The following is a 51,564-nucleotide window of genomic DNA, read 5'->3' on the forward strand; positions in this document are numbered from 1 at the left end:
GGTGTCCTGGAGATGACAGGGTAGATAGGCCGGAGGTGGAAGCCCCGAGAGGGGTGCAGCTGACCGGTACTAATACACCGAGGCCTTGTCCTTAAATACTTTTTTCCTCTTTCCCTAGCGATTTTTGAGTAAAGGTTTGAAGCAGGCATATGGTGGCCATAGCGGAGGGGAAACACCCGGATCCATGCCGAACCCGGCAGTTAAGCCCTCCAGCGCCGATGGTACTGCGGGGGGTACCCGTGGGAGAGTAGGTCGCTGCCATGTGCCTGCTTTATATTTTGCCTCCATGGTGAGGCGAAAGAGGTGAAAAAAGAAGACGAGAAGGGCTCGTCTTCTTTTTTTTCGGGGGTGGATGTGATATAAAGTTTTGGATGAAATATATAATATAGGGGTGTTCCGTTATTATGATCAGAAGAAAAGCAATTTATGGCGTCAACGACGTTCCGCCCCCAGCTATATTGGTACTGGCGGGTGCTCAGCATGTACTGACTCTTTTTGGAGCAACCACTCTTGTGCCGTTAATATTCGGTCCTGAGATGGGAATGACAAGAGCGGAGATAGGATTTTTTATTTCGTGCGTATATCTGGCCATGGGGATAGCTACGTTGATACAAACGCATCCAAAGCTTGGCTCCGGCCTTCCGATCGTTCAGGGGTCAAGTTTCAGTTTCATTCCTCCTATAATGACTATTATCGGTATTTATAAGGCGATGGGTCCCAATGTGATCATGCAATATATTGGCGGTGCCCTAATAAGCGGCGGTTTGCTCCTGTCTTTTTTGGGATACAGCAAAATAGTTGGATATATTAGGAAAGTTATAACCCCCATAGTTATCGGACCCACAATTATGGCTATAGGCTTTTCCCTTGCTCCCACTGCTGTACAGTTCAATGCCGCCAACTATTGGCCGGTGTCGTTATTGGTTGTATTTTTGATCTTTCTTTTCAGCCTCGTGACGAAAAATCAATACCTCAATATATTTTCTGTGTTGACTTCAATAGTATTTACTTATCTTATTTGTTTATTCCTGTCAGTGACCGGTTTATTCGCTGCAGGGCATCCGGCATATATAGATCTCACTGAAGTTATCAGGGCTCCGTGGTTTAGGTTTACTGGAATTATGCCCTGGGGTGCGCCAAAGTTTAGCGTTGTAACATTTGGTACAGCTTTGGCCGGTTTCTTCGCGGTTATGATCGAGTCAATCGGAGATTATCACTCCTGTTCCTATGCCGCAGGGCTGGACGATCCCTCCTCTGAGACTATTAGCAGAGGTATCGGTGCCGAAGGGCTAAACTGTGCAATTTCGGGAATGCTGGGTGGTGTTGCAACGACATCATATACGGAAAATATCGGCTTGATTGGTTTGACTGGCGTGGCCTCCCGTTGGGTAGTGCGAACAGGTGCCATCTTGCTTATTCTTATGAGCACAATAGGAAAGCTCGGTGCTCTTGTTGCCACCATTCCCAGTCCGATAATTGGTGGAGCTTATATATCACTTTTTGGCGTAATAGGTGCTCTTGGAATCCAGGTTTTGATGAGGGCTGATATGGGAAGCCAGAGGAATGTTTTAATAGTTGGTTTTGCCTTCTTAATGGCCCTTGGACTTCCTGGATGGATAGAGCAGAACCACGCTATTTTTTCGACCTTAGGAGTTCTTGGAGAAGTAATATGGGCTATATTGAAGACACCGATGGCTGTAGCGGGCATTTGTGCAGCCATATGCGATAGCTTGATTCCCGGTACCGACGAGGAGCGGGGCATAGGCGTAAAAATATGATAAATGACAAAAGAGGCGGGTTATAACCCGCCTCTTTTATATGCGAGGTGTAATTTATTTGATCAAGGCAATCCTTTTGGCTGCCGGCGAAGGACGGCGTTTGGGTTACGAGAAGATGTCAAGACCTATTTTGGGCAAACCAATCATATTTTGGACATTAGATTTAATCCGCGCCTCTGGTTTTGATCCAAAAGATATAGTGGTCGTAATAGGCTATGACGGAGATAAGCTGAAGAAGGAATTATCGAAGTATGGCGTTCGATTGAATATTGTAGAAAATCCCGATTACAGAAAAGAGATGTTCTCTTCGATAAAAACGGGAATATTGTCTTTGTCAAAAGATATAGAAAATGTCCTAATAGCCTTAGGCGATCAACCTTTAGTCAAGCCCGCTACGATAAAGGCCATTTTATCCGAAAGACACCCCTTAAAGGTGGTTCAGCCCGTTTTTAACGGAAAAAGGAGTCATCCGATTCTGATCCCAAAGCCCATAGTTGAAACAATACACTCCGCCTCTTTGGATCACACATTAAAGGATCTCATGCCGCCACCGGAAGAAAGAATCTTGGTGCCCGTGGATGACGAGGGAGTATGTATTGACATAGACACCTTCGAGGACCTTAAGCTGGCGGAGAGCATCTTAAAGATCAGACATCAAGAGGCTGACGCAGGCCCTTAACGTTTGCTCCGTTATCGACAGCAATGATTTCAGCCATAACAGATATAGCGATTTCTTCAGGCGTTTCTGCCTTGATGGGAAGTCCAATGGGTGCATATAATCTGTCGACCAGCTCTTTGGAAACCCCCATTTTAAGCAGGTTTTCTTTCATCACGGCTATCTTGCGCTTGGAGCCTATCACTCCTATGTAGCAAGCGGTCTTTCCGTCGAGATTGCGGATGACCTCTGTGTCAAGAGAGTGCCCTCTGGTTACAACGACGACATGTGTTAGTTTGTGAAATGACAGATATCTTTCGAAGGCCTCATCGAGCGGGCAGGCAATTGTTTGTGCCCAAGGGACGTTATCTGGATTTGCGAATTCCTCTCTTTCGTCCCACAAGGTTACTGAATAATTTAGAAAACTAGCGACCCGGGCTATGGCTTTTCCTACATGTCCGGCTCCAAAAATAATGAGTTCTTTTTTCCTTCCTATAAGTTCAAGAAATACTGTCGTTTTACCGCCACAGGCGGCTTTTGGGTCATCTGCCTCTGTGGCCGTAAATTCTTCGCTGTAAAGAGCAGTTGTTTTGTCCTCACGGAACAACCTCAATGCTTCCTGTATAATGTGATATTCCAATACGCCTCCGCCTATGGTCCCAACTATCGATCCGTCTTCCCAAACCAGCATCTTTGATCCGACGCTTCTTGGCGTCGAACCTTCTTCGTCTATTATTGTGCATAATACACATTTTTTCCCCGTCTCAAGGGATTTCTTAAGAGATTCGATGATTGCCAGATCCATTTTGATTACCTCCTCCAGTTGTGTTTCGTTTTATTATAAAATATACACATAGTCTGACTATAGACAAAGACGTGATTGCGAAGCGAAAAACGGTCGATAGGGAGGATTTTGAAAGTGCGCAAAAAAATTGTAGATTTGAACCAAGCAATAAATCATATTTTATCTCATGACTTGACGAAAATAGATGTGGATATGGGTTATAAGGGGCCTCGTTTCAAGAAAGGACATGTCATCAAAGAAGAGGACATAGAGATTTTAAGGTCTATGGGCAAAGAACATTTAACTATTCTGGAATTAGAAGAAGATGAAGTGCATGAAGACGATGCTGCTTTAGCTTTAGGGTCGGCAATATGCGGAAAGGGATTGAAATTAACAGCCCCAAGCGAGGGAAGGTGTAATTTAATAGCCGACTTCAGAGGGCTTCTTTACTTCGATCCCAATAAAGTTAATATGATAAATAACGATCCAGACTGGGTGGTAGTCACTTTATATCCCTACACGATGGTGGAACCGGGAGACATGGTGGCGGGTTTTAGGATTTTGCCACTTGCCGTTAAGAGAGCGCAACTTGAAAGGGCTCTGCGTGTAGGGGCTACATTTGAGGTTAGGGCCTACAACCCTCTCAAGGTCGGATTGGTAACGACTGGAGGGGAAATAAAAGGCGGAATAATAAAGGATGCCTTCAGGCCTAAACTTGAAAGAAAAGTAGCTTATTTCGGAGGGAGTTTACTGGGACAAAGCATCGCAGGAGATGACCTATACGAGATTGTAGAAGCAATACGCAACTTTTTAAATAGTGGAGCAGATTTGATCATCTGCACAGGGGGCATGAGCGTCGATGCCGATGATAATACCCCGCGAGCCATTGCACAAGCCTGCGACGAGGTAAAATTCAAGGGTATACCTGTATTGCCAGGCTCAATGCTTATGGTGGGAATGAAGGGAGAAAAGGTCATCATAGGAGCGCCTGCGTGTGTCGTCCACGATGAATGGACCAGTCTGGACCTGGTTTTACCTAGGATATTTGCCGGACTGATTCCAACCTTCGAGGAGATCTCGAGGTTTGGCATAGGTGGCTTGTGCAGGCGTTGCTCGACATGTTCCTTTCCTAATTGTTCTTTTGGGGTCAAATGTTGAAATGTTGAATCGAGAATATGTAAAGAAAACGTTAAAAACTTTTGGCATAAGGCCCACAAAAGCGAGAATTCTCATTTGCGAAGCGCTAATGATGGCAGGGCAACCCGTATCGCACGGTGATCTACAGACAAACGTTTTTTTAAGTGAGATTAACAGGGTTACATTGTACAGATCTTTAAACGTCTTAGTTGAAGCGGGCATAGTGCATAAGGTGCTTGGCATAGATGGTCGATGGTACTTTTGCATTCATGAACTTGGCGAACCGGGATGCCCCGGAGATCACCCCCATTTTTATTGCCTAAAGTGCGGGAAAATGAAATGCTTGAAAGGAGACAAGCTTCCCTTTGTGGAAGTTCCTCCGGGGTATCATGTCGAAGGAAAGCAACTTTTGGTTTACGGGATATGCGAGAAATGCTTTAAGGAAACCAAAGAGATTAATTGATGGAAAGCAACACAACGTCTCCCGACAAGATGGGGGTCTTTGGGGTTTTCCTCAATCGCTTCTACGAGTGATAAATTTTCATATGCAGTGACGACCTTTAATTTTCCTTTTATTTCGTAATAGTCGTATCCCGAATTTAATCTGCAACGTTTGCTTCGATATGGCTAGGAGAAAGAAAGAAGAGGAGGGCCATAAACAGTGACATAATTTGCACTTTCGTCATGTTAGACACTTCCTAATTGTGTTTTAGATGTTCGTCAATAGATTTGAAGAATGCATCAATGTCCTCGTCGGCTACCAGGTCTACCTTGTCCATTGGAAGATAGGCGGTGGAAAAATCACCCTTGTTTACTATTACTATACTCCCCTTACATTCGGCTGGAATCAGAGCCGCGGGAGTAACCACAAGGGATGAGCCGACAACGAAGAATAGGTCGCTTTCCCTCGCGAGCTCAATGCATTTGTCAAGGTATTTAACGGGCTCTCCGAAAAAGACAATGTCCGGTTTTATTACTCCTCCACAACTATCACAGTGGGGGATTTCTTCTTCCATGGTTTTCTTAAAACTTTCTTCGTAATTAAATTTTTTACCGCATTTGAGACAATAACTTTCCCATACGCCTCCGTGTATTTCGTAAACTTTTTTTGCCCCGGCCCTTTGATGGAGGGAATCGATGTTTTGGGTAATTATGCCTATTAATTTCCCTTTTTCCTCTAGCTTTGCGAAGAAATAATGTGCGAAGGTCGGTTTTATCTGTTGAAGGGCTTTCAAAAACTCCTTGTGAAATTTATAAAAAAGCGAGGGGTCACGATGAAAATAGGATATGTCAAATATCCTCTCCGGGTTATCTATACCGGCCGTGCGATACAACCCCTTTGGCCCACGGAAATCGGGGATTCCGGCATTTGTGGATATGCCTGCTCCGCTAAGCAGACATATTTTTTGTGCCTTTTTTATCATGTCTGCGCACTTTGCTGCCAGGTCATGCATCAGCTTCACCTCCTGCAACTTTTTGACTCGCATAAATCCCTTATATACTTTATCATTATCAGAGGATATTTTCATCCTCCACTTCTGGTAAGTTTTTTAAAATATCAAATAGCCGTCTTAAAGTTATGATGGAGGGATGAGTGTGGGAAATTATTACGATGTTATTGTGGTGGGAGCAGGTCCGGCCGGACTTTTTGCTGCCCTTGAGTTGGCGAACAGAGGAATAAGTGTGGCTTTAATAGACAAAGGAAAGACGCTTGACGAGAGAAAGTGTCCGTTGAAAATGGGCATAGTTCGAACCTGTGCTCATTGCAATTCCTGTAGCCTGATGTGTGGGTGGGGAGGCGCAGGAGCCTTTAGCGATGGTAAATTAACGTTGACCCCTCACTTTGGAGGAAATTTAGAGAAATACATCGGTAAGGAAAGGCTTCTTGCCTTGCTCGACGAAGTAGATTCCATTTGGAGGGAATATGGAGCAGATTCCGCACCTTTGTTCGAACCGGATCCGGAATTTGCTTCTAAGGTTATCAGAAAAGCCCGTGTGGCTGGTTTGCATGTCATTCCTGCGAAGATACGGCACATAGGCACAGATCGCACGAAGGAAGTGTTGCGCAATATATATTGCAAATTGCGCGATAAAGTTCACATATTGATGAACACCGAAGTAAAGAGGGTACTGATTGCTAACGGAGCAGTGGCTGGCGTTGAACTTTCAAGCGGCGAGAAGCTTAACGCAAAATTTGTCTTGCTGGCCCCAGGAAGGGAAGGAGCGCCTTGGATGGAACGGACGAGCAAAGAGCTTGGCCTTCAAGTAGACTCCCTTCCCGTCGACGTAGGCGTGAGGGTAGAAATTCCTGCCGAGTTGGCCGAGGAGTTGACGGAACAGTTCTACGAAGTTAAGGCAATCTACAATTCCCCGACTTTTGACGATCAGGTTAGGACCTTTTGTATGTGTCCCCACGGAGAAGTCGTTACGGAGTTTCAGTCCGATGGTGGCGTCGTTACCGTGAATGGCCACAGCTTCAGAGACAAAAGCACGGACAACACTAACTTTGCCATACTTGTTAGCACTAATTTCACAGAACCCTTCCACGATCCCAATGGTTATGGTGTTCATATTGCAAGACTGGCGAACATGCTTGGCGGTTCGGTGTTGGTGCAGCGATTGGGCGATCTTAAACTGGGCAGACGATCGACTCGTTCGAGAATTGAACGGGGCTTGGTGAAACCGACATTAGTGGAAGCCGAGCCGGGGGATTTATCCTTTGCCCTTCCATACAGACATTTAAAGGACATTTTAGAAATGCTTGAGGCTTTGGAGTCGATCATACCCCATGTGAACGATAAATATACCTTGTTATATGGTATTGAGGTCAAATTCTATAGTTTGAAGCTTTCCTTAAACGAGAAACTGCAAACCTCGATAAAAGGCTTATATGCGGCTGGAGACGGAGCGGGTGTTACCAGGGGGGTCATACAGGCTGCGGCCAGCGGTTTGGTGTCCGCCAGGAGTATGCTTGAAGAGATTCATGAAACGATTTCAAAAAACTAGCGAAATTGCTGTATAATAATATATGTTAAATATGAATACAGGGGTGATAATTATGTTGGATCGCAAGTTGCTCAAAATGCTTAACGAACAACTAAACAGAGAGATATATTCAGGTTATTTGTACTGGTCAATGGCTTCCTGGTTTGATGCCAACAATTTAAAGGGTTTTGCCCACTGGATGAAAAAACAGGCCGAGGAAGAGATAGATCATGCAAAGAAATTCTATGAATATATAAACGACAGGAGCGAAAAGGTCGAGATGTTGCCTGTTGAAGCTCCAAAGTCCTCGTGGAGTTCGCCTTTGGAGGTATTTGAAGACACCTTCGACCACGAACAAAAAGTAACTGAAATGATCAACAGTTTGGTAGATGCAGCGAGGGAAGCTAACGACCATGCAACTTTCGAATTCCTTCAATGGTTTGTCAAGGAACAGGTCGAAGAAGAGGCCAATGCCGAAGAGATAGTCCAAAAGCTGCGCTTCACCGGAGATTCTCCAAGCGTTATATTCATGTTGGATCAGGCGCTGGGATCTCGGGAGGATTAGTTGAGTCTTGTAAAGGAGGCAGGCCTATGGGTGTCGATAAGGTAGATTTGCAGGCTCTCTTTACCCTAAGTTACGGGCTATATATAGTGACGGGTACCAGCGAAGGAAGGTTGAACGGTCAGATAGCAAATGCGTTGATGCAGGTTACTGCAGATCCCATATGCATGGTTGTAGCTTTGCACAAAGATAACTTGACTACAGAGCTGGTAGAAAAGGGTAAGGCCTTCGGAGTGTCGGTTCTGGAAGAGGATACGCCAATGCCATTCATAGGGACTTTTGGGTTTAAATGCGGGAGAGATATAAATAAAATGACTCAGTGTCAATACAAGATTGGCGAAACAGGCGTGCCCTTGGTATTGGACCACGCCCTTGCCGTTATTGAGGCAAAGGTCATAGATATAATTCCGGTATATACTCATAAGCTGTTCGTTGCAGAGGTTGTTTCAGCTGAGACCATAAAAAGCGGTACGCCCCTGACGTATGCCAATTATCGTTTGATAAAGGGGGGAAAGTCGCCCAAGAATGCGCCGACCTTTGTCTTCAACAAAGCGTAATTATGAAATAAATGGGGTCCTCTTTTGCTTAAGGGTGAAATGAGTTTGTCTTTGGTCGAGTTTTTGGAAATGTTTTACGCCAAATATAATGATAAAGAGAAGGCAAAAGAGGACCCGGTCTATTTTTTGCATCGTTTTGATGATATTCGTGCAAGGGAGATAATTGGGATTGTTGCTGCCTCCCTGGCCTTCGGGCGAGTTTCTCAGATCATAAAATCTATAGAGAAAGTCGTCGCCATAATGGAAGATAATCCTAGAGATTTCCTTTTGAACGTGCCTGAGGATTATTTAATGGCGAAGCTCAAGGGATTTAAACATAGGTGGGTCAAGGGAAGCGATATTGTTAGCCTTTTGTATGCCTGCAAAATTTTGATCGCACGATATGGTTCGTTGGAGTCTCTCTATGAGCATTGCAAAGCTAGGGATTTGGATCCTGCGGTTAGTTTTGCTGTTGCCCTTAGAAATGCATCGCCTGAGGATATAAGCGTTCTAATCCCCGATCCAGGGAAAAATAGCCCGTGTAAGAGGCTCAGGCTTTTTTTGAAGTGGATGGTAAGAAAAGATAATGTAGATCCGGGGGGTTGGACAGTCGAGACACCTGCCGACCTGGTAGTTCCTTTAGATGTGCACATGTGGAAATTCGGAAAGGAATTGGGGTGGATTAAGAGGGCTTCTCCCGATGTAAAAGCAGCAATAGAGCTTACACAAGCCTTCAGGCTTTTTCGTCCCGATGATCCTTTAAGGTATGATTTTGCCCTATCCCATTTGGGCATGGAGGCCAAGGATTATCGTGAGGTCATTTCTGCCGTTAAGAAATTGAGTAAGACCTGTGATTGCGAAGGCAAGAGTCAGCCGTTAAATTAAAAGCTGCAAAGGGGTCTTTAACGAAATGGACAAAAAGTTTCCCGAGTTATGCGATGTCATATATACATATCAAGGAATCACTAGAAAGGTTACTGTAAAACCGGATACGTCACTGCTCGATGCTTTGATCTCTGCCGGCATCGTTGTAGACGCAGCTTGCGGAGGTCATGGAAAATGCGGACAATGTCGCGTCTTGGCCAGAGGGGCTTTGACAGAACCATCTGATGAAGAGGTTGATAAATTAGGGCCTGAGATCTTAGCTCTGGGCTGGCGGCTTGCCTGCCAGGCTTTTGTTAAAGGCAATGTTGAGGTTATTGTAGACGATTTTAAAACTGACTCGCGTAGCAAGCTCATCGATTCCGCCTTTTTCGAGAAAAATTTCATTTTACACCATCCTTCCGTAATGGAAGAAAAAGTGAACCTTCGCTGGGATGATCTAACGGCAGGGAGTGTGAGTGAAGCCCTTGCTAAAGCATTGGGAAAGGACGAATTGAAGATAAGGCCGGAAGCATTGCAGGAGCTGTCAATATATTGGGAAGAAGGGGAGGGCTGGAGGGGCAGTATGGTTAAAATTGACGAAGAGTATGTGGCGATTTTTTCTGGGCATGAGGAAAAACCCCTTTGTGCCTTCGTCTGTGATGTTGGCACTACGGCTATTTCTATCGTTCTGTTAAATTTGAAGATCGGCAAGATACTTTCGCGTCGCACTATTGCGAATCCTCAGAGGAGTTTTGGAGCGGATATTATTTCTCGCATCTCTAAAGCGATAAACTCAAAAGATTTATTAAAGATGCAAACAATGTTGATCGACTCCATCGCCATGTCGATGCGACAGTGTTTAGAAGAGACAAATATATCTAAGGAAAGGGTATTTGAGATTTTGATTTTGGGCAACACTGTTATGGAACATCTCTTTTGGGGGATATCCCCTAAACCTCTAGCCAGGACTCCCTATGTGCCGGTCTTTAAGAACATCTTAAGTTCCGAAGGTTTCAGGTTTTCGGCACTGCCAATGCACCCTTCTGGTCGGATTTGGTCGATGCCTATAGTCGATAAGTTCGTGGGCGGAGATATGGTCTCCTTGCTTTTTGAGTTGATTTCTCTAGGTCCAAAAATTCCATGCCTCGTGATAGACCTTGGAACGAATGGGGAAATAGGGCTGATTTTGGATGAGAAAATATTTATCACTTCCGCAGCAGCCGGGCCTGCCTTTGAGGGTGGTGCGATCTCCTGTGGAACGGTTGCAACCGATGGAGCGATTTATTTTCTCGAGGAAGATGGCGAACATGGCATAAAGGCACTGACAATAGGAGAAGGGATTGCCAAAGGACTATGTGGGAGCGGAGTTATAAGCGCAGTTGCCCTATTTAAAAAAATGGGATTGATAGATGATACAGGAAGGATCAAAGACCCAGACGAGATAGGAGAAAAAGCGATAGCCTCGCTGATAGTGAGAGAAGAAGGCAGGCGAAAAATAATGATCGCCGATGGCATAGCCCTGACCCAATCTGATATTAGACAGGTTCAGCTGGCGAAGGGGGCGATCTCTGCCGCCATAGATTTGATATTGGAAAAGGCCTGCTTGAGCGGCGAATCATTAAGCGCTGTTTACCTAGCGGGGGCCTTTGGAAACTACCTAAACCCCGAAGATGTTATTGATATAGGCCTGTTGCCAAAGGATCTTACGGGTGAGGTCAAGTGTCTCGGAAACGCTGCATTGAGCGGGGGAGTCAGGTTTGTATTGGGTGGAAGAGAGTCTTTTAAGGCCTTGGATCGTATCTTATCTAAAATTGAATTCATCGATATAGAAAAAGAAAATTTTAACGAAAAATTTTTGTCGAAGCTGACGTATCTCTGATAATCTCGAATAGAGTTTTGAAAGACCAAATTTTTTTTCTTGACAAATAGGAAATAAAGTACCATAATTCCTATATAGGAAGGGAGGTCGAAGGATGAAGGGTGGAGTGGTACAAATCTCACAAGCTGCATCGATTGCACTGCACGGAATGGGAATACTTGCACTGCAGGGAAGGAGAATAAGTGTAAGGGAGCTTTCAGAGATGATATCCGTATCCGAACCACATGCAGCGAAGGTCTTTCAAAGGTTGACCAGGGCCGGATTAGTAAATTCCCTGCGTGGTCCAAGCGGAGGCTTCGAACTTGCTATTCCCGCTTCAAAAATAACCCTCTACGAGGTTTATGAAGCCATAGAGGGAAAGCCTTCGTCAGACTATTGCTTGATAAATAAAAAAAATTGTCCCTTTGGGAGCTGTATTTTTGGAGGAATGCTCAAAAGAATTAACGAAGAGTTTATAAAATATCTATCCAGCAGGACTTTAGCTGACTTAGTAAGGAGTGATCTTTTCGATGAAACAAAGGGTATTGCGAAGAGTAATAAACATTGATGAGGATAAGTGTGACGGATGTGGCCTTTGTGCCGAAGCCTGTCATGAGGGCGCAATAGTCATAGAAGACGGGAAGGCCAAGCTCAGAAACGAGTCTTACTGCGATGGCTTGGGAGACTGTATCGGTGAATGCCCGAAGGAGGCCATATCCTTTGAGTTGAGGGAAGCTGAAGAATACACAAGAGTTACAGATGAACCAAGTCGTGGGAAAAACCTCCTTCCCTGCGGGTGCCCAGGAAGCAATGTTATGGATATTCGTCATAATGGCAATAAAAGAATGTCAGAAAGCTTGGAACAGGGCGTCGCCGATGACAATTCTAGGCTTTTGAACTGGCCAATTCAGCTTAAGTTGTTACCGATAAATGCACCGTATTTGAAAAGATCTTCTATCGTGTTGGCTGCGGATTGCACGGGATTTTCGTTATACAGTTTTCAAAAGACGATATTGAAAGACGATGAAAGAGTTTTGCTCATAGGTTGTCCCAAACTAGATGATGCCGAGCTTTATAGGCAGAAATTAGCTCAAATTATTGAGGTAAATCAGACGCCCGAAATAACTGTAATAATTATGGAAGTGCCTTGCTGTGGGGGATTATGGAGAATAGCGGAATCCGTTGCAAGCGAAGTTAATCGGGATATAGTTTTAAATAAAATAGTGATTGGAATCGATGGTAACATTAAAGATAAAGAAACAATTAAATATAGATACAAAGCAAATTAAAAAGGGGGAGTAGGTATGTTTTGTTATCAATGCGAACAGACAGCACAAGGGAGTGGTTGTACTAATTTTGGCGTATGTGGCAAAAGCCCCGAGGTAGCGGATCTTCAGGACCTGCTCATACACGTCGCTAAAGGTATTTCCATGTACGCTCACAGGGCGCGAGCTTTAGGTGCGTCCGACGAAGAAATCGATTCATTAGTAATAGAATCTTTATTTACTACGGTGACTAATGTTAACTTCGACGTGGATCGCATGGAACAAATGATCCGTAAGGCGGAAAAGATAAGGGAAAAGGCTCGAAATCTTTACCTCATTGCAGCAAAGGAAAAGGGAATAACGCCGGATGAGCTAAACGGGCCGGCGACATTTGAGCTGGCAAAAGACCGATCGGGACTATTAACTCAAGGAGAAAAGGTCAATCCCGAATCGCGAGCTCAGCGATGGGGAGATGTGATAGGGGGACTACACGACCTTATCTTGTTTGGCCTAAAGGGGAGCGCAGCCTACGCAGATCATGCCCAGATTTTGGGCAAAAAAAGCGAGGAGATTTATGGGGGATTTCATGCTTTCATGGACTACCTCTCCAAAGATAGCTTTACGGAAGAGGAATTATTGCAAAAGGCTATCGAATTTGGGAACTTTAATATAAAGGTAATGGAGCTTCTGGATGAAGCCAATACCGAAGCCTATGGTCATCCCGAACCTACCAAAGTAAGGGTAACCCCTGTAAAGGGAAAGGCAATACTTGTTTCCGGTCATGACTTGAGGGATTTGGATCTTCTCTTAAAACAAACGGAGGGCAAGGGCATAAGCGTCTATACTCACGGAGAGATGCTTCCTTGCTTAGCCTATCCGAAACTCAAAAAATATTCTCATCTTGTAGGAAACTATGGAAGTGCCTGGCAGAATCAGCGAAGTGAATTCGATGAATTTCCTGGTGCAATTTTGATGACGACCAACTGCATTCAAAAACCAAAGGATTCTTACAAGGATCGAATTTTTACCACAGGTCTGGTGGCTTGGCCGGGGGTACGCCACATTGGTCCCGATAAGGACTTTTCTCCCCTTATTGAGGCAGCGCTTGCCCAGCCCGGTTTCGCCGAAGATGGACCAGAACATTACATTACCATAGGTTTTGCCAGAAATACCGTGCTCTCCGTAGCCGATAAGGTCATTGATTTGGTCAAGCAGGGGAAGATCCGACACTTCTTCCTTATCGGTGGTTGCGATGGGGCAAAGCCAGGGCGTAATTATTACACTGAATTTGCAACTAGCGTACCAAATGACTGTCTTATCTTGACCTTAGCATGCGGCAAATATCGCTTCAATAAGTTGGAGTTTGGCGATATTGAGGGCATCCCGAGGTTGCTCGACATGGGGCAGTGCAACGACGCATATTCGGCTATAGTCGTAGCTAAAGCACTTGCCGATGCCTTTGAGACGGATGTCAACAGCCTTCCTTTATCGCTCATCTTATCGTGGTACGAGCAAAAGGCCGTTTGTATTTTGTTGTCCCTTATCGCCCTTGGAATCAAAAATATGCGCCTTGGCCCAACCCTTCCTGCCTTTTTAAAGCCCAAAGTGATTTCCTACTTGAGCGAAAATTTGGGTCTCAAACCTATCACTACTCCGGCAGAGGATTTAAAAGCCATACTGGGCTAAACACAAGTCACCTACTGTTCCTATACAAAAGAGGCAAGTTACTAACTTGCCTCTTTTGTATTCTTAAATAGGTATCAATTAGCGTGCCCGGATTCTTACCGTCGCCAATTACGAGAAGAATTATATCAATACTAGTGACTAAAGTGACATATATGTATTTTGTATTCTTTTATTAATGCCTATTGCAAAAATAATGCAGCGATGATAAATTGAGTGTCAATAATTGAATACATCCGAATTCGACCTTCGATTATAAAAAGTATGCTCTTATGAAAAAGGGGGTTAAGTGAAAACATTGGACAATGCAAGGAGTATTCAAGAGCGGTTCTCATTACCAAGTAGACTGCCATATAAAAACATTACTATGGCAGTACGAGAACGCTTGATGATGGAGCTTTTGTTTTCTAACAAATATGAGCCGGGTGAATGGATTAATGAATCGGTTATAGCCAATGAACTAAACATAAGCAAAGCGCCTATTAGGGAAGCCTTAAGGGAGTTAGCAGCAATTGGATTAGTGCAGATAGTACCTCACAAGGGAGCTCGTGTAACAGAATTTACAAAACGAGACATGGAAGAAATCTATACCATTAGATATATGTTAGAGGAATGCATTTTTAAGGATATTATCGTTCGGGATGCAGTAACAGAGGATGATATTAATCACCTTAATGGGATTGCTCAAAAGATGAAGATGATCGCTATGAGTGATAAGTCTAAGGAGTTAATATTGGGTAATTTTCTCGAGAAAGACCTTGAATTTCACAAATATCTTTGGCTTAAAGCGGACCTCAAATGGACAGTAAAAATGCTTTTAGATATATATCTTTTGCTCATTTTGGGAATATATAAATTTTTACTGGATGCTAACTTAACTGAAACAGCAGAATATCACTTTAGAATTATAGATTACATAAAGGCCAAGGATATTGATAAATTCAAAAAAGATAGGTCAGAAAGCTATTATGCTTTAAGAAGATGCACTAGTGATTAAAGGGGGGGTTTATTAAATGGATAAAATGACGAGCAGATTACGTAAACTTCTTTCTAGGGACCAAATACTTGTTGCGCCAGGAGCTCACGATCCTCTTGTGGCGAAGATAATCGAAAAAGAAGGTTTTGAGGCAGTGTATATGACTGGTTATGGGACCTCGGCAAGTGTGTTAGGGCAACCAGATGTCGGACTCTTGACGCAAACAGAAATGGCAATTAGAGCTGCGAACTTAGTTGAGGCAGTAAATATACCTGTCATTGCCGATGCAGATACAGGATATGGAAATGCCATTAATGTTCAACGGACCGTGCGCTTATACGAAAAAGCAGGGGTTGCCTGTATTCAACTTGAGGATCAAGTAGCTCCAAAAAAGTGTGGTCACATGCTGGGTAGGGAAATCATTTCGCAGGATGAGATGGTTGGAAAGATTAAAGCGGCCTGTGATGCCAGAGTTGATGACGACCTTATGATAATGGCAAGAACAGATGCCCGCACTAATTTTGGAATAGATGCGGCCATAGAAAGAGGCTTAGCTTACGAAGCAGCAGGTGCAGATATTATTTTTATAGAATCTCCAGAGTCTATTGAAGAAATGCAGAAGGTAACATCAAGTTTTAATGTGCCCGTGTTGGCCAATATGCTTGAACATGGGAGGACTCCGTTATTAACGGCAAAAGAACTCGAGGACCTGGGGTATGACTTAGTGATCTTCTGTGTAGCCTCTACATATGTTATCGCAAAGGCGGTTACTAAATTGATGAAGGAACTTAAAACTACGGGGACCACTGCTGGCATGCTCGACGACATGATTCCCTTTAACGAATTTAATGAGCTTGTTGGGTTGAATATTATTAGAGAGAAAGAAAAGGAATATGCTACAGGAAGGGATTAATGTAGCATTTAAGCACTAACAATATATAGTGAAGGAGGTATATTGATAATGGAGCAGATTAAAGATCCTATGAATTGGAAGGTATGGGGTAGGTTTATATTGCTATACATTTTACTTGTACCATGGTATTTCCCGAAGGGCATAGGAGAAAAATTGGTCCTCGGCATACCTCTTTGGGCTCTGTTAATTATCGTCTTTCTCGTATGTTTGGTGTTATCAATCATTGACGTTACAAGGAATCATTGGAATTTGGAAGCTTTTATTTCCAAGGAAGATAAGAGTTAGAGAGTTAAGGAGGGGATGATAAATGGTTAGCATGGTTGGTCCAATTGTTACGTTGGTTATTTCTCTGATTGTAATGCTTTACATTGGTTGGTATTCATTTAAAAAGAGACAAGCTGAGTCAATGGAAGATTATTTCCTTGCTAGTCGTACCGTAGGCACATTGGTTGTGGCCTTAAGCCTATTTGCCACACAGTATAGCGGTAACAGCATGATCGGATATACGGCAAGAGCTTACAGGATTGGCTTTCAGCAACTCGTTTTTCCTGTTTTTATGGTCATGATTCCCGTTGCTTATATGCTGTTTATACCTAGATTATATGTGCTAGCCCATAGAAGAAAATATATAACGTTAATCGATTTCTTGGAGGATAGGTTTAGATCAAAAACTCTTTGTTTTATAGCTGGTATTTTTTTATTCTGGGGAATATATGTACAATTTATCGAGCAGCTCCAGGCTAGCGGCACCCTTTTTGCTGGTTTGGGTTCCCATATACCTTATTGGAGTGGAGTAGTGATTTTAGGATCGATTATTGCCGTATATGTTGCAATAGGTGGAATGAGGGGAGCGATGCTAGCTCAAGCGATTCAGGGTGGAATAATGTTTTTGGGAATTTTGTTTTTAATTATATACAGTTGGATTCATTTTGGTGGGCTCGGCTCATCGGTCCAGAAGTTGCTGGAAATTTCTCCATCGAAGGTTCTTCCGCCCCAATCGTCGGGAGGAATACTGAATTGGGCAAGTACCATGGCGCTGGTTGGTTTAGGTGGTGCAATGTATGCACATTCTATCCAACAGCTTTTTGCGTCACGTAATGAAAACGTTTTGAAGCATTCATTAGCTAGAATGGCTGTCTTAACTTTCGTAACTCCTACAATACTTGTGTTCATCGGTGTTATAGCTGCGGCAAATATATTGGGACTTTCGGGAATGGACACAGAAAAAGTAATACCAATCATGTTGACACAAATTATGCAAAGGTCGACATTTGCTTATTGGGCTATGTCTATAGTGTTCACTGCTATTCTTATGGCTACGCTTTCAACCGCAAGCGGAGTTCTGATTTCATTAACCACCATAATCATTAGAGATTTCTATCGACGGTTTATCAACCCTAATGTTACGGACCTAAAGGCAACAAGGGTGGCTCGTTGGTTTAACTTTGTAATACTAATCGTAAGTATGATATTGGTTTTGGAACCAAAGACTACTATATGGCGACTAACGGAGATTAAGTTTGAAGGACTTTTACAAGCAGTTCCTGCAGTCCTTTTGGGTCTATATTGGTCTCGAGCAACTAAACCTGCAATAATTACCGGTATGATTGTAGGTGGAGTTGTGGCTGTAGGTATGAGTTTGTCGGGTAATCCTAGATTCCTAGGTATACATGGTGGCGTTTGGGGCATGCTTTTAAACTTCTTTATTGCAATTGCAATTAGCTTAATGACTTCGTCCAAGGAAGATGAAATACAATCATTTGGCGAAAAATTTGTTAATTTATTTAAAATGAACCAATAGTATTCAAAATGTGTTTCTTTTAATATTAATATTATAATATTTTATATAAAATTAAGATTGAATAAGACTATATATGGATTTTAACGTTTAATAAGGAGGTAATAACTAATGGGTCATAGCATAACCGAAAAAATACTTGCCGCTCATAGCGAGCAAGGAGACTTTAAACCGGGGGATATCATTGATGTAACTGTGGATATGTTACTGATGAACGATATTACCGGACCGGTGGCGGTTGAGGTCTTTGATAAGATGGGCGATGGAGAGGTTTTCGATAAGAACAAGATAGCTATAGTTTTAGACCATTTTACTCCCAATAAAGACGTGACGTCTGCTAAACAGTGCAAAACAATGCGCGATTTTGCTGCTGCAAAAGGGATCAAGCACTTTTACGATGCAGGTTATGGAATTGAACATGTCGTCTTGCCGGAAGATGGAATAGTAAAGCCCGGAGATTTGATCATAGGAGGGGACTCTCATACGGTTACCTACGGTGCTCTGGGTGCCTTTTCTACGGGAATGGGAAGTACAGATGTCGCGGGAATTATGGCTCTTGGCAAAACTTGGCTTAAGGTGCCAGAGCAAATTAAGGTCTTGTTGGTGGGCTTACCCAATAAATGGGTTTCGGGTAAAGATGTAATATTGTACGTAATATCCCTGCTGGGTACCGATGGAGCATTGGGGAAATCTCTGGAATTTGATGGTCCCGGCGCTAAACATTTAAATATGGATTCGCGTTTTTCGATTTGCAATATGGCCGTAGAGTGCGGTGCGATCAATGGGATATTTAACTTTGACGATGTAACACAAGAATATATAGAAAGTCTGGGTCTGAAGGATTTCTGTGAGTATAGAAGCGATTCCGATGCGATCTACAAAAAAGTTATAGACGTAGATTTGGGTGAACTTGAACCGATTGTAGCTATGCCGCATTTGCCTTCCAGGGGTGTACCTGTATCGGAGGTAAAGGATATTGAAATCGACCAGTCCTTCATCGGCTCCTGCACCAATGGGCGCATTACCGACTTGCGCATTGCATCAGAAATTGTCAAGGGAAAGAAAATACATCCTCGCGTCAGAGGTTTAATCGCGCCAGGCAGCAGAAAGGTCTTTGCTCAAGCTTTAAAGGAGGGGTTAATAGAAATTTTCACTGAAAGCGGGTTTACGATTTTGCCGCCAGGCTGTGGGCCTTGTTTTGGCGGACATATGGGCATACTCGCCAAGGGAGAGCGATGCGTCTCGACAACCAACAGGAATTTTGTCGGTCGTATGGGTGATAAAGGCAGTGAAGTCTATCTGGCAAATCCGGCTGTTGCAGCAGCATCGGCGATAGCAGGGAAGCTGACCCATCCTTCGGAGGTGATTTAAGTGTTTATAAGAGGTAAAGCATTGAAATACGGAGATCACGTTGATACCGATGTAATTATCCCTGGAGTTTATTTGAGTATAACCGATCCCAGGGAATTGGCTAAGCACTGCATGGAGGGTGTAGACCCCGATTTTCCGAAAAAGGTCAAAAAGGGCGATATATTAGTTGCGGGGATTAACTTTGGATGCGGATCGTCTCGAGAGCACGCTCCTATAGCCCTAAAGGAGTGTGGCGTTGGAGCAGTAGTGGCAAAGAGCTTCGCTGCCATATTTTATCGCAATGCTATAAACATTGGATTGCCCCTTGTCGAGTGTTCGGATGCCGTTGACGAAATAGACGAAAATGACGAAATAGAGATCGACATGGAGCTTGGAGAGCTTAAAAACATAACAAAGGGTAAAAGATATAAAATTACCCCCCTTCCAGAGTCAATTAAAAACATACTGGATTTAGGCGGTTTAATAGAATATGTTAAAAACGCTAAAGGAAGTGTATAAGGACAATGGATAGAATATCACACGTTAGAAAACAATTTGTAGAGATGTTGGAAAAGGAAGATATAATCATAGCCCCTGGTTGTTATGACGCGTTATCTGCGCGCATAGTTGAGGCAACGGGACATAATTGTGTGTATATGACGGGTTTTGGAACTTCTGCGAGTCTGTTGGGCCTTCCTGATATGGGTTTTATTACCATGCCCGAAATCATTGACAACGCAAGGCGTATAGCTGGAGCGGTTAATATTCCCGTTATAGCAGATGCAGATACAGGGTATGGCAATCCTTTGAACGTATATAGAACGGTAAAGGAGTACGAACGAAGCGGGGTAGCAGCGATACATATCGAAGACCAGACCTTTCCCAAGCGTTGTGGCCACTTAGAGGGAAAAGAAGTGGTCGATCCAGAGGAAATGGTTCAAAAAATAAAAGCTGCTTGTGATGCCAGGACAGATGATGATTTTAAAATAATAGCGAGAACTGATGCTAGGGCTGTCATGGGATTAGATGATGCAATTGCAAGAGCTAGAAAATATTATAAGGCTGGTGCTGACATCATATTTGTAGAATCCCCCTATACAGTAGATGAATTCAAATACATCGCAAAAGAACTTCATGGCATTCCGTTATTAGCCAACATGGCGGAGGGTGGGAAATCTCCAATGCTATCCGCCAACGAGCTACGACAAATGGGGTATAAGATCGTAATATTTCCTGTAGGCCTTCTGTTTGCTGCCTCTCAAGCAATGTACGGGTTATCTCAAGAGATTAAAGAAAAAGGGACCAATAGAGATGCTTTTGATCACATGTGGACATTTAAGCAATTTACTGATTTTATCGGGGTTCCGAAATGTAACGCTTTGTCTGAGAAATATCGCTCCAATTGATAAAAAGGCAAATTAAAAGGGACCAAAACTTCAAGTTTGGTCCCTTTTAGTAGATTTATTATTGTTGTTTCTTTGCTATCATAGCGAAAAAAATCAAAGGTACGTCGCTGTTATTTTTAATGCTGTGGGATTCTCCTTTGCGCGTGAGGAAAACATCGCCCGGATTGGCTTCGACCTCAGTTGTGCCGTCTGTAAATATGCCTCTACCCGATAATATCGCGTAGACTTCCTCATCGTCGATATGCTGATGAAACCCTATTGAAGCTCCGGGTTCTAATTCGATCCGCGATGCCATTTTTACAGCTCCTTCATCGTCCGGAATCGGAACGTAATAGAAAGACGCCTTGCCCGATCCGCCCTTCATGTTCTCGCGTACCACAACTTCATTAGACTGTTTTAATATCGCCATCATTTTCACTCCCTATTGTTTGCCAAAAGCTCTTTCAAGCAGCAGTCTTTGCTCTACGGAGGCTACGAGCCTTTTAGTGTAGGCTACGGTATCGGGATTTACGGACATGCTGTCGATGCCCTTCCGAACGAGGAATTCCGCAAATCCTGGATAAAGCGATGGCGCCTGTCCACAAATGGAACAGGTCTTGCCGTATTTGTGAGTTGCGTCAATGAGTATTTCGATCGCTTTTAGTACTGCCGGATCTTGCTCGTCGAAGTAGCCCATGCGATTAAGTATTCCCGAGTCCCTGTCGACGCCAAGGGTCAACTGCGTTAAGTCATTGCTGCCGATGCTTATGCCGTCCACTTTTTTAGCAAATTCTTCGGCAAGCATCACCACGGAAGGAACTTCAGCCATTATCCAAACCTTGAGCGATCCGCCTTGTTCTAATCCTTCAGAGGCCATGATGGCCTTCACCTTGTCCAGCTCCCAAAGGTTTCTGACGAAGGGGAGCATTACCCATGCGTTTGTAAGTCCGTATTCTTCCCTAACCTTACGAATGGCCCTGCATTCCAACCTAAACCCTTCTTCGTATTCGGGCGAAATATATCTGGAAACCCCTCTCCAACCTATCATTGGGTTGTTTTCGATCGGTTCGACCTCATCTCCGCCCTCTAAGCCCCTGAATTCGTTGGTCCTAAAATCGCTAAATCGGACAACTACCGGTCTTGGGTATATGGCTTGGGCTACTGCAGCTATTCCCTCTGCCATTCTGCTGATCAATATATCTCCTTTATTTTGCTTCACCAAGTACATGGGGTGTATGCCAACCATATCTGTGAAGATAAACTCCGTCCTCATCAAGCCAATTCCGTCAAAAGGCAATTCTTTGTATTTGTCAATTAAACCAGGCTCGCCAAGGTTCATGTATATCTTTGTGCCGGTTATCGGAGCCCATTGTTCGACGATTTCTTTGACCTTTTGTTCCGATATTCCTACGGTTGGGGTTGAAGACTTTGGTTTTTCCCCTTGCAGCTGGAGCAGTCTATCGCCTTTATATACTACACCTCTTGTTGCATCTACCGTGACTGTCATCCCGTCTTCCAGGACTTCGGTTGCATTTTGTGTGCCGACGATACAGGGAATTCCAAATTCCCTTGAAACGATTGCTGCATGACAAGTCCTTCCTCCTTCATCGGTCACGACTGCTACTGCTTTTTTCATTGCAGGAACCATGTCGGGATTTGTCATGGCAGTGACCAATATGTCGCCTTCTTGGATTTTGCCTATCTCATCGATACTTTGTATCTTTTTTACCTTGCCGACGGCGATGCCCGGAGAAGCGGCAAGACCTTTTACCAGAACTTCTGGCTCTGTTTTTGTGTCAAATTGGATCGGCTCTTCCGATTTTTGGGGTTTAAAGGTGGTTACAGGTCTTGACTGAAGGATGTAAAGCTCTCCTGTATCTCTATCGATAGCCCACTCTATATCCTGGGGGAATCCATAAACGTTTTCAATTCGCTTTCCCATGGATGCTATTTTTTTTACCTCGTCTTCGCTTAGGCAGGGTTGGGAAATGGCACCCGGTCCGAGAATGTCTTTCACATTTACGGTGGTGGTGCCTCCTCCCGATGCTTCTCTTATAACCATGACGGTTTTTTGGGAAATCCTTTCTTCTTTGATGTCAAGTGTTTTCTTGTCTATGATATATTCATCGGGGGTGACCGATCCTGACACGATAGCTTCGCCCAGGCCCCAACTTGCGTTTATCATGATTTCGTCGGAATTGTTGCTAATGGGGTTTATTGTGAACATTACCCCTGATTTAGAAGCGTTTACCATCTTTTGTACAACTACGCTCAAAAGCACGCTCATATGATCGAAACCCTTTATGTGACGATAATAAGTGGCTCTGGAGGTCCATAGAGATGCCCAGCATTTTTTGACGTGTTTAAGAAGTTCATCTTTGCCTTTAATGTGAAGGTATGTATCTTGTTGACCCGCAAAGGATGCATCTGGAAGGTCCTCTGCAGTGGCTGAGCTTCGTACCGCTACCTCCGGTTCGTTTAAGTTGATTTGCTCTGCTAAGACAGCGTATGCCCGCAGTATATCTCGTTCAACTTGTAGAGGAATATCAGTTTCGACCATTAAATTCCTTATTTTTGCGGTCTTTTCTTCTAAATCTCCTGCATCGTCGAAATTAATTTTTGAGAGTATGTCTTTAATTACTTTATTGATGTTTGATAATGTTACAAAGTCCTTATATGCTTTTGACACTATGCAAAAACCGGGCGGTACAGGGATGCTGTGATTTGTCATTTCCCCCAGGTTTGCTCCTTTGCCGCCCACCAGGGGTATGTCTTCCTTTGTAAGTTCGTCAAACCATTTTATGTAGCTAAAGGTGCCCTTTGCCATATCTTCGTCACTCCCCTTTGCAGATCTCTTTTTGTCTCGAGTATTAATATACCATATTGTGGAATGAATTATAAAGAGATGTTTATTGAATTAAGACATAAAAAGAGAGGGGATGATCCCCTCTCTTTTTATGTGCGTCAGTGCAAAGGAGCGGCTACTTTCTGTTTAAGACCTCGGCCAAGCCCTTGTAAAGAGCCCAACGTTCCTTATTGAACGCCTCGGCCTCTTTCAGAAGTTCTTCTGCTCTCTCGGGGAAGTCCCTGTGGAGCATGGCGAATCTGGTTTCTGACAACATGTAGTCTTTTAACGGTAGAGAAGGTTCCTTGCAATCTAGTTGAAAAGCCTTTCCTTCGTCTTTTAACCTTGGGTCATATCTAAACAGTATCCATTGCCCGGAATCGACAGCCATTTTTTGGTGCTCTGCTCCTCGCTTGAGATCGAACCCATGGGATATACAATGGGAGTAAGCGATGATCAGAGAAGCTCCTTCATAGGATTCTGCTTCATGGAAAGCCTTTATTGCTTGAGTCGGATTGGCGCCCATTGCGATTCTGGCTACATAGATGTTCCCATATGTAACGGCCATCAGGGCAAGATCCTTCTTACCTGTCGGTTTGCCGGCAGCTGCAAATCTTGCAGCTGCTCCCAAAGGTGTAGCCTTGGAAGCCTGGCCTCCTGTATTTGAGTAGACCTCGGTGTCAAGCACGAGGACATTGACATTTTCGCCTGTTGCGAGCACATGATCCAACCCGCCGTAACCTATGTCATATGCCCATCCGTCTCCGCCAACTATCCAAATGCTCTTTTTGACGAGATCGTCGGCAATTTGGAGAAGCTCTTTCGCTTTCATGTCGGATATATTTCGCAAAGTCTTCTTGAGTTCATCGATTCTGGCGCGTTGCTTTTTGATTCCTTCTTCGGTGCTTTGATCAGCGTTTAAAATCTCGCTTACGAGCCTGTCTCCAATTTCTCCCGCTAATTCGGTTAGAAGTTGTTTTGCCCTCGCATTTCGTGCATTTAGAGCCAGCCTCATGCCGAGTCCAAACTCAGCGTTATCTTCGAACAACGAATTGGACCAAGCCGGGCCTCTGTTTTCCCTGTTAGTTGTCCATGGAGTGGTAGGCAAATTACCACAATAAATTGATGAGCAACCAGTTGCGTTTGCTATCGTAATTCTGTCTCCGTAAAGTTGGCTGAGCAACTTAAGGTAAGGAGCTTCTCCGCAACCGGCGCAGGCTCCACAAAATTCGAAGAGAGGCTGAACCAACATCAAATCCTTTAGAGATTGAGTGTTTAATTTGTCCTTCTCGATCTCCGGCAAGGAGAGGAAATAATCCCATTTTGGAATTTCTTCCTCGCGAACTTCGATCTGACTGACCATGGAAAGGGCGTTTTTAGTGGGGTCTTCGTTTTTGCTTACAGGGCAATTTGCGACGCAACTGCCACACCCGGTGCAATCTTCCGGAGCTATTTGGATGGTAAAGGCCTGATCCTTATATTGAGGCCATTTCGCTTCGGCATATTGCCATCCTTCCGGTGCGTCCTTCAGATAGGACTTGTCGTATACTTTTGCCCTTATCGTGGCATGGGGGCAAATGAAGGTGCATCGACCGCACTGGATACATGCACTCGGATTCCACTTGGGTATTTCGACGGCTATATTGCGTTTTTCCCACTTAGAGGTACCGGAGGGGAAGGTTCCATCGTTCGGAAGCTTGCTTACGGGTAGTTTGTCCCCTTGCAGGACCATCATGGGACCGAGTACTTCCTTTACGAATTCTGGAGCTTTGTCGGATACAGCCGGTTTCACATCGAAATCGCTTGTTACCTCTCCGGGAACCTTTACTTCCTGCAGATGCTCCAAAGCGGCATCGACGGCAGCAATATTTTTGTTTACAACTGCTTCGCCGCGCTTGCCATATGTTTGTACGATAGCATTCTTTATCTTTTCCACTGCAAGATCGAAGGGGATGACCTTGCTCAAATAGAAGAAACAGGTTTGCATTATCGTGTTTATGCGCGGGCCAAGTCCTTTTTCCTTTGCGACGCTGTAGGCATCTATTACATAGAAGCGCAATTTTTTATCAAGTATTTGTCGCTGCACTGTCCGCGGCAAATGGTTCCAAACTTCCCCAGCAGGGTGGGGGCTGTTCAGAAGGAAGATGGCACCTTCCTCGGCTATGTCAAGAACGTTTAATTTTTCCGTGAAAGCAAATTGATGACATGCTACAAAGTTTGCTTTGTCAATTTGATAAGTGGACCGAATTGGATTGGGTCCAAAACGCAAGTGGGAGATGGTATATCCTCCTGCCTTTTTCGAATCGTAAACGAAGTAGCCTTGAGCGTAAAGTTCGGTTTCTTCGCCTATTATCTTTATCGAATTTTTGTTGGCCCCTACCGTGCCATCGGAACCGAGACCAAAAAAGACGGCACGAGTCGATTGCGGGTCTGCTATCCAAAAGCCTTCGTCTACTTTTAGGCTGGTATTGGCAACGTCATCTTCAATGCCAACAGTGAAATGGTTTTTGGGATAGGTTTTTTTCAGTTCGTCGAAGACCGCTTTGACCATGGCTGGAGTAAACTCCTTTGAGGATAGGCCGTATCGTCCTCCGATAAGGGTAGGATTGAAATCGGAGTCCAAAAGACCGCCACGTTTTGCTTCATATATGCCATTTACTATGTCAAGATATAGCGGTTCTCCTGCGCTACCGGATTCTTTAGTCCTGTCGAGTACCGCAATCGCTTTCACCGTTTCAGGTAATGCTTTTACGAAGTGCTCTATCGAGAAAGGTCTGTAGAGGTGAACTTTGATGATGCCCACTTTCTCTCCCCGTTTAATCAGGTATTCTACCGTCTCGTGAGCCGTTTCAGCACCGGAACCCATCAATATTATCACGCGTTCGGCGTTAGGATCGCCCACGTAATCGAAGAGGTGATACTGCCTTCCCGTCAGCCTAGCGAATTCGTCCATCGTTTCTTGCACTATCTTAGGGCAGGCCGAGTAATAAGGATTACATCCCTCTCTTGATTGGAAGAAGGAGTCGGGATTTTGTGCAGTTCCGCGAATAAAAGGATTGTCTGGAGATAGGGCACGTTTTCTGTGCTCAAGAACCATATCGTAATCTATCATTTGTCGCAAAGTATCGTCGCTTAGGTATTCGATTTTGTTTACCTCGTGTGAAGTTCTGAAGCCGTCGAAGAAATGGAGAAAGGGTACCCTGCTTTTTAGGGTGGATGCGGTAGCGATAGCAGCGAAATCGTGAGCCTCCTGTACCGAATTCGAAGCCAAAAGAGCCCATCCCGTCTGTCTGACTGCCATAACATCGCTATGATCCCCGAATATGGATAGAGCGTGAGTGGCTATAGTCCTTGCCGAGACGTGCATGGTCGCCGATGTCAGTTCTCCGGCAATTTTGTACATATTAGGGATCATGAGTAACAATCCCTGGGAAGCCGTGAAGGTCGTGGATAGGGCTCCCCCCTGAAGCGCTCCGTGGAGTGAACCTGAAGCACCGCCCTCGCTTTGCAACTCAATAACCCTGGGAACGAAGCCCCATACGTTAGGCTCTCCCTTGGCCGCCCATTCATCGGCATGTTCGCCCATTGGAGAAGAGGGCGTAATGGGATATATGGCGGCAATTTCGGACAGCCTGTAAGCTGTTGATGCGGCTGCTTCGTTACCATCGATAGTAACATATTTTACAGACATTGCATGAACCTCCTTGATTATGAAGTAAATTGCTCTAGAGTATAGATCAAATTGATATTTTTATCTCAAAAATATTATACACACAATTCAGTCATTTTGATATATCATTTTACCAAACGGTATGAAATGTCGCAAACCAAAAATGACCGCAAATATATATTTTGGAAGAGGAGTGAAATGTGATTCTTTTTGATCGCAGGAAAAGCGGAATATTGCTTCATTTGACATCTCTGCCCTCCGGTTGGGGTACTGGCGATATGGGGCCAATGGCGTATAGCTTCGTAGATTTGCTTGAAAAACTTGGCCAATCCATTTGGCAAATTTTACCATTGAATCCCACAGACGGTATTTACGGTTATTCGCCCTACAGCTCCATTTCGGCCTTTGCGGGTAACCCCATGCTTGTAAGTCCAGAGATGTTGGTTCAGGATAAATTTTTGGACGAGTGGGAGCTTTCCCATAAATTTGCGGACTCGGGGGCAAAATTCGAGGAGGCTTCTGCCGTTCGTGATAATATGTTTGGCAAGGCATTGGAGAAGTTTATTCCGGACGACGATTTCCAAAAATTTTGCAATGACAATGCATGGTGGCTCGAAGATTTTAGTCTATACAAGGCCATTAAATCCAAATTTAAACTACCATGGTATTTCTGGCCAGAACAATTAAAGAGACGGGAGCCTGAGGAGATTGAAAAATCAAAAAAAGAATTAGCCAAAAAGATATACAGAGAAAAGTTCGTTCAATATATATTTTTCAAACAGTGGAAGAGGCTTCGTGAATATGCCAACTCCAAAGGCATTGAGATATTTGGCGACATGCCTTTGTACGTAGCTCACGACAGCGCAGACGTGTGGGCCAATCAGGATATATTTTGCCTGGGAGAAGACGGGATGCCCATTGAAGTTGCAGGCGTTCCCCCCGATTATTTCAGTTCGACAGGCCAGTATTGGGGGAACCCTCTTTATAGGTGGGACGTCATCGAAAGCAATGGATTTGACTGGTGGATAAAGAGAGTCAAACATGCTTTGGATTTATACGATATAGTAAGAATTGATCATTTCAGAGGATTGATAGGCTATTGGGCAATTCCCTTCGGTCAACCTAATGCAGTCAACGGAAAGTGGCTTAAAGGGCCTGCGGAGAAACTTATATCTGCCTTGAACAATAGTTTGGGAGAGCTCCCAATAATTGCAGAGGATCTTGGAGACATAACTGATGACGTTCGAGATTTTATGGCGGCTCACGACATACCCGGCATGAGGGTTTTGCTTTTTGGATTAGACAATCCGCAAGAGAACATTCATACTCCCTATCATTATGTAAAACGTTGTGTTGCCTATACGGGAACTCAGGATAACAATACATCTTTAGGGTGGTATTTAGAAGAGGCGTCTAGCCGGGAAATTAGGAATTTGATCCTGCTTTTGGGGCGTAAGACCGGCGCCGGTTCGATTGCCCGGGACCTGATCAGGTTGATTGAACTCTCAGTAGCAGAGTTGGTTATAATTCCCTATCAAGATATACTGGGGTTAGGTTCTTTTGCTCGAATAAATAAGCCTGCAAGCAGCGATGGAAATTGGCAATGGCGAATGAATGAAAAAATGATGAGTCTTCCGGTGTTAAAATGGTTTAAAGAGATCACGGAGTTTGCTGGTAGGCATTAGCCGATTGACAAATGGAGGTGAGATAATGCGAGAAGATCGCATCATGACCGATGTAGGAACCAACGAATGGCAGGTGGTGGTGTTTTCTTTAGGTGATCAAAGTTTCGCGATAAATGTCGACAAGACCAGGGAAATTTTGCGATGGACAGGTGTTCGGCCAGTCCCTAAGTCACACCCTGCAATGCTTGGAATTACAACTGTCAGAGGCGAGGTAATCCCCCTGATCGACTTGAGGATTTATTTAAACATTACGTCCGCAGTTCCTCAAGAGCAGAGCAAGGTAATAGTGACGGAATTTAATCTGATGAAGCTTGGGTTTGTTGTAGACGGCGTGGAGAGAATTTATAGAATCCATTCCGAAGAGTTGGATTCAACTTTAACTGGGACTTTTTTAGGAGAAAACGTATTGTACGTCATTAAAAGGGAGGACAGAAATATACTTCTGTTGGATTATGAAAGAATAGTACAAGTTGTAAATCCGGAGCTCGCGGGACAATATGCTGTGGATTCTTCTAAAATGCATAACATGGTTTCCGAATTGGGGGATTTGGATAAATACAAAATTTTGGTAGTAGAGGATTCGCCTCTAATTAGAAGAATGATCCAGGATGTATTGGCTAAAGGCGGTTTTCATAATGTTGAAGCCGTATCTCACGGCAAAGCTGCTTGGGACAGACTGTCCGATGAAGGAGAGAACTTCGATCTGGTCATAACCGATATAGAGATGCCAAAGATGGATGGTTTGACGTTGACGAAAAAAATTAAAGAAGACGAGCGTTTTCGACAGATACCTGTAATTGTTTTCTCTTCTATCATGGCCGAAGACATCAAAAGAAAAGCTCAAAGCGTAGGAGCAGACGGTCAAATCACGAAACCCGAGATTGACCAATTAATAGTCAGTGTCGGTAAGTTATTGAAAAGAAGGGAGGTTAAAACGGAGAGAGCATGAAGTTGTTACCTCAATGGGATAAAATTGTCAGCTTTGAAGTGCCCATGTGGACCCCTTACGGGCTCGATTACAGGCCGGTGTCCTTTATTGGTGGTGCAGACCGTTTTTTGAAGGACATAGCTTTTTTCGCTATGGAACTTGAGAGCGAATTTATATATTTGAAAGGAATCAGGTTTGGAGAAGTCGGGGTTGTTACATACGATAAAACCATAGATCCCGGTAGAGATATGGTCTTTCCTCCACTCGGTTTTATTATGATTTTTTCTTATTCCAGGGCGATGGAAAAATTAATTTCCTCTTTCTTGAAGGACGACGAAGATATGGAAGCGGGCATATGTTTTTGCGATCTATTGGATAGACAGATGCGTTTGGGAGGATATAAGGCAATTGCCATAATGAGCAATAATCCTTTTTTTGACGATGAGGAATTTTTGGAGAACTTTGTCCGGGAGCTGTCTAAAGGTGTCGAGAACAAGACTCCTTCATCCATGACGTTCTTTGCAGAAAAGTTCGGCTATAGAAGGTTTTTCATTCCCTACGAGACGGATAATATCACTGATCTTGCCATATCCGGCATATTTAATAATTTCGAAATAGCAGAGACTGCGTCCATGTTAGGTTCTGTTGACCACCGGCAATTCCGCTAAAAGGGCGAAGTTTATTGCATGTTAATACCTTAATTTGGAAAGGAGAGTTTGCTATGGTTGAATTGACGAGAGAGGCGGCATACGATCTTCTCGCAATGCACAATCGGGACGAAAGCCATATTAAGCATGCCCTAGCGGTTGAGGCAGCAATGAAATATTTTGCAAGGCTTTATGGAGAAGACGAAAATTTATGGGGTATTGTTGGACTGCTTCACGATTTGGATTGGGAGGAATGTCCCGAAGAACATCCAAAAAGGGGAGCGGAATGGCTCAGGGAAGTCGGATATCCCGATTATGTCGTGCGAGGTGTGTTGGCCCATGCATGGGAGATAACGGGAGTTGAACCTGACAATTTGATGGAAAAGGTCATCTATGCCATCGACGAGCTTACGGGGTTCGTTATTGCCGTTGCGTTGGTCAGGCCGAGCCGTTCGCTTTCGGATTTGACGACCAAGTCGGTTATGAAAAAATGGAAAGATAAGGCTTTTGCTAAGGGGGTAAACAGAGAAGTTATTCAAAAAGGGGCTGGTCTCCTTGATATGCCATTGAACGAGTTAATAGATCATGTCATAAAGGCATTGCGCCCGATCGAAAGGGAACTGGGGTTGGGCTAGTTTGAGAATTTTGGTTTGTGCCGACTGGCATGCCGGCGCTCGCACTTGGGGCGTTGATAGGCTGGAAGAAACCATATCTGCCCTATCTCAGATGTATGAAGCAGCCCGGGATTTCAAAGTAGACGCCTTGTTTGTGCTTGGCGATATCTTTCACAGCTTCAGATATCCGGGAGAAGAAGTGGTAATGCCTATTGCTAATTTTTTCTCCAGCGTTTTGTCTCTTCCGTGGAAACCCACGGTTTATTTATTGAAGGGAAATCACGATTGGAACGGAATCAAAATATGGGAGCTCTTTCAAAGCGATGGGCGGTTTGTTTTTGTCGATGAGGTGACTTATGCGAATATAGGTGATTTCCTTATATTTTTATTGCCTTATTTACGAAAACATGATTGTCCCAAAGAGGAAGAATTGGATGAGTTCTTAAAGTCCTGTTGGAAAGGTGCTCCAAAAGCAAATATGCGTTTATGTTTTGCCCATATGGCCGTAGAAGATACTGTTCCAAACCTCTCCGAGTTAACCCTTTCAAAAGATGTCTTAAAAGACCTGGAAATAGATTTGACAATATGCGGACATATACATCGTCACGGAAGGGTTTCTGAAGAAACCCTTCCGATTTATTATGCGGGCTCTCCCTTGCGGTTGGACTTTTCTGAGGAAGGGCATTGTACGGGCCTTTACATCATTGACGAGAAAGGAAATATCGAAGATATTCCGATAAACAGCAAAGAACTAATCACTTTGCGCTACGACGACGAAGAAGAAGCCTTTAAATCCCTATCGACCTCATCGCAATTGATCCCGCGTGATGCTTATCTTAGGGTTATTGTTAATAGATCCTCTTTGCCTATATCGCAACTTCTGGATAAATGCAGAAACCTGGGAGGAGAGCAGATAGTCGTGGTCGCCGTAAATGAAGGCATGATTTCTGAAATCAGCTCGCCTCAAGACCCCTTCGATATAATTCGGTTATGGAAACATTACATCGAGAGCCAAGAAGAAAATGAATCGACTTTGTTGATTTTAAAAAAAATTGGAGAAAAACTTCTTTCGGGCAAAGATCCTTCGACGATGTGGAATGAGATCAAGTCCTATTTTGAAGCGGGTGAAAGGTATTGAGACTTTTGGAGTTGAAAGTAAGAAACATCCTGGGATTGAGGGAAGCCAGCATCAAGTTCGACCCTGGAGCGGTTGCAATAGTCGGGCCAAATGGAGCGGGCAAAAGTTCAATATTGGATTCCCTTGTTTTGGCTTTATTTGGTTCTCCTACTCCGGTTAGAGTGGTAAACAACCTTAATGTCATCAGGATGGGCTCCTCTGAAGGTCGTGTTATCTGTACTTTCGTTAAAAATGGTGAAGTTTACAGGATAACGAGGAAGTTTAAAGGCCCAAAGGGACAACAAGAGGCGCTGCTGGAAAAAGGTGGCGATGACGGTGGAAAGTGGGATGTTATAGCATCTAACGTTAAAGAAGTTAATGGATGTATTGCAAAAGTCCTATCGCCCTTTGCTGATAGCATGGGTGATGCCAATTTAAGTAAATTGCGCGATGCCTTTATATCCACCGTATTTGTGCCTCAAGGGATGGTTACAAAATTCGTGGATGTATCGCCAGGCGAGAGGTGGCAGATTTTAACTGCCTCTTTGGGATTGGAGAGCGAAAGCAAGCTACAAGAAAAGGTTAGAAGAATCGTTCAGATTGCTACGGCCGAAATTGAAAATGTAAAAGGGTCCCTTCAAAAGGTAGAAGATTTTTTAAATAAGCTGCCAACCGAGGAAGAGATACGTCGCGATTTAAAGAGCGTGGGTCGAAATCTGAAAAGTGTGCAAGACAGGTTGGTTGCCTTTAAAAAGTCTATCGATACAAAAAATAAATTAGTTGAGCTTGAAGAGCAAATAAAACGCCTTTCATCCGAACATGAAGAGGCATCTGCTTTGTATAAAAATATTTACGATGAATACAGACTTTATGAGGCTAATCAAGCTTTAAAAGGCTTGATTTCAGTGTCAAAGCACTATAGAGAGTTAAATGAAAAAATTAATTCTTTGGAGTCTAATATTCAATACATCAATAAAAAAATTGAGCCTAAAATCATGGAAGTAAACAAACTAAGAGTTGCCTATAAAAATATTTATTTAAAGATGCAAAATATCAATAAGTATGCACAACATAAAGATGAAGCGTTAAAATTATTGGATTTGGCCGAAGGTATAAAATTTTGCAAGGCAGAAATTGAGCTTATCGAAGCGGATATCGCAAAGAACAATAAAAGCCTGGACGAACTTTCGAAAAGAAGGCGAAGATTATATAGACAAAAGCTTGAGAGAAGCCTGTGCGACGTTATTCAAGAACATAAAAATATAGCCCATACTATGGTGCGTACTCTCGAGGCGATTAGAAGCCGGTTAATAGATTGGGTAAAGCAGCTAGCGCCGGATGGAGCTGTAGATTTCGAGCGCTTTAAGGGTGTTGGAGCTATCGAGGTTGCCAGGTCGCTGGTTTTTTCCGATCTGGGAGAGGCTTTGTCTGAGTGGGGAAAGGCCAAGAATCGAACTTTGACTCTTTTACAAGAGGGCAGGAGGTTGAGGGAAGAGATCAGGTCTCTCGGTTTCGAGGCGCCTCGATCTGAATTGTCCGTTAGAGAAATAGATGCCCTTCTTGGTGAATTGGAAGACAATATTAGAAAGCAAGAGTTAAAAAAACACCAGCTCATGGGATCCCTGGAGAAAAATTTGAAGGACATGAAGAAAATGTGCCAAGTTGCAAAAAACCTCGAGGAAGTTCTTGGCGGACTTTTGCCGGAAGATGTAGTAAAAGCTGCAAAAGAGAGGGAAAGGTTTTTAAAGGAGTTGGAAGAAATCCGCAACAAAGGCGATTCTCTCAACTCGGAGATCGAGGAATTAAAAGAGAAAAAAAGAAAATTAGAAGGAGAATTGGCACAAGCAGAATGGCAACGGGAGAATGCGAAAAATGCACTGCGGGATGCTGCTGAGAACTTCAGAGAGTTATGCCGTAAACACGGATTGACTCAAAAAGACAAAACTAAGTTAATGTACCGCGACGGTATGACTCATTGTAGTAAAGAAGAAGTGGAAGACGCTAGACGCCGCCTAGATTTATCGCGCGATCTCCTGTCCCGTGCTAAAGTTGAATTTCGAGACTTTAAGCTTAAATTCGAAACGACCCTTCCGCCGTTGGAAACGTTAACAAATCGTAAGCAGGAGCTGGAAGAAGAGGAAGAAAGGCTGAAGAGCGTTTTGAACGAACTGCAATACAATCTCAGACAGAAAGAAGGACTCGAAAAAGAAAAAGGGCAGATGAAAGAAAAATACAATGTAATAAGCCAAGCTTTCGATGTTGCAATCAAACTGCAAAAATATACAGATGGCAGAAATTTTGTGCGTTTTTTGAGCGACACCATACTTGGGGAATTACTCAGCGCTGTGAACAAAAACCTTTCTTTTAAAGGATTTTCTTTAGTCGCAGAAAGGGGGAACCTTTACGTAACAAGCGGAGGCTACAGGCGCGATGCCGCCAGTTTGTCCGGCGGGGAAAGGGCCATGGTCTCATTGATGATGTTGAGACATCTTGCGAACAGGGTAGGTTTCAAACAAATCTTATTCATAGACGAAGGCCTTGCTATGTTAGATGATGGGAATCTAGAGATGATGATGGAACTCTTCGACAATTTAGGTAAAGAAGCCTTTGTCGGTGTAATAACTCACGATATGGATTTTGCTTCCCTCTTTCCAAGGCGCATTGAGGTGGAAAAAGGGGTTGTTTCTATGATAAAGCGCTAACGCCTAACTGAAGACATCTCCCAAAGGATTAGAAGTTAAAGAATTCGAAAATTAAATCTCTTCGCTATCCAGTAACTGCCACTCAATGCCCTGGGGAGTGATATGGTAGCGCAGCAATATATAACCGCCGATATGCCCATCTTCGATGTAGGCTAAACACCACTTTGGCCCGACAAACCAAACCCGACTTTTGTCATAAAGTCCAAATGTTCCTCCCAGCACGCCCTGCCATGGGAAAAGTTCCTTTCTTTTAGCCAGTTCGTCTATTACTGCCTCTTTGGAGATGCCCTCGGGCCATGAGGCGGCAGGAGGGACCATGGCAATCATTGTATTGTAGCTTTTCTCTAAAGTTGTGAGGTTTTGTTTCGTTCGGCGAAGTTCCACTCCCAAATAGACGGTTAAAACTACCATTACCATTAAAAGACATGCCAACAGTTTTTTTGAATTCAACAAATTCACCCCCTTCGTATGATACACCAGAAAATTACATGGAGACAACGATAAGCATCTTTACGTAATCCCAAGTGGTTATAGTTGTATAAAATAAACATGTAGGTTATTTATATATTACGAAAGTCTAAATGGAGGTGAAATAGAGTGGTCATAAAAGTTGTATTGGCAGACGATCACCCGTTAACGAGAGAGGGTTTTAAATCTTATTTGGAGAACAGGGAGAACATAAAACTTGTAGGAGAAGCTTCCGATGGTGAAAGTGCCTTGAACGTGATAAAAGACCAACTTCCAGATGTTGCTCTCATAGATATACGAATGCCCGGGATCGACGGAGTTACTCTAGTCAGACAAATAAGACAGGAGGAGCTGAGGGTTGCCTGCTTAATGCTCACTTCCTACGATGCCCAGCAATACGTGCTGGCTTCCTTGAGGGCTGGTGCAAAAGGGTACATTTTAAAAACGGCGTCACCCGAAGAGCTTCTGAGAGCTATCGAGATCGTGGCATCTCAAGGGGTTTATCTGGATAAAGAGGTGGCTGCTGCCGTCGAAGAACCCGGTTTTACTCCGGAATCGCTTTCTCCCAGGGAGAGGGAAGTTTTGTTGCTGGCTGGCAGAGGTGAATCTAGTAAAGAAATAGCCTCAAAACTATATATAAGTGAACGGACAGTTCAGACCCACTTAGCGTCAATATATGACAAGCTTGGTGCGCGCAATAAAACCGAAGCTTTGTTGTTGGCTTTGAAATATGGCGTTGTTACCTTGGAGGAACTGTTGGAATAATGAAAAAGCACCTGCTCTTGATCCTCACTTTGTTGATATTAATTCCCTCCGTCGCCATCTTAGTCGTAACCGGTTGGGGTGTCGTTGAGCATGAAAAGGCAATGAAAAACATTGCCGAGTCATATGTTTTGGATTTAGCGCAATCGGTCGCTATCCAGGTGGACAGACCCCGCTTCATGCGCCGTAATTTAATGATATCGCGATCTCTTGAATCCTTTGCGTTGGACATATCTTTGCCAGGTTGGGTAGCCTTAGTGGATGAAAACGGCAATTTATTGGCGGCATCTTCCCGGGCGCAGGATGTGCTTCCTCAGCTGTGGCAGGGGGGGATACCAGTTGGCAGGGCAATACTTGTCAGGGGACCTTTTGGAGATAATTACACTATAGCAGCCATCCCCACTTCTCAGGGGTGGTATGTGATTGCAGCTGTGGCATGGTCTCAGCTTTTAGGGCCGATGGTTCGCTTTTCTCACCTGTGGCCGGTAGCCGTGGGATTGCTAGCTATTGCTGGGGTGTGTGCGGCATGGGCTTTCTGGAGATGGTTGATAATGCCTTTGCTTTCCCTCGAATCCGAGGTTAGTTCCTTGAAATGGGGGAAGGACCTTCCAAAAAAAGACGATCCGGTTGCAGTTAAGGAGATTCGAAGGCTCAGGAAAGTGTTGTATCAGCTGGCCCAGACGGCAAGGGAAAGGGAGGAGCTTACTCAAAGATATGTTTCTGACATGGTAAGGGTTCAAGAGGAGGAAAGGACCAAGCTTGCTAGGGAAATACATGACGGTCCACTCCAGGATGTCACAGCCTTATTACAGAGGATATTGCTTTTGAAGCGTGAAAATTGGAGTGATAAGGCTAAAAAATACATAGAAATAGCCGAGGAGAGTGCGACAGAAGCAGTTAAGGAATTGAGGGGATTATGCGATAGTCTCTCGCCTCCGTGGTTGGACTTGGGGCTGTCGCAGGCATTGACGGAGCTTACTGATCGACTAGCGCGAGTTTACGGAGTTAAGATACATTTAGAGACTTCTGAGCTTCCGGAAGTGGATAAAGATACAATTCTTGCTTTCTTCAGGATAACTCAAGAGGCAATCAACAATGCAGTCAAACACGGTCATGCAGATAACGTCTGGATAAAGCTCTTTTATGAGGGCAAATCCTTAATTCTTAGTATTGAAGACGACGGATGCGGTTTTGATTTTGAAGGGGATACAGAAGTCTTAAGGGTGAAAGGGCACAGAGGGATAGCGAATATGATAGAGAGAATGCACCTGGTTGGAGGCAGTATAGATATCACCACCTCGCGCGGCAAGGGCACGGCGGTAGTTTGTAGGGTCTCACTTCCCTTTGTTGGCGAAGAAGCCTCCGGTGACGCTTTTGACGTCTGATATGTATATGAAACCCAACCCTTTGACCATATTCAAGACGATGTTGATTTTTTTTCTCTCGCAGACTATTTTAAGAATCATTCTTTTGCCGTATTTTCCTTCCCCCTGAAGCACTGTTGTTCCATATCCGGCTTCCCTTAGGCTTTCTACCCTCTCGGCAATCAGGGGACTGCTTTCAGCTATAACTTCGACCAGTGCATATCCTGAGAGCATCTTCTCTTCCAACATAGATCCTATATAGTTACCGGCGGCAAAACCTCCGGCGTAGAAGACGAGCTCAATCATGCTCAATTGTCCGCCTCCCAGAACTATCGACAGGGCAATCATATATATGCACACTTCGCAGAAACCAATCATAGCCGCTTTTAATCTCATGCCGCGGACTAACAACAGAATTCGCATAGTTCCTATCGAGACATCGGCTATCCGTGCGAAAAAGATGAAAAATAGACCCAAGATGGTAGTCACAATTTATCGCTCCCCATGTTTTAAAGATATGGTAGTTATAAAGCAGGCGAGATGATATATTATTATAAGTTATTGTAAGGGATTTTGCGTCTCACTTTATTTATTATTGTAAATTTCGTTAACTCAAGCAAGCATAATTTTTGCTAATTTATTGTATTCCTTATTGCTTCCGCTTAAACAGGTTGTATCATAATAAACTTAGTCAATCTGGAGGGATTTCTTTGGGTGGTTCTAGGGTTAAACGCGCGATCGTTTTTTGGTTCTCTTGTTTTGTCGCTTTAGGAATATTGATATCCGGTTTGGTTTTTTTGGGCAAACCTGTAGCAAAGGTGGACCTCACCTCCGCCCTTCCTAGCCCGGACAAAAATTCGTTGTATATAGTATACACAGATCAAAATTCTACTCTGTCGCATCTTGCAGATTACGCTGCCTTTAGTAAGAGCTTTCTTTTAAAACTAAATCTTAGGGAAGCGGATGTTAAGCTAGCAACACTGGCATTAACCCTCTTGAAAGATTCGAAAAACGCCGCATTAATGATGTACCCTGCGGACGGGAAGCTTTACCTGGCCATAGAGCCCGATGAAGAGGTTGCGCCTTCTATTGAACTGAACAGATTGCCTTTGAAATGGAAAGAGGATTATCCCGATTTAAAGTTTGAGTTAAATGGCGATCGTATGGTTATATATTCCGGCGATAAAAGGAGTATGTGGATGTCCCTGCGGGGAAAGGTCTTGCTTATTTCCTCATCGGAAGAAGATTTGATCCTCATGGAACAAAACTTCGATAAAAGAGATAAAGGTAAAGACGATTCCTTTAGCATTAAGTGGTCTATGTATGAAGAATGGCCTGGACACCTGTGGTGTCATATACCGGCAAATCTTATGCCCTTTGACAGCTTTGGCGATGTGCCCTTCGATGTAGAGCTGGCTTGGTTGTTTGAGCGTGGCAAATTGCAGGCCAAATGGAGATTGGAAGGAATAGAAAGGATCTTTTCGGATGAGGAATTGGCCCTGCTGACTCCTCAAAAGTGGAGCGGTAACTATCTTTTGCCAGAACAACGTTCTATCACGTTGGGTATGACGATTCTAGATACCCCGGAATTGGCCAGGGGAGTTTCGATGTTGGCAGATGCGCTTGGCCAAAGTTCGGAGAGTATATTGGAGTTTTTAAAGGGGCAGATGGTTTTAACTGTTGGTGGCAGGGCAAATATATTTTCCATCCCGATGCCTGGAGTGCTCTTCCAATTTCCGGATAGAGGGGATATAGGAAAAACTATAATAAGCGGAATTTGGCAAAATAAATTAGCAAGTTTAAAGATCAACAGCAATTCTGTCACAGGCTACGAAAGCGGAGGAGCGATAAATATTCCGGCGACAATTATCTCGGTAGCCAATGATCAAATGGCCATTGTGGGATTCATTTCCTCTGACAGCCTTCTTAGCGGGATTTCTTTAAAAGATGCCTTTCCAAATGTTGTGGATCGCGAGTATCTTATATGGGCCGATATAAATTTTGCTTCTACTTTTGATGATCTTAAACAAGTTTTGTCAATTGAACATTTGTTCGACGTAGGCGTTCCTGCTGACGAGGCTTTTAAGCAAAAATACGACAAATTATACGAATTAGTAAATAATTTGAAAAATGCCGGGCGATTATTCGTGGGACTTAATGATATATACCATGGAGAACTAATTTGGGAGCTTAAGGATTATATTTCACAATAACACTATTACATTGTGCTACTATGATAAAATATCATATCCATTTCGGGAGGAAGATCGATGCCGGAGAATGTTTTAAAGATACTTCAAGAACGAGGATTTGTAGAGTGGTGTAGTGATCCTGATGAGTTGTCCCAAGTTTTTCAATCCAGAGTTACCTCAGGATATATAGGTTTCGATCCAACAGCTGACAGCCTTCACGTTGGGCATCTTGTCCCCATTATGGGGTTGGCTTGGTTGCAACGTGCCGGACATCAGCCAATTGCTGTAGCCGGAGGAGGCACAGGGCTAATTGGAGACCCTTCAGGCAAAACTAAGGAAAGACAGCTTCTAACATTGGAGCAGGTAGAACGCAATTTGTCTGAAATAAAGAAACAGATAGAGCATTTTTTGGATTTCGATTGTGGTGCTTCCTCTGCTAAAATAGTAAATAATTATTCTTGGCTCTCTAAATTGGGGCTTATTGAGTTTTTGAGGGATGTTGGAAAATATTTTACCGTAAATTTCATGTTAGCTCGCGATTATGTAAGGAGTCGGATAGAAGATCCTGAAAAGTCCATTACATATACGGAGTTTTCTTACATACTTCTTCAGGCCTATGATTTTTATCACTTATATCAGCAGGAGAACTGCGCCCTGCAAATGGGAGGAAATGACCAACAAGTTAACATAATAGCAGGCATAGACCTAATCCGTAAGAAATTGGGAGCAAAGGCGTATGGCCTGACCTACCCATTGCTTTTGACGGCATCGGGACAAAAGTTTGGCAAGACTGAAGAGGGAACGGTTTGGTTGTCGCCTGTGCGCACAACGCCATATAAATTTTATCAATTTTGGATAAACGCCGATGACAGAGATGTGGAGAAGTTTCTGAAGCTCTTTACCTTCCTTCCCATCGATGATATCAAGGAAGTCATGTCAAATCACGCCAGGCATCCGGAGCGTCGGGAGGCGCAGAAGATCTTGGCTGGCGAAATTACAAGGGTAGTTCATGGCGATAATGCTGCGAAGAGAGTAAAAAAAGTTAGCGAGATTCTATTTGGAGAGGCCTATACTCTCGAAGATCTTACGCTTGAGTTGCTTGAAGAAATACGCCAGGAAGTGCCAAGCGGCAATGCAAAGGAGATACCTTCAAGCTTGCTGGATGTCTTAGTCCACGTCGGAGCCTGTGCCAGTAAAAGCGAGGCTCGTCGACTGATTCGCAGTGGCGGCGTGTCGCTGAATGGCGAGAGAGTGGATGAGGAAAATTACGAAGTTGACAGCGACAACTTCTTGTATGGGAAATACATGTTGTTAAAACTTGGGAAGAAGAGATATCATTTGGTTGAGCGGGGATAAATTTAAATAAGGGGGCGATGGGAGATGAAGATAAGCGCAAGAAATGTATTAAAGGGTAAGATAGTCAAAGTAATCCATGGAGCCGTCAATTCGGAAATTACTTTGGAGTTGCCGGGAGGTCAGCAAATAGTATCGATCATCACTAAAGCTTCGGCCGAGAGCTTGGGCCTCAAGGAAGGCGTAGATGCCTATGCTGTGATCAAGGCATCGGAAGTAATGGTAGCTACGGACTGAAAAGTAAACAATCGATGTTTCGCGAGATCTCAAATATAAAAATAAGGCGGTATTAATACCGCCTTATTTTTATAGTAATATTAAAGTATGGAGAACCTTAGGCAGGGAGAAATAATAGATGAGTTTAACGGCTAATGCAATAAAGGGTGTCCGTTTTGTGGTAAATCCGGGCATAGTAGCAAATGCCCTAAGTTGTATGCTGTATATTACAGCACGAGCAATTAGGGTTCGGAAAAATGTTGCCTTGATGAATTTGAGAATTGCCTATCCGGACAAGGATGATCGTTGGAGGAAGGAGATTTTAAAAAAACTGTATTTTCATCTTTCCTTATCGATCGTAGAATTTCTCTCTTTGACTAAAAATCCTTCTTTAGTAGCAAAGTGGGTAACGAGGGTGGAGGGGGAAGAATATTTAACAGATATAGCAAAAAAGGGGAGGGGCCTCGTACTCCTTGCGGGCCACATTGGCAATTGGGAGCTTTTGGCAGCTTGGTTGGCTCATAGGGGGTATCCGCTGGTAGCGGGCATTAGGGATCCAAATGATGTCCATGTTTCCGAGTTGTTATCAAGTTACCGAAAGAAATTGGGTGTCGATACCATACCTAAAAAAAAGATCTTATTAAAGGGCGTTAAATTATTGAGGCAAGGCAAATTTATAGGCGTGTTAGCCGATCAGGACGGAGGAAGGGAGGGGTTAAAACTATCCTTTATGGGAAAAGAGGCGAGCACTGTTGGCGGTCCTGCTGCTTTGAGCTTGATTGCCGGAGTGCCTGTAGTACCCATAACCTCCTACAGGGTGGCTCCCTTCAAACATGAGGTATTGGTTTTGCCTCCTATAGAGCCATATGCAACAATGCCACGAGATGATGCTATCATGAAAATGACACAAAGATATAACGAGATACTAGAGGGCTTTATAAAATTACATCCTGAACAATGGTTATGGTTTCATAGGCGTTGGAGGGCGTGAAATTTTTCATACCGTAAATTGTTTTATTTTGCCTCAAGACTTGTTCTAAAGCCAATATAAATGTAAACTTATATTGGGCATATAGAGGGGGTGATTCGCCCATGCGCCTATTTGAGTTTATGTCTTCTGGAGAGATAGTCAGGTTGCCGGACAGCGATGTGTTGCCGGGCATTCCTTTGGAGTTTTCCCCCCTCGTTGCACTTTTGATGCCTTTCAACAGAGTTTTAATAGGTAGTTCTTTTCGAGAAAGCTATGAAGTGTGGCGTTGGGGTAAGATTGGTAGTGCTCAATGGAGCGAAGTAGCGTTTTGTCGTAATAAACCAAAGGTCTTTGATTTAGGGTTGCTTGGAAAAGTGCTTCTGACCAAAGAATCCGTAAATGCATTGCGCAAAGGCCTGCTCGAGCTTCTCGAGCCCATTGGTGATCACGAGACTACCATTTCTGTATTACAGAGCATCATGCGGAAACGAACGACTGGGAGCGAAAAAAAGGGCGTCCTTTTGAGGCCCTACGGCAATAATCTGGAAGGAAACATTAAAGATGTGACGGTAGAGACGGCCTATTGGGGATTAAGATGGGCTTTGCACTGGAACTTGTCGGAATCGTTGACGCGCATGAAGATCTGGCTGTCCCGAGCTATAGATGTTTTAGACCCTTCTTTTTTATCTCCTCCCCCCATGTGGTTTTCTCTTTCCAAACTTCCCGACGACCAGGTGTTGCGCGAATGGGAGGAGAGCGGCTTTGTGGCAGACCAACTCAGGCACTTCGAGCTTAGCGACAGCAATCCTACAGTCATTAAAGGTTCAGATATGTACCTTCTGCGATATATTTATCGTTTTAAGGATGTCTTTGAAGCTCAACCTCTGTATACATGGCTTGTTCTGAACATGCCTCTTTGGGAAGATCTTCGAACTAAATGCCTGCTTTCGCTATCCGAAGTCCTCCTGGCTTGCTGGGGATTTAAAGAAGCAGTTGAAGCAACGGATGAAATGATGCTTTATGGCAAAAGTGTCCGAGAGATGGGAAATTTAATTGTAATCACTCAATGACAATTCAATTCTGAAATTGACCTGCTTTTTTAGTTGCACACCATTGTTTTGCTTGGTAGAATAGATTGTACATGATACGTTTACCATAAAAGATAAAAAAGGGGTTATATATGTTGATGTCAAGGCTTGGCGACTTGAGAAGTTTGATGCAAAAACATCCCATGATACCGGCGTTGAGGTCGTATCAGGATATCGATGTCATTTTAAACGTATCGCATAGATGTGTGTTTATCCTCGAATCTTCTATAGATTCGTTAAAGGATGTAGTTGATAGATTGAGGACCAAGGGGCATTTTGTATTTGTTCACGCCGATTTAGTGGAGGGATTGAAGACCGATCCGTCGGGCATTAAATTTTTAGTGCGTCATATAAGCCCCGATGGCATCATAAGCACACATAAAAATGTTCTGGAAGTTGCAAGGGATTTAAACATTTTAACCATACTGCGCGTATTTTTGCTCGATTCCCAGGCCTTTAAAAAAGGCAAGCATTTGGCTTACAATTTGAATCCCGACTTCGTCGAAATTCTTCCGGGTATTTCGGTTATTTCTGTGGACGAGACTTTTTTAAAGGAAATACCCTTTCCTTTAATTGCTGGCGGATTAATAAAGACGAAGGAGCAGGCCAATAAAATATTATCGAGGGGAGTTTTGGCGGTTTCGACGAGCGAAAAAAGTTTGTGGTAATGAGGTTTGCATACAAATCATTTCTTCGGTATTTCCTGGGTCAGAGGATAAAAGAGAAAGCCCCAGTAAAACGGAATTTTTATTGTGCGCTTTCTCTTTTGTTATGCCCAAGTGTTGGTATTTTTTATGTTATTACAAATATAAAGGAGGTGTAGTGTCTTATGAAAAAATTAATTAATGAAGTTGAAAAAGTTGTAGAGGAATCTCTTCAAGGCCTGGCGAAAGCTCATGCAGATTTGGTCAAGCTGCATCCTTCCGTCAGGGCGGTTTTGAGGGTTGACTCTCCCAAAGAAAAAGTGGCTGTCATATCTGGCGGCGGCAGCGGACACGAGCCAATGCACACAGGATTTGTAGGATTTGGCATGCTCGACGCGGCCTGTCCGGGAGAGATCTTTACTTCTCCGACCCCCGATCAGATGTATGAGGCTGCCAAAGCAGTAGATGGAGGAAAGGGTGTGCTGTATATCGTCAAAAATTACAGTGGAGATATAATGAATTTTCAAATGGCTGCCGACATGCTTGCCGGTGAGGGAATACCGGTAGAGCAGGTAATCATTAACGATGATGTGGCCGTAGAGGATTCTTTGTATACTGCTGGCAGACGTGGCGTGGGCGGAACGGTTCTGGCCGAGAAGATTGTTGGCGCAAAAGCAGAGGAAGGTGCTTCTCTGGAAGAAGTGAAAAAGTTGTGCGAAAGGGTCAATGCCAACGTGCGTTCCATGGGAATGGCTTTGACATCATGTACAGTTCCTGCTGCGGGCAAGCCAACATTTGAACTTGGTCCGGACGAGATGGAAATAGGTATTGGCATTCATGGCGAGCCTGGCAGACAGCGCATGAAAGTAAAGACTGCCAGAGAAATAGTGGAAATGCTTGCTACTGCAGTAGTTGAGGATTTGCCCTTCAAAGCCGGAGACGAAGTTTTAGCCTTTGTAAATGGCATGGGCGGTACTCCTCTTTCGGAGCTTTATATAGTCTATAACGATTTAAGTGATTTTCTTGAAAAGAAGGGCATCAAAATAGTGAGAAATTTGGTGGGAAATTATATAACAAGCCTTGAAATGCAAGGGTGCTCAATAACCCTATTACGTCTTGACGAGGAAATGAAAAGACTGTGGGACGCTCCCGTTTGTACGCCAGGGCTCAGATGGGGGATGTAAGAAGTTGGATAACGGGAACCTTGACGTAACAAAGGCTATAGAGACGATACGAAGAATAAAAGATATCGTAGACATCAATAAGGAATACCTGACAGAACTTGATTCCGCGATAGGTGATGCCGACCATGGCATAAACATGAGCAGAGGCTTTGCTAAAGCTCTGGAGAAAGTAAAGAGCAACGAATATAACGATATAGGCTCGGTATTTAAGGACGTGGCCATGACACTGATGAGTACCGTAGGAGGAGCGGCAGGGCCCCTTTATGGCACATTTTTTATGAAGGCGTCGATGAAACTTGCCGGCCAAAAGGAAGCGGATCTTCCTTTGTTGGCACAGGCCTTTCGAGAGGGTTTGCAGGGTGTAGTGTCTTTGGGCAAAGCTCAACTTGCCGACAAGACCATGGTGGATGCCCTTACTCCAGCAGTAGAAGCGTTGGAATCCGCTGCGAAGGACGGGTTGTCGTTAAAACAGGGATTGGAAAAAGCCCTGGCAATGGCAGAAAAAGGCATGAAGGACACGATACCGATGGTTGCCAGAAAGGGGCGAGCAAGCTATTTGGGCGAAAGGTCAGCCGGACACCAGGACCCGGGAGCTACGTCGAGTTATTTGATATTAAAGGCCCTTTGTGATGCTCTGGAGGGTTAGTGCATGATTGGCATTCTCGTCGTTTGTCATAGCTTTAAAGCCTCTAGCGGGATTGCGGAAATAGCTCTTCAAATGGCTGGAGAAAAGGTAAGAGTAGTCGGAGTTGGAGGCAATGAGGAAGGGGGTATCGGTACTTCTACGGGAAGGATATACGAAGCACTCCTTGACCTTTTGGACGAATGCGATGGAATTGTCGTCTTGCCTGATTTGGGGAGCGCCGTTTTATCTGCTAAGGCTGCGCTAGATTCCTTAGAGGAGGAACAAAAAAGCAAGGTATTAATTGCCGATGCGCCTGTTTTAGAGGGTGCTGTGATGGCTGTTGTGGAAGCGAGTACAGGTTCTTCTTTGGAGAAGGTAAAGCAGGTTGCCGAAGAGGCTCATTCATTAAAAAAATTAAGGGTTTAAAAGAGCAATAAAAACAAAAGGAGGAGATCAGGATGACTAATAAGAAGTATGTGGCCGCTATCGATCAGGGGACTACCAGCACGAGGTGTATGATATTCGATCAGGAGGGTAATCCTGTATCGAGTAGCCAGATGGAGCACGAGCAGATATATCCGCAACCAGGCTGGGTTGAACACGATGCTATGGAAATTTGGTCTCGTACTCAGGACGTTATTAGAGGGGCCTTGGAGAAGGGCAATATCGATTCCAAGGAAATAGCAGCTGTCGGCATCACAAACCAAAGGGAAACCACTGTGGTGTGGGACAAAAACACAGGCAAGCCTATTTATAACGCTATAGTGTGGCAGTGTATGAGGACTCAGGACTTCTGCCTAGAGTGGGAGAAAGAGGCTGGCGCTAACGAGAAAGTCAACCAAAAGACCGGTCTTGTAATAAGCACCTATTTCTCAGGACCGAAGATCAAATGGATTCTGGACAATGTACCAGGTGCTAAAGAGAAAGCCCAGAGGGGTGAGCTGTTGTTTGGTAATATCGATACTTGGTTAATATGGAATTTGACCGGCGGTCCCAATGGCGGTGTCCACGTTACGGATATGACTAATGCGTCAAGGACTATGCTTATGAATATTAAGACATTGCAATGGGACGACGAAATGCTGGATTTTCTTGGAATTCCCAAATCAATGTTGCCGCAAATTAAGCCAAGCAGCTGCGTATACGGAAATACCACTCCAAATGGGGCTTTTAAGGCAAGCATTCCTGTAGCAGGAGATTTAGGTGACCAGCAGGCAGCTGTTTTTGGACAGGTATGTTACGATGTCGGGGAAGCAAAGAATACTTACGGCACGGGAAACTTCATGTTGCTGAATATAGGGAAAACGCCCACTCTTTCTAAAAGCGGATTGCTTACGACTGTTGCTTATAGCCTCAAGGAAGGAGAAGCGATTTACGCTTTAGAGGGTTCAATGGCCATTACCGGAGCTGCCATTCAATGGTTGCGTGATAATTTGAGGCTGTTTGACGATGCAGCAGACTCCGAGTGGTTTGCCAGCAAAGTTAAGGATACAGGTGGTATATACTTTGTTCCTGCCTTCTCTGGCCTTTTCGCTCCTTACTGGGATATGAGAGCAAGAGGGTGTATCGTCGGATTGACCCGATATATTCGTAAGGAACATATAATCAGAGCCACCCTGGAGTCCATATGCTATCAAACATTGGACGTGCAAAAGGCGATGGAGGCCGATTCCGGCGTTCCTTTAACGGAACTTAAGGTAGACGGCGGTGCTGTGCGTAACAATCTTTTAATGCAGTTGCAAGCAGATCTTTTGGGTGTTCCCGTCGTCAGGCCGAAGGTCAATGAAACGACAGCATTGGGGGCTGCTTATGCTGCCGGACTGGCTACAGGATTCTGGACGAGCTTGGATGAGCTTAGAAAACACTGGAAGGTGGACAAGAAATTCGAGCCTGTTATGAGCACAGAAAAAAGAGAGGAAATGTACGGAGGCTGGAAAAAGGCGATAGAGAAAGCTAAGGGATGGATTGACTAATTTAACTATCTTCGACCAACTTGAAATGATTAGGTAAATTTGGAGATGGTGCATGAGAGGGAGAGAGGTGCACATAATAATGTGCCTTTCTCCCTCTTTAATTTTTTGAGGAATGTAAATAGTACCTCAGGAGGTGTTCTTGTGAGTACGCGATATTACGACATTATTGTAATTGGCGGAGGGATAGTGGGATCTACTATCGCACGGGAACTGTCCCGTTACGATGTTAGGGTAGCCGTGCTTGATAAAGCCGCAGAATTGCCATCCGGAGCTTCTAGGGCAAATAGCGGCATGGTTCATGCGGGCTACGACGATAAACCAGGAACCACCAAAGCCCATTTTTGCCCAAAGGGCAATGAGATGTACAGGAATCTCTATGAAGAGCTCGATTTCACTCTCAACAAAGTAGGATCCTATGTTTGCGCCTTAGCCGAAAATGAAATACCCCATCTCAATTTGCTTTTAGAGCAGGGCAGAAAAAACGGCGTACCTTCGCTGGAGATTATAAGCGGGGACGAATTGAGATCTCGTGAGCCGAATGCATCAAAAGATATTATCGCTGCCCTGTGGGCTCCAACAGGTTGCATCATAAATAACTTCGAAGCGGTTTTAGCTTTTATGGATAACGCGCAACAAAACGGGGTGGAGCTCTTTTTGGAGACGGAAGTTTCGGATGTCCTTCTGTCTCAGGATAAAGGGCAGGTCGTTGGAATTAATACGAATAAAGGGCTTTTCCTTTCTCCTATTGTTATCAACGCAGCAGGAGTTCATTCCGATGAGATAGCAAAAAAGGTAGGCGACGAAAGCTTCGTGATCCATCCAAGGAGGGGGGATTACTTCATCACCGACAAATATGTGGGGAATCTCGTAAAAAGTTTTTTCTTCCCCTGTCCTTCCCAAGCGGGAAAGGGGATAACGGTGGCACCTACCGCTGATCACAATCTTTTGATGGGGCCCACATCTATATTTCAACTCGATCGGGACAAAACGGCAACTACCAGAGAGGGATTGGAACAGGTCATAGAAGGTGCGAGAAGGCTTATACCGTCCATTCCTATGAATATGGCGATAACGACATTTGCAGGGCTAAGAGCTGATCCTGACACAGGAGATTTTGTAATAGACATCTTAAAAAGGCCCCATGGATTTGTTAACGTGGCAGGTATCAAATCTCCCGGTTTTACCTCTGCTCCCGCTATTGCCCAGCATATTGTCGAGAGAATGAAAGACGAGCTAAAGGACTTGGTGGATTTCAAACCTGACAAAAATTTTGTTCCGGAACGAAAACATATTCCTCGATTCGCGTATCTTTCCATGGAAGAAAGATCTGCCCTGGCAAAAAAAGATCCCAGATATGCACAAATAGTCTGCAGGTGTGAAAGCGTTACGGAAGGCCAGGTAGTAGAGGCTATAAGAAGGGGTGCCAGAACAGTAGCTGCGGTGAAAATTTGGACGCGTGCGGGAGCTGGCAGATGTCAGGGAGGATTTTGCGGGCCAAGGGTCATCGAAATCTTGTCTAGGGAGCTTAACATTCCCATGGAGGAAGTCACCAGGCACGGAGGTCATTCTCGATTGCTGGTAGGCAAGACCAAGGAGTATTGGTTTAGGGAGGGTATGTGATGAGCGATATTATCGTTGACGTAGCTGTTATTGGTGCAGGTCCTGCCGGGATAGCGGCCGGCGTAGGAGCCAAAGAGGCCGGAGCGGAAAAAGTGGCCATATTTGAGAGAGATTGGGATTTGGGTGGCATATTACAACAGTGCATACATCCAGGTTTTGGCTTACATGCCTTTGGCGAAGAATTGACGGGTCCTGAATACGTACATCGTTGGATCAGTAAAGCTCGTGAAGCCGGGGTCGAATTTTGGACCAATTCTATGGTCTTTCATATGGAGGACGATGGTTCTTTTTGGATAATGAACCCCTCTTTGGGCATTAAAAGGGTGGTATCCAAATCTTTGGTCTTGGCAATGGGTTGTCGCGAAAGACCCTTAGGCGCTCTTGGAATTCCCGGGACGCGTCCAGCAGGAATATATACCGCCGGCACAGCGCAAAGGTTGGTGAATATGGAAGGCTATATGCCTGGCAATAAGGTCGTAATTTTAGGCTCCGGAGACGTGGGGTTAATAATGGCGAGGAGGATGATATGGGAAGGGGCGGAAGTATTGGGCGTTTACGAGATAATGCCTTGGCCAGGGGGGCTTAGGCGAAATATTGCTCAATGCCTCGATGATTATTGTATTCCCTTCTATTTAGAGGAAACAGTGATAGAGGTGCACGGAAAGGACAGGTTGGAGGGGGTAACGGTAGCAAAAGTTGACAAAAATCGTAATCCTATCGTGGGAACGGAGAAATTTCTGGGATGCGATACATTGCTTTTGGCTGTGGGGCTCATTCCTGAAAACGAACTGTCGAGAATGGCCGATGTTGAAATAAATCCAGTTACACAGGGTCCGATTGTGAATGAGCTTCTTCAGACTTCAAAGCCAAACATATTTGCTGCGGGTAATGTAGTTATCGTATATGACTTAGTGGACTGGGTCAGCATGGAAGGGGAGAGGGCGGGCAGGAATGCAGCGCTTTTTGCAGCGGGAAAGTTCAAACCCGGCGAAAGAAAGATAAAGGTTTCCGGGGGAGACAACGTTAGGCTCTATTCTCCTCAATGGCTTTCGGGGCAGAGCGATGCGACCATTTATATGCGAGTTGCCCAACCTATAGAAAAAAGGTGCAAAGTTGTAGTTGAGCCTGGGTTATACGAGAGAAGGCTTAGATATGCGAGGCCGGGAGAGATGAACGAAGCTCACGTTAAACTCCAAGATCTCCAGGCCCTGGGAGACGTCGATGAGATCATAGTCGACATAAAGGAGGTATAGGCAAAATGTCCGAGGAAAGGAGAATAATATGTACTGCTTGTCCTGTGGGTTGTTTTATGATTGTCAAAGAAGAAGACGGTCATGTCGTATCGATTTCAGGCAACAGCTGCCCGAGGGGAGAGGAGTACGCTAAAATAGAAATGACCAACCCACGTCGAGTGTTTGCATCAACCGTAAGGGTTGAAGGCGGCGCTCTGCCCGTGTGCCCCGTGCGCAGTAAAGAGCCTGTGCCGAAAGATAAGATTTTCGAGATAACTAAAGCCGTTGCGCGCGTAACGGTCAAAGCTCCCCTTGAAATAGGGCAGGTTATAATTAAAAATGTCTGCGACACAGGGGTAGATATAGTGGCAAGCAGATCTCTGCCCACAAAACAATCTGTGGAACTCATTTCGCAAGGAGGTTAAAGAAGTGGTCGAGAAGGAAGTAGTGGTAAAGAACCCGCATGGTTTGCATGCCAGGCCGGCGGCATTGTTCGTTCAAAAAGCAGCGGCCTTTCCGTGCAAGATAACCTTATCTAAAAACGACAAGGAAGTCGATGCCAAAAGTATATTGGCCGTAATGAGTCTAGGCATTGAGCCGAATGAAAAAATCGTCTTGAAGGCTGATGGGGAGAGAGAAGAGGAGGCTTTGGAAGAGCTGGTAAAAATATGTGAAGACACGGAGATGTAAAATATATTAAGTATACATATTTTGGGGGTTGACATATTTGGCAAACCCGAATAATATATCTCTTGCGCTGCTCGAGAGGAGCACGCAACAAATCAGCACCTTGACAAGTTCATAGGCAGCAGCGAGAAAGCCTGAAAGTAAAGTAATTGAAATCAGTTGTGCGAGCACCTATTAAGGTGCAAGTCAGTTGGTTTTCAGCTTGCAACACATAAAGCTTTGGATTGAACGGAGAGTTTGATCCTGGCTCAGGACGAACGCTGGCGGCGCGCTTAACACATGCAAGTCGTGCGATACCTCGAGCGAGTCTTACGACAAGCTCAAGGTAGAGCGGCGGACGGGTGAGTAACACGTGAGTAGCTGTCCTAAGGAGGGGGATAACGCCTGGAAACGGGTGCTAAAACCCCATATGCCTCGCAAGAGGTGAAAATGTAGCTTGCTACAGCCTT

General features: G+C 44.2%; 48 protein-coding genes and 3 rRNA genes. 44 read left to right on the forward strand and 7 right to left on the reverse strand.

Going from position 1 to position 51,564, the window contains the following annotated elements; all coding sequences use genetic code 11:
* From BLU12_RS09080 to BLU12_RS09095, 4 genes are all read left to right on the forward strand, one after another.
* Nucleotides 1–93: ribosomal RNA gene (locus BLU12_RS09080) — 23S ribosomal RNA — on the forward strand; the annotation flags it as partial.
* A 55-nt stretch (nucleotides 94–148) separates the two neighbouring features.
* Nucleotides 149–264: ribosomal RNA gene (gene rrf, locus BLU12_RS09085) — 5S ribosomal RNA — on the forward strand.
* 140 nt (nucleotides 265–404) lie between these two features.
* A complete protein-coding gene (locus BLU12_RS09090; protein ID WP_091462248.1) occupies nucleotides 405–1,778 on the forward strand; it encodes a uracil-xanthine permease family protein in 1,374 nt (457 codons plus the stop codon).
* 58 nt (nucleotides 1,779–1,836) lie between these two features.
* The gene (locus BLU12_RS09095) at nucleotides 1,837–2,457 is read left to right on the forward strand and encodes a nucleotidyltransferase family protein (protein ID WP_091462318.1); all 621 of its coding nucleotides are present in this window, start codon (nucleotides 1,837–1,839) and stop codon (nucleotides 2,455–2,457) included.
* Here the strand turns inward: BLU12_RS09095 and BLU12_RS09100 are convergent.
* The gene (locus BLU12_RS09100; RefSeq protein ID WP_091462250.1) at nucleotides 2,426–3,238 is read right to left on the reverse strand and encodes an XdhC family protein; all 813 of its coding nucleotides are present in this window, start codon (nucleotides 3,236–3,238) and stop codon (nucleotides 2,426–2,428) included. The genes BLU12_RS09095 and BLU12_RS09100 overlap by 32 nt on opposite strands.
* 114 nt (nucleotides 3,239–3,352) lie before the next feature.
* On the opposite strand from BLU12_RS09100, the gene BLU12_RS09105 reads away from it, so the two are divergent.
* Entirely contained in the window at nucleotides 3,353–4,375 is a 1,023-nt protein-coding gene (locus tag BLU12_RS09105; protein ID WP_091462251.1) for a molybdopterin-binding protein, read from the forward strand.
* Between the two features lies 1 nt (nucleotide 4,376).
* Nucleotides 4,377–4,817 carry a Fur family transcriptional regulator gene (locus BLU12_RS09110; RefSeq protein WP_091462253.1) on the forward strand — a complete coding sequence of 147 codons (441 nt, stop codon included), beginning with the start codon at nucleotides 4,377–4,379 and terminating at the stop codon, nucleotides 4,815–4,817.
* 235 nt (nucleotides 4,818–5,052) lie between these two features.
* On the opposite strand, the gene BLU12_RS09115 is transcribed toward BLU12_RS09110, so the two are convergent.
* On the reverse strand, nucleotides 5,053–5,808 hold the full coding sequence (locus tag BLU12_RS09115) for an SIR2 family NAD-dependent protein deacylase (protein WP_200778749.1): 756 nt from the start codon (nucleotides 5,806–5,808) through the stop codon (nucleotides 5,053–5,055).
* A gap of 136 nt (nucleotides 5,809–5,944) precedes the next feature.
* On the opposite strand from BLU12_RS09115, the gene BLU12_RS09120 reads away from it, so the two are divergent.
* The 15 genes from BLU12_RS09120 (at nucleotide 5,945) to BLU12_RS09190 (ending at nucleotide 20,550) form a co-directional block, all read left to right on the forward strand.
* Nucleotides 5,945–7,360, forward strand: a complete 1,416-nt coding sequence (locus BLU12_RS09120; RefSeq protein WP_091462256.1) for an NAD(P)/FAD-dependent oxidoreductase — start codon at nucleotides 5,945–5,947, stop codon at nucleotides 7,358–7,360.
* Nucleotides 7,361–7,412: 52 nt separating this feature from the next.
* On the forward strand, nucleotides 7,413–7,904 hold the full coding sequence (locus tag BLU12_RS09125) for a ferritin (RefSeq protein WP_234945599.1): 492 nt from the start codon (nucleotides 7,413–7,415) through the stop codon (nucleotides 7,902–7,904).
* A 26-nt stretch (nucleotides 7,905–7,930) separates the two neighbouring features.
* Complete coding sequence (locus BLU12_RS09130) at nucleotides 7,931–8,458, forward strand: flavin reductase family protein (protein WP_091462260.1); 528 nt, start codon at nucleotides 7,931–7,933, stop codon at nucleotides 8,456–8,458.
* A gap of 24 nt (nucleotides 8,459–8,482) precedes the next feature.
* The gene (locus tag BLU12_RS09135; protein WP_234945600.1) at nucleotides 8,483–9,322 is read left to right on the forward strand and encodes a TIGR02757 family protein; all 840 of its coding nucleotides are present in this window, start codon (nucleotides 8,483–8,485) and stop codon (nucleotides 9,320–9,322) included.
* 25 nt (nucleotides 9,323–9,347) lie between these two features.
* A complete protein-coding gene (locus BLU12_RS09140; protein WP_091462261.1) occupies nucleotides 9,348–11,180 on the forward strand; it encodes an ASKHA domain-containing protein in 1,833 nt (610 codons plus the stop codon).
* A 94-nt stretch (nucleotides 11,181–11,274) separates the two neighbouring features.
* Nucleotides 11,275–11,727 (forward strand): RrF2 family transcriptional regulator, encoded by a 453-nt coding sequence (locus BLU12_RS09145; protein ID WP_091462263.1) that lies wholly within the window; start codon nucleotides 11,275–11,277, stop codon nucleotides 11,725–11,727.
* The gene (locus BLU12_RS09150) at nucleotides 11,690–12,448 is read left to right on the forward strand and encodes an ATP-binding protein (RefSeq protein WP_091462264.1); all 759 of its coding nucleotides are present in this window, start codon (nucleotides 11,690–11,692) and stop codon (nucleotides 12,446–12,448) included. The genes BLU12_RS09145 and BLU12_RS09150 overlap by 38 nt, the downstream gene beginning before the upstream one ends.
* Before the next feature lie 15 nt (nucleotides 12,449–12,463).
* Nucleotides 12,464–14,110, forward strand: coding sequence for a hydroxylamine reductase (gene hcp, locus BLU12_RS09155; protein WP_091462266.1), 1,647 nt, complete (start codon nucleotides 12,464–12,466; stop codon nucleotides 14,108–14,110).
* Between the two features lie 295 nt (nucleotides 14,111–14,405).
* On the forward strand, nucleotides 14,406–15,104 hold the full coding sequence (locus BLU12_RS09160) for a GntR family transcriptional regulator (RefSeq protein WP_234945601.1): 699 nt from the start codon (nucleotides 14,406–14,408) through the stop codon (nucleotides 15,102–15,104).
* Between the two features lie 16 nt (nucleotides 15,105–15,120).
* The gene (locus BLU12_RS09165; protein WP_091462267.1) at nucleotides 15,121–15,996 is read left to right on the forward strand and encodes an isocitrate lyase/PEP mutase family protein; all 876 of its coding nucleotides are present in this window, start codon (nucleotides 15,121–15,123) and stop codon (nucleotides 15,994–15,996) included.
* Nucleotides 15,997–16,044: 48 nt separating this feature from the next.
* Nucleotides 16,045–16,281 (forward strand): hypothetical protein, encoded by a 237-nt coding sequence (locus BLU12_RS09170; RefSeq protein ID WP_091462269.1) that lies wholly within the window; start codon nucleotides 16,045–16,047, stop codon nucleotides 16,279–16,281.
* Between the two features lie 22 nt (nucleotides 16,282–16,303).
* Nucleotides 16,304–17,797, forward strand: coding sequence for a sodium:solute symporter family protein (locus BLU12_RS09175; protein ID WP_091462270.1), 1,494 nt, complete (start codon nucleotides 16,304–16,306; stop codon nucleotides 17,795–17,797).
* Between the two features lie 108 nt (nucleotides 17,798–17,905).
* Nucleotides 17,906–19,165 (forward strand): 3-isopropylmalate dehydratase large subunit, encoded by a 1,260-nt coding sequence (locus BLU12_RS09180; protein ID WP_091462272.1) that lies wholly within the window; start codon nucleotides 17,906–17,908, stop codon nucleotides 19,163–19,165.
* Nucleotides 19,166–19,663: a 3-isopropylmalate dehydratase small subunit gene (locus BLU12_RS09185; protein ID WP_091462273.1), complete on the forward strand. Its 498-nt coding sequence runs from the start codon at nucleotides 19,166–19,168 to the stop codon at nucleotides 19,661–19,663.
* 5 nt (nucleotides 19,664–19,668) lie between these two features.
* The gene (locus BLU12_RS09190; protein ID WP_091462275.1) at nucleotides 19,669–20,550 is read left to right on the forward strand and encodes an isocitrate lyase/PEP mutase family protein; all 882 of its coding nucleotides are present in this window, start codon (nucleotides 19,669–19,671) and stop codon (nucleotides 20,548–20,550) included.
* A 58-nt stretch (nucleotides 20,551–20,608) separates the two neighbouring features.
* On the opposite strand, the gene BLU12_RS09195 is transcribed toward BLU12_RS09190, so the two are convergent.
* The 3 genes from BLU12_RS09195 to nifJ form a co-directional block, all read right to left on the reverse strand.
* Entirely contained in the window at nucleotides 20,609–20,959 is a 351-nt protein-coding gene (locus tag BLU12_RS09195) for a cupin domain-containing protein (protein ID WP_091462277.1), read from the reverse strand.
* A gap of 12 nt (nucleotides 20,960–20,971) precedes the next feature.
* Nucleotides 20,972–23,356, reverse strand: a complete 2,385-nt coding sequence (gene ppsA / locus BLU12_RS09200; protein ID WP_091462278.1) for a phosphoenolpyruvate synthase — start codon at nucleotides 23,354–23,356, stop codon at nucleotides 20,972–20,974.
* A gap of 154 nt (nucleotides 23,357–23,510) precedes the next feature.
* A complete protein-coding gene (gene nifJ, locus BLU12_RS09205) occupies nucleotides 23,511–27,065 on the reverse strand; it encodes a pyruvate:ferredoxin (flavodoxin) oxidoreductase (protein ID WP_091462280.1) in 3,555 nt (1,184 codons plus the stop codon).
* A gap of 179 nt (nucleotides 27,066–27,244) precedes the next feature.
* Here nifJ and malQ point away from each other — a divergent pair, with 179 nt between their 5' ends.
* From malQ to BLU12_RS09235, 6 genes are read left to right on the forward strand one after another with little or no spacing between them, the layout of a single operon-like run.
* Nucleotides 27,245–28,729, forward strand: a complete 1,485-nt coding sequence (gene malQ, locus BLU12_RS09210; protein WP_091462282.1) for a 4-alpha-glucanotransferase — start codon at nucleotides 27,245–27,247, stop codon at nucleotides 28,727–28,729.
* Between the two features lie 25 nt (nucleotides 28,730–28,754).
* Nucleotides 28,755–29,678 (forward strand): chemotaxis protein CheV, encoded by a 924-nt coding sequence (locus BLU12_RS09215; protein WP_009201923.1) that lies wholly within the window; start codon nucleotides 28,755–28,757, stop codon nucleotides 29,676–29,678.
* Nucleotides 29,675–30,325, forward strand: a complete 651-nt coding sequence (locus tag BLU12_RS09220; protein WP_091462283.1) for a hypothetical protein — start codon at nucleotides 29,675–29,677, stop codon at nucleotides 30,323–30,325. Before BLU12_RS09215 ends, BLU12_RS09220 begins: the two co-directional genes overlap by 4 nt.
* Nucleotides 30,326–30,378: 53 nt before the next feature.
* Nucleotides 30,379–30,939 carry an HDIG domain-containing metalloprotein gene (locus tag BLU12_RS09225; RefSeq protein WP_091462286.1) on the forward strand — a complete coding sequence of 187 codons (561 nt, stop codon included), beginning with the start codon at nucleotides 30,379–30,381 and terminating at the stop codon, nucleotides 30,937–30,939.
* Nucleotide 30,940: 1 nt separating this feature from the next.
* Entirely contained in the window at nucleotides 30,941–32,056 is a 1,116-nt protein-coding gene (locus BLU12_RS09230; protein WP_234945602.1) for a metallophosphoesterase family protein, read from the forward strand.
* Complete coding sequence (locus BLU12_RS09235; RefSeq protein ID WP_091462288.1) at nucleotides 32,053–34,737, forward strand: AAA family ATPase; 2,685 nt, start codon at nucleotides 32,053–32,055, stop codon at nucleotides 34,735–34,737. The genes BLU12_RS09230 and BLU12_RS09235 overlap by 4 nt, the downstream gene beginning before the upstream one ends.
* A 51-nt stretch (nucleotides 34,738–34,788) precedes the next feature.
* Here the strand turns inward: BLU12_RS09235 and BLU12_RS09240 are convergent, their stop codons facing one another.
* Entirely contained in the window at nucleotides 34,789–35,187 is a 399-nt protein-coding gene (locus tag BLU12_RS09240; protein WP_234945603.1) for a hypothetical protein, read from the reverse strand.
* A gap of 147 nt (nucleotides 35,188–35,334) precedes the next feature.
* On the opposite strand from BLU12_RS09240, the gene BLU12_RS09245 reads away from it, so the two are divergent.
* Together BLU12_RS09245 and BLU12_RS09250 are read left to right on the forward strand one after the other, a co-directional pair.
* Nucleotides 35,335–35,970, forward strand: a complete 636-nt coding sequence (locus BLU12_RS09245; protein ID WP_091462290.1) for a response regulator transcription factor — start codon at nucleotides 35,335–35,337, stop codon at nucleotides 35,968–35,970.
* A complete protein-coding gene (locus tag BLU12_RS09250) occupies nucleotides 35,970–37,352 on the forward strand; it encodes a sensor histidine kinase (protein ID WP_091462291.1) in 1,383 nt (460 codons plus the stop codon). Before BLU12_RS09245 ends, BLU12_RS09250 begins: the two co-directional genes overlap by 1 nt.
* Here the strand turns inward: BLU12_RS09250 and BLU12_RS09255 are convergent.
* Nucleotides 37,302–37,820, reverse strand: a complete 519-nt coding sequence (locus tag BLU12_RS09255; RefSeq protein WP_091462294.1) for a DUF2179 domain-containing protein — start codon at nucleotides 37,818–37,820, stop codon at nucleotides 37,302–37,304. The two genes, BLU12_RS09250 and BLU12_RS09255, sit on opposite strands and share 51 nt — an antisense overlap.
* Nucleotides 37,821–38,041: 221 nt before the next feature.
* On the opposite strand from BLU12_RS09255, the gene BLU12_RS09260 reads away from it, so the two are divergent.
* From BLU12_RS09260 to BLU12_RS09330, 15 genes are all read left to right on the forward strand, one after another.
* On the forward strand, nucleotides 38,042–39,544 hold the full coding sequence (locus BLU12_RS09260) for a hypothetical protein (protein WP_091462296.1): 1,503 nt from the start codon (nucleotides 38,042–38,044) through the stop codon (nucleotides 39,542–39,544).
* Nucleotides 39,545–39,601: 57 nt separating this feature from the next.
* Complete coding sequence (tyrS, locus tag BLU12_RS09265) at nucleotides 39,602–40,879, forward strand: tyrosine--tRNA ligase (RefSeq protein ID WP_091462297.1); 1,278 nt, start codon at nucleotides 39,602–39,604, stop codon at nucleotides 40,877–40,879.
* A gap of 24 nt (nucleotides 40,880–40,903) precedes the next feature.
* On the forward strand, nucleotides 40,904–41,113 hold the full coding sequence (locus BLU12_RS09270; protein ID WP_091462299.1) for a TOBE domain-containing protein: 210 nt from the start codon (nucleotides 40,904–40,906) through the stop codon (nucleotides 41,111–41,113).
* Between the two features lie 118 nt (nucleotides 41,114–41,231).
* On the forward strand, nucleotides 41,232–42,083 hold the full coding sequence (locus BLU12_RS09275; RefSeq protein ID WP_091462301.1) for a lysophospholipid acyltransferase family protein: 852 nt from the start codon (nucleotides 41,232–41,234) through the stop codon (nucleotides 42,081–42,083).
* 101 nt (nucleotides 42,084–42,184) lie between these two features.
* A complete protein-coding gene (locus BLU12_RS09280; protein ID WP_091462303.1) occupies nucleotides 42,185–43,132 on the forward strand; it encodes a hypothetical protein in 948 nt (315 codons plus the stop codon).
* Between the two features lie 116 nt (nucleotides 43,133–43,248).
* Nucleotides 43,249–43,818, forward strand: a complete 570-nt coding sequence (locus tag BLU12_RS09285; RefSeq protein ID WP_234945604.1) for a glycerol-3-phosphate responsive antiterminator — start codon at nucleotides 43,249–43,251, stop codon at nucleotides 43,816–43,818.
* Between the two features lie 161 nt (nucleotides 43,819–43,979).
* A complete protein-coding gene (gene dhaK / locus BLU12_RS09290; protein ID WP_091462306.1) occupies nucleotides 43,980–44,978 on the forward strand; it encodes a dihydroxyacetone kinase subunit DhaK in 999 nt (332 codons plus the stop codon).
* Nucleotides 44,979–44,982: 4 nt separating this feature from the next.
* Nucleotides 44,983–45,624, forward strand: coding sequence for a dihydroxyacetone kinase subunit DhaL (dhaL, locus tag BLU12_RS09295; protein ID WP_091462308.1), 642 nt, complete (start codon nucleotides 44,983–44,985; stop codon nucleotides 45,622–45,624).
* Between the two features lie 3 nt (nucleotides 45,625–45,627).
* Nucleotides 45,628–46,029, forward strand: a complete 402-nt coding sequence (dhaM, locus tag BLU12_RS09300) for a dihydroxyacetone kinase phosphoryl donor subunit DhaM (RefSeq protein WP_091462310.1) — start codon at nucleotides 45,628–45,630, stop codon at nucleotides 46,027–46,029.
* A gap of 32 nt (nucleotides 46,030–46,061) precedes the next feature.
* Nucleotides 46,062–47,576 (forward strand): glycerol kinase GlpK, encoded by a 1,515-nt coding sequence (gene glpK / locus BLU12_RS09305; protein WP_091462311.1) that lies wholly within the window; start codon nucleotides 46,062–46,064, stop codon nucleotides 47,574–47,576.
* 141 nt (nucleotides 47,577–47,717) lie between these two features.
* Nucleotides 47,718–49,196, forward strand: coding sequence for an NAD(P)/FAD-dependent oxidoreductase (locus BLU12_RS09310; protein WP_091462313.1), 1,479 nt, complete (start codon nucleotides 47,718–47,720; stop codon nucleotides 49,194–49,196).
* Nucleotides 49,196–50,449: an NAD(P)/FAD-dependent oxidoreductase gene (locus BLU12_RS09315; protein WP_091462314.1), complete on the forward strand. Its 1,254-nt coding sequence runs from the start codon at nucleotides 49,196–49,198 to the stop codon at nucleotides 50,447–50,449. The genes BLU12_RS09310 and BLU12_RS09315 overlap by 1 nt, the downstream gene beginning before the upstream one ends.
* A gap of 5 nt (nucleotides 50,450–50,454) precedes the next feature.
* Nucleotides 50,455–50,853: a DUF1667 domain-containing protein gene (locus tag BLU12_RS09320; protein WP_200778750.1), complete on the forward strand. Its 399-nt coding sequence runs from the start codon at nucleotides 50,455–50,457 to the stop codon at nucleotides 50,851–50,853.
* A gap of 4 nt (nucleotides 50,854–50,857) precedes the next feature.
* Nucleotides 50,858–51,118 (forward strand): HPr family phosphocarrier protein, encoded by a 261-nt coding sequence (locus BLU12_RS09325; protein ID WP_091462316.1) that lies wholly within the window; start codon nucleotides 50,858–50,860, stop codon nucleotides 51,116–51,118.
* A 222-nt stretch (nucleotides 51,119–51,340) separates the two neighbouring features.
* A 16S ribosomal RNA gene (locus tag BLU12_RS09330) occupies nucleotides 51,341–51,564 on the forward strand; the annotation flags it as partial.

It is taken from the genome of Acetomicrobium thermoterrenum DSM 13490 (genome assembly GCF_900107215.1).
Lineage (GTDB): Bacteria > Synergistota > Synergistia > Synergistales > Acetomicrobiaceae > Acetomicrobium > Acetomicrobium thermoterrenum.

What these genes read in the sequence shown, in the direction of transcription:
- BLU12_RS09090 (WP_091462248.1), top strand. Translation starts at nt 405, where the DNA reads ATGATCAGAAGAAAAGCAATTTATGGCGTCAACGACGTTCCGCCCCCA.
- BLU12_RS09100 (WP_091462250.1), bottom strand. Translation starts at nt 3,238, where the DNA reads ATGGATCTGGCAATCATCGAATCTCTTAAGAAATCCCTTGAGACGGGG.
- BLU12_RS09110 (WP_091462253.1), top strand. Translation starts at nt 4,377, where the DNA reads ATGTTGAATCGAGAATATGTAAAGAAAACGTTAAAAACTTTTGGCATA.
- BLU12_RS09115 (WP_200778749.1), bottom strand. Translation starts at nt 5,808, where the DNA reads ATGCATGACCTGGCAGCAAAGTGCGCAGACATGATAAAAAAGGCACAA.
- BLU12_RS09120 (WP_091462256.1), top strand. Translation starts at nt 5,945, where the DNA reads ATGAGTGTGGGAAATTATTACGATGTTATTGTGGTGGGAGCAGGTCCG.
- BLU12_RS09125 (WP_234945599.1), top strand. Translation starts at nt 7,413, where the DNA reads ATGTTGGATCGCAAGTTGCTCAAAATGCTTAACGAACAACTAAACAGA.
- BLU12_RS09130 (WP_091462260.1), top strand. Translation starts at nt 7,931, where the DNA reads ATGGGTGTCGATAAGGTAGATTTGCAGGCTCTCTTTACCCTAAGTTAC.
- BLU12_RS09140 (WP_091462261.1), top strand. Translation starts at nt 9,348, where the DNA reads ATGGACAAAAAGTTTCCCGAGTTATGCGATGTCATATATACATATCAA.
- BLU12_RS09145 (WP_091462263.1), top strand. Translation starts at nt 11,275, where the DNA reads ATGAAGGGTGGAGTGGTACAAATCTCACAAGCTGCATCGATTGCACTG.
- BLU12_RS09150 (WP_091462264.1), top strand. Translation starts at nt 11,690, where the DNA reads ATGAAACAAAGGGTATTGCGAAGAGTAATAAACATTGATGAGGATAAG.
- hcp (WP_091462266.1), top strand. Translation starts at nt 12,464, where the DNA reads ATGTTTTGTTATCAATGCGAACAGACAGCACAAGGGAGTGGTTGTACT.
- BLU12_RS09165 (WP_091462267.1), top strand. Translation starts at nt 15,121, where the DNA reads ATGGATAAAATGACGAGCAGATTACGTAAACTTCTTTCTAGGGACCAA.
- BLU12_RS09170 (WP_091462269.1), top strand. Translation starts at nt 16,045, where the DNA reads ATGGAGCAGATTAAAGATCCTATGAATTGGAAGGTATGGGGTAGGTTT.
- BLU12_RS09175 (WP_091462270.1), top strand. Translation starts at nt 16,304, where the DNA reads ATGGTTAGCATGGTTGGTCCAATTGTTACGTTGGTTATTTCTCTGATT.
- BLU12_RS09180 (WP_091462272.1), top strand. Translation starts at nt 17,906, where the DNA reads ATGGGTCATAGCATAACCGAAAAAATACTTGCCGCTCATAGCGAGCAA.
- BLU12_RS09190 (WP_091462275.1), top strand. Translation starts at nt 19,669, where the DNA reads ATGGATAGAATATCACACGTTAGAAAACAATTTGTAGAGATGTTGGAA.
- BLU12_RS09195 (WP_091462277.1), bottom strand. Translation starts at nt 20,959, where the DNA reads ATGGCGATATTAAAACAGTCTAATGAAGTTGTGGTACGCGAGAACATG.
- ppsA (WP_091462278.1), bottom strand. Translation starts at nt 23,356, where the DNA reads ATGGCAAAGGGCACCTTTAGCTACATAAAATGGTTTGACGAACTTACA.
- nifJ (WP_091462280.1), bottom strand. Translation starts at nt 27,065, where the DNA reads ATGTCTGTAAAATATGTTACTATCGATGGTAACGAAGCAGCCGCATCA.
- BLU12_RS09215 (WP_009201923.1), top strand. Translation starts at nt 28,755, where the DNA reads ATGCGAGAAGATCGCATCATGACCGATGTAGGAACCAACGAATGGCAG.
- BLU12_RS09220 (WP_091462283.1), top strand. Translation starts at nt 29,675, where the DNA reads ATGAAGTTGTTACCTCAATGGGATAAAATTGTCAGCTTTGAAGTGCCC.
- BLU12_RS09225 (WP_091462286.1), top strand. Translation starts at nt 30,379, where the DNA reads ATGGTTGAATTGACGAGAGAGGCGGCATACGATCTTCTCGCAATGCAC.
- BLU12_RS09250 (WP_091462291.1), top strand. Translation starts at nt 35,970, where the DNA reads ATGAAAAAGCACCTGCTCTTGATCCTCACTTTGTTGATATTAATTCCC.
- tyrS (WP_091462297.1), top strand. Translation starts at nt 39,602, where the DNA reads ATGCCGGAGAATGTTTTAAAGATACTTCAAGAACGAGGATTTGTAGAG.
- BLU12_RS09270 (WP_091462299.1), top strand. Translation starts at nt 40,904, where the DNA reads ATGAAGATAAGCGCAAGAAATGTATTAAAGGGTAAGATAGTCAAAGTA.
- BLU12_RS09275 (WP_091462301.1), top strand. Translation starts at nt 41,232, where the DNA reads ATGAGTTTAACGGCTAATGCAATAAAGGGTGTCCGTTTTGTGGTAAAT.
- BLU12_RS09280 (WP_091462303.1), top strand. Translation starts at nt 42,185, where the DNA reads ATGCGCCTATTTGAGTTTATGTCTTCTGGAGAGATAGTCAGGTTGCCG.
- BLU12_RS09285 (WP_234945604.1), top strand. Translation starts at nt 43,249, where the DNA reads ATGTCAAGGCTTGGCGACTTGAGAAGTTTGATGCAAAAACATCCCATG.
- dhaK (WP_091462306.1), top strand. Translation starts at nt 43,980, where the DNA reads ATGAAAAAATTAATTAATGAAGTTGAAAAAGTTGTAGAGGAATCTCTT.
- dhaM (WP_091462310.1), top strand. Translation starts at nt 45,628, where the DNA reads ATGATTGGCATTCTCGTCGTTTGTCATAGCTTTAAAGCCTCTAGCGGG.
- glpK (WP_091462311.1), top strand. Translation starts at nt 46,062, where the DNA reads ATGACTAATAAGAAGTATGTGGCCGCTATCGATCAGGGGACTACCAGC.
- BLU12_RS09315 (WP_091462314.1), top strand. Translation starts at nt 49,196, where the DNA reads ATGAGCGATATTATCGTTGACGTAGCTGTTATTGGTGCAGGTCCTGCC.
- BLU12_RS09320 (WP_200778750.1), top strand. Translation starts at nt 50,455, where the DNA reads ATGTCCGAGGAAAGGAGAATAATATGTACTGCTTGTCCTGTGGGTTGT.